Raw genomic sequence first — 56154 nt, 5'->3', positions numbered from 1 at the left:
ATCCGCCGGAGGTGGTACTCCGACGTCATCGCGATGCGTGCCAGACCTGCCACGTCGATCGGCTGGTCGAGGTGGGCCTCGATGTGCTCCATGGCCTGGTTCAGCCGGTCCAGCATCCCGGACTCCTTCCTTTCGGGTCTCACGTTAGGAACGGCCCACCCTGCCGGACCCGACATCCTGTGCCCGATCCGGTCGGGTGCGCCGCGCACCGTTCGGATGCATCGACTTCTCACCGGCGCGCTGTTTGACCAGGGGGTCCAGCTAGGGCCTGTCCGAGGAGTCGTGGCGGGGCGCACAGTCGCCGGTTCGGCTCGGTTGATCGTTGTAGCCGGAATCCAACTCACGACAGGTTCTGTTCGACCTGGGCTGAGGGCGTTCGGATGCGCCTTCCGTCCCTGATGGCGGTGGGTGCGCTGTGGTGACGGCTGCGGCTGCGCGACGTGGGAGGTAGGTGGGCTGACGGCGGGGCAGACGACGGGGTCGACTGTGCTCGTGCCCGATCTCGTTCGGCGGGGGTGGCAGTCCTCGGCAGTTTGTTCAGCTGCGCAGCCATAGCCTGATCGCGGCCACGGCGACCGTGCCGTGAAAGACGTACGCCCTCTGGTCGTAGCGCGTGGCCACCGCTCGAAAATATGGCGGGCGACATCGAGTGGCTGGCGTCTGTCGATTCTACGGTCGTCCGGGCCCACCAGGCATGCGGCGGGTGCCCGAAAAGGGGGCTCCGCGACCCGGCCCTCGGTCGGTCCCGAGGTGGTCTGACCAGCAAGATTCACCTGGCCTGTGACGGCCGGGGCCGGCCTCTTGCTTTCGTCATCACGGGCGGCAACACCAATGACTGCACCAGTGGCGCGGCATCGCAACCCGCTATGACAAGACCGCCCAGTCCTACGAAGCGGCCGTCACCCTGGCATCGCTCCTGATGTGGGCGTGAAGGCTGACGAACCAACTCAGTCCTCGTCCTCCTCCATACTCTCGTACCCGGAGCGGATCAACGCGGAGAAGCTGGGGTACTTCGTCGGGTTGCCGTACTTTGGTGCGAACTCGTAGGCGGCCCACTCGCCGTCCGGCCCGACGTCGGTCGGATCGAGCAACCAGAAGTCCTCTCCCCGGGCGACCTCGATGGACCGGCGAAACAACTGAACATCGTCCTCGTTGCCGGGTATCGAGTCGTAGGTATCAGTCACGCGTCTGCCGGCCTCGCTGTCCCGCATCCACAAGACGCAACCGCAGGAATGGACACCGTCCACCCAGGCATCCAGGCGCGTCCATCCGTCGCTCGCCAGGAAGAATCCCCGCAGACTCGGTGGGAACCGCACTCCGAGCCGCTCCTCGGATGCCACCAGAGCTTCCTCCCGAGCAGGGGGTTCACCCAACCACAGCTCAACCCGCCCCCCTCGATCCAGAACCTCCAACTGATCGTCATCCAGCAGATCGACCAACTCCTCACCTTCGGCACGGACCTTCACGTACAGCTCGCCGTATCGCTCCAGAAAGACACGCCACTCCTCCGGCGTGGTCAGAACACCGGCAACTTCATTCTCTTCAGGCTCAGTTGTCTCACTCATGCCGATCATGGTGCCAGGTGGCTATGACAATGCGGATGGCTGCCGAACGCACCGCGTGCGAGGGCAGCTCGTAGTTGCTGCCTCTGATGCGGACGTGGCATTTGACGACACTGCCTAGGAGCGGGCGTCGTCCTGCCGGGTGGCCCGCAGTGTGAGGACGTAGGCCGCGGTGAGCGCGACCGCCCGGTCCTCGTCGTGGGACAGGTCCGCGAGAGCCTGCGTCGCCGTGGGGCCCGGGATCTCCGCGAGTGCCTGCGTCAGCCGTCGGCGTACGGACGAGCCGGCCGCGCGGCGGGCGAGGCGGTCGACGAGCGCGGCGGCGATCCGGTCCGCGGGCGTGGTCCGGTCCGGCGACACGATCTGATCCTGCGACGTGGTCCGGTCCGGCGGTGCGGGGCGGTCAGCGGGCGCGCTCAGGTCCGGCGTCGCGGGACCGGTCGCGAGCGTGCGGAGCGCGTCGGCCGCGTCGACGTCGTTCGCCCCGTCGACGACCATGGCGACGAGCGTGGGGACCGCGTCGGCCATGCCCCGCGCCCCGAGTGCCAGGGCCGCGCACCTGCGGACCACGACGTCGGAGTCCGTGAGGGCGCCCCTCAGCAGTGCGGTCGCCTCGCCGCCCGGGAACTCGGCGACGGACCGGACGGCACGCCTGCGTACGGCCGCCACCGGTGTGCCGAGGCCCTCCGCCAGCAGCGGCAGCCCGCCGTCGCCCGACTGCGCCAGTGCCCACCGAAGGGCCCCGGCGACGTGCGGGTCCGTCTCGCTCAGCGCCGCCTCGACCAGGGCTTCCACCGGCACGGCAACATCCATGGCCGACGACCCCGAGGACGCCAAGGGCCCCGAGGCCAGGGCCGCGCGCTGGCGCTTCCCGGCGCTCTCCGACCCGAGGCCCTGGAGCAGGGCGACGACCTGGAGGACGTCCTCCCAGCCGGCGGGTTCGGCGGCGTCGATCCTGCTCAGCCGTGTGAGCAGCGCCGTCTCGGCCGCGATGCGTTCGCGCGTCCGCCCGATGAGGTCGTCGACGAGCTTCGAGGGGGCGAAGCCCGGATCGTCCAGAGCGCGCCCGACCTCCTGCAACGACAGTCCCAGGGACCGCAGGCTCTCGACGTGGAAGATCCGCCGGATGTCCTCGTCGGCGTACTCGCGATAGCCGCCGCCGGTGCGTCCCGTGGGCCGCACGAGGCCGAGCGAGTCGTAGTGCCTGAGCATGCGGGCGCTGACTCCGGACCGTCGTGCCACCTCACCGATCAACACTGCCCGTCACTCCTCCCGGCCGTCCGTTCCCAGGGCCACGATGCGCTTCGCCTCCTCGATCGCGCACTCGAATCCGGCATCTGGGTCGCGCAGCAGCTGTTCCGTGGCCTTCGCGTGCAGGCGTACGCGGGGGTCGGGGGCCGTCGCGGCAGTGTGCAGGGTCTCCATGATCACCTCACCGAGGGCGATCAGCGCCCGGCTGAGACTCAGCTGCGTCTCACGCCCGCCGCGCCCGAGCTGGGTCGCCAGCATCTGGGTCAGCCCGGGCTCCTCGCCTTCGGGCACGAGCACGACGGCTGCCCGCCAGGCGCTCCGGGCCACCTCGTCGTCGGTGTCGGTCAGATGCGCCCGGGTGATCGCGGGCCACGCCTGCCGGTCCCCGATCTTGGACAGCGTGTGCAGCGCCTGGCTGCGCGCCTGCGCACCCTCCGAGTCGAGCTCGGCGACGAGCGGCGGGACGGTCAGGGCCGACGGGTGCCGGGTGAGCGCCCAGGTCAGCAGCTCGCGCACCTGGAAGTCGGGCTCGACCGCGCACCGCTCGACGAGCGTGCCGACGAACCGGGGGTCCGGGGCCGTGCCGATCGCCATCGCCGCCCGCAGCCGTACGGACGCGTCGGCGTCCTCCAGCGCCGTCAGCGCCCGCGTGGCATCCGCATCCTGTTTCGTCATGGTCATCGGGACCACCTCCTCGGCCCCAGGGAAGACCTTGTCACCGTGTCAAGGTCAAGGAGCGTGTGCCGCGAGGCCGGTCGCCTTCCGCGCCCTGTGACCTGCGGCGTGCGGTGTTCGGTTCGGCTTCCGGCTGTGTTCACCGGCCATTACGGCGGCAACCGTCCAGCCCTCAGAAGATCCATGCATGACACACATGACACGTGTAAAGGCCTCCTCCTGCGCCCTGGCCGCCGCGCTCCTCGTGGGGATCACCGCACCCGCGGTCTCGGCCCACGGCGCCCCCGCCTCCGCCGACCGCGCGTCCCACGCGCGCATCCCGTTCACGCAGGCGAAGGTCACCGCGCTGGACGACGGCTCGTACACGGTGGAGTGGACGGCGCCCGGCATACGCCGCGTCGCCGTGAAGGCCGGCGGGCGCACGGTGGCGTCCGGCGGAGCGACCGGCAAGGTCACCGTGCGCGGGCTGGCCGCCGCCGACCGCCAGTGGTTCGACCTGGTGCCCGAGCGCGGCGGCTCCCTGCGCCTCGCCGACCGGCTCATCGCCCTCGAAGGGTCCGTCAACTTCCGTGACGCGGGCGGCTACCGCACCGCCGACGGCCACTGGGTGAAGATGGGCGAGATCTACCGCTCCGACGCCCTGGACAAGCTCACCGCCGCAGACCTGGCGAAGCTGAAGCGGCTGTCGATCCGCACGGTCTACGACCTGCGCATGGAGTCCGAGCGCTCGGCCGCGCCCGACCGCGTCCCGGCGGGCGCCACCCATGTCGTCGTCGACGTGCTGGCGGGGTCGCCCACCTTCACCGCCATGCCGACGACTCCCGAGGAGGGTGTCGCGATGATGGTGGAGGGTGAGAAGTTCATGGTCAGCGGCGGCACCGCCGAGACCGCGTACCGCACCGTCTTCGGCGGGATCACCGACGACTCCTCGCGCGCCGTCGTCTTCCACTGCACGGCGGGCAAGGACCGCACGGGCTGGGCGAACGCGGCCCTGCTGACGGCGCTCGGCGTCCCGCGCTCCACGGTCATGGCGGACTACCTGGCCTCCAACGACTACCGCGCCGAGGCCAACGCCGCCGCCCTCGCCTCGATGCCCCCGGCGCAGGCCGCCGTCTATAAGCCGCTGCTGGACGTACGCCCCGAGTACCTCAACTCCGGCTTCGAGGAGGTCGGGAAGACCTTCGGCTCGTTCGGCGCGTACGAGAAGAAGGCGCTCGGCCTGGACGCCAGGGACCTCCGCGACCTGAAGCGGGACCTGCTGGTGGGCTGACACCGCGCCTGACACCGTGCGGTACGCCTCGGGTCAGGGGGACTTGAGCAAGGTCCGCAGCCCGGCGGTGAACGTGCGTACGTCCTCCTCGCTGGGCCGACCCGCAGGCGCCTCGGGCGTCTCGCCCTGCGAGGGCACGCGGCACGGGCGGCAGAGGCCGTCGGGGAGGGCCTCCGGGCGGCCCGGGGTGCCGCACTTGGTGCACTCCAGCATCACGCGGTGGACGGGGGCGCCCGGTGCGGGCGGCGCCGGGGCGGTGAGGACGTGCGGCGGGATCTTGTCGGTGAGGCGGCGGCGTACGAGCCCTACGGGGGAGTCGACCGGGATGGGGAGCCCGGCGGTGAGGGCCTGCGTGAGGTAGCCCGCGTCCACGCCGCGCGCGAACCACGCGGCGGCGAGGGGCTCCAGGACCGCGCAGTCTGCCGCCGACAGGGCCAGGCGGGAGTCGACGCGGCCGAGGTGCGCGAGGGCGAGGTAGGCGGGGGAGTGCCCTGCCGGAGCCGGAGCCGGAGCCGGAGCCGGAGCCGGGGGACGCTGCTGAGGTACGGCAGGGGCGGGCACAGGGGAATCGGCGCGCGCGGGTACGGGTGCCGTCGTGGCCGGGTCCTCCGTGGGGACCCGCGCAGGTTCCGTGGGGACCCGCGCGGGTGAAGGCGCGGCAACGGGCTCCGGGGCCGGGGCGGCGGCCACCGACGGAGCGAGCACCGTCGTGGTGACCTCGGTGGCGGCCCACCACTCGTTGTCGCGGGCGGTGCGTGACCAGAACGTCCGCGAGACCCAGCGGACTTGGCCCAGTTCGCCGACAAGGCACCGTACGCGCCGCAGGTATCCGGCGGCCGCCAGGGCCTTCAGCGCCGAGCCGACGGCCTGCTGGCCGTACAGCGGCAGCTGCTTGGCGAGGCTCTTGACGTCCATCGAGGCGCCGTCGGGCAGGTGGTCGATGTACCCGGCGACGTACCGCTCACGGACGGGCAGCAGAGCGAAGTCATCTGCGCTGCGGGGGAGTTGGTCAGGCATGGAGCGCTTGCCGTAACCGGGCTTGGCCATCGGGTACGGGCGCGAGGATGCAGGGGCGCGCAGGGCGGGGCTAGGGTGCTGGATAGCCACGAGATCGGGGGTCCTTCGATCTTGAGGTGAGACCCCGGCCCGGTGTGCCAACACCGCGTCGGGGTCGCTTGGTTCTTGGTTCTCGCACCGTAGGCAGTCGCCACGCTCCGCCGCAAGTCGGTCACGATTAGTCATACTTGCTGGCCGTGGCGGGTCAGGGAGGGTGGGGAGGTTTCCCAAACCCCCTTCTTTCCCTACCGGTTAAAGGCATCGCTCGAATCCCGGCCCTCGGATCCCGACGCCCGGGTCCCGAAGCTCAAGCGTCGGTCGGAACCCCTGATTCCGGGCCCCGAAAGGGTGAACCACCGGGGTCGACGCTCGGACCCCGAGACTCGGGACCCGAGCGCCGGGGCGCCGAGCACCGACACACCCAGCGCCGACACACCGAGTACCGACATGCCGAGCACCGACACACGCAGGCCGTGATCCGCAAGGCCCGTGGAGAGCACGACGAGCCCGGTAAATCGGTGGAGACCCCGGCCGGGACGGCTTATGGTCGCCGGGTTCGCGATCCATGCGTAGAGGACGAGGTGCTTTTGATGACGGTCCGGGCCACGGCTGCCGACTCCGGTCGGCTGCTCTCCACAGACGCCATGACCTCATCGAACCGAAGGAACACCACCTGTGGATCTTCCACGCATCTTCACCATCCGTGAATCCAGCCACCGCATCCACAACCCGTTCACCCCGGGCAAGCTCGCCGTCCTGGGCCAGGCGCTCCACCTGACGCCCGGCACCCGTGTGCTCGACCTCGCCAGCGGATCGGGCGAGATGCTGTGCACCTGGGCCCGTGACCACGGTGTCACCGGGACCGGGGTGGACATCAGCACGGTGTTCACCGGGGAGGCCCGCGTCCGCGCCGCCGAGCTCGGTGTCGCCGACCAGGTCACCTTCGTCCACGACGACGCCTCCGGCCATGTCTCGGACGAGCCGGTCGATCTCGCCGCGTGCATCGGTGCCACCTGGATCGGGAACGGCATGGCGGGCACCGTCGAGCTGCTGGCCCGCAGTCTCCGCCCCGGCGGCCTGATGCTGATCGGTGAGCCGTACTGGCGCCGGGAAGTGCCGGACGAGGAAACCGCCGTGGCCTGCCACGCCCGCTCCAAGGAGGACTTCGTGGCCCTGCCGGAGCTGATCGGGCGGTTCGGCGACCTCGGGTACGACGTCGTGGAGATGGTGCTGGCCGATCAGGACAGCTGGGACCGCTACCAGGCGGCGCAGTGGCTCAACCTCCGCCGCTGGCTCGACGCCAACCCCGATGACGAGCTGGCCCCGCAGGTACGGGCCGAGCTCACCACCGGCCCCGCCGACTACGCGCGTCACCAGCGCGAATACCTCGGCTGGGGTGTCTTCGCGCTGATGGCCCGCTGACGGTCCGGTCGGCGTGGGTCCGGGCAGCGCCTGCCGCCCGGACCCACGCCGGCCACACCGGACCTCCTCCCGCCGGCGCGCCTCAGCGCAGCGACTCCGGCAAGTCCTCCCGGTGGACGATGCCCAGCCGCTGCGTCGCGCGCGTCAGCGCCACGTACAGGTCGCTGGTCCCGAACCGGCCGGGCTCCACGACCAGGACGTGGTCGAATTCGAGCCCCTTCGCCTCACGCGGGCCGAGCAGCACCACCGCACGGGTCAGGTCGGGTTCCTCGCCGGCCGTGACCCCGGCGAGCGGGGCCGCGATCTCCTCGTGCAGCTCGCGCGGTGCGATCACCGCGAGGCGCCCCTCCTCGGGTGTCAGCTCCTCGACGGCCCGCGCCACCGCGCCCGCCAGGTCCGCGCCCGCGTCCCGCGTCCACGGCGTCTCGCCCGTCGACCGCACCGAACCGGGCGGTTCGAAGGAGGGGTCCTCCGCCCTTATGACCTTGGACGCCAGCTCCATGATCTCGGCGGGCGTACGGTAGTTGACCCCCAGCCGCACATGCTCGAAGCGGTCACCGACGTACGGCTCCAGGATCCTCTCCCACGAGCCGACGCCCGCCTCCTCCGAGGTCTGCGCCGGGTCCCCGACCAGGGTCAGCGAGCGCGTCGGCGACCGGCGCATCAGCAGCCGCCACGCCATCGGCGAGAGCTCCTGCGCCTCGTCGACGATGATGTGCCCGAACGCCCAGGTCCGGTCGGCGGCGGCCCGCTCGGCCGCGCTGCGGTGATCGGCCTCCTCGTGCCGCTCGGCCATGCGCTCGGCGTCGATGATGTCGTGGGCGGCGAGGATCTCCGACTCCTCCTCGTCCTCGAACTCGTACGTCTCCGAGCCCCGCGACAGCTCCAGGACGCCCTGCGCGTAGGCCACCCGCTCCTGGCGCTCCGCCTCGGCGGCGGCCCGCTCGGCACTGTCGTCGGACCCGAGCAGCTCGGCCGCCTCGTCGAGGAGCGGCACGTCGGCCGGGGTCCAGCCGCCGTCGCCGGGGGCCCGCCGGATCGCCTCGGCGTCCTCGTCGGGGAGGTACACCGGCTCGGCCAGGTAGTCGGCGAGGAAGTCCTGCGCGGTGAGCAGCGGCCACAGCTCACCGATCGCGGCGTGCACCTCCTCGCTCGTGGCGACGCTCTTGCCGAGCTGGGCGACGTCGTCCACGCCCAGGAAGTTGGGACCGCCGTACGGGTCCGCGCCGAGGCGCTCGGTGAGCTGCGCGGTGAGGGCGTCGATGACGTGGAAGGTGAAGTACGGGCGCGCGAGGTTGTGCGGCAGCCGGGTCTCGCGGGCCGCCTGCCGGGCCTCGTAGGCGATCTCCCAGTCCAGCACGAGGTCACCGTCGTCGTGCGGGACGATCACCGGCGCACCCGGTTCCGGCAGCGCCTGCCGGTCGCGTACGGCGAGGGAGAGCGCCTCGGCCATGCCCGCCCCGCCCTTGACGGTCGCCGCGCGGGGCGAGTCGGTGCCACGGGCGTGGACCCCCGGGAACAGCTCGGCCTGCGTGGAGAGCATGACCCCGGTCTCGCCGAGGGCGGGCAGCACCTCGCCGATGTAGCGCAGGAAGGCCGGGTTGGGCCCCACGACGAGGACCGCGCGCTTGGCCAGGAGCTCGCGGTGCTCGTACAGGAGGAAGGCCGCACGGTGCAGCGCGACCGCCGTCTTGCCCGTGCCGGGGCCGCCCTCGACCACGAGGACCCCACGGTGCGGGGCACGGATGATCCGGTCCTGCTCCGCCTGGATCGTCCGCACGATGTCGCCCATGCGGCCCGTGCGGGCGGAGCTGAGCGCGGCGAGCAGCACGGCGTCACCGCTCGGGTCCTCGAAACCGCTGCGTTCGTCGTCGCCCAGGTCGAGGATCTCGTCGTGCAGCTCGGTCACCGTGCGGCCCTCGGTGGTGAGGTGTCTGCGCCGGCGCAGCCCCATGGGCGTATGCCCGGTGGCGAGATAGAAAGGCCGGGCGACGGGCGCCCGCCAGTCGATCAGAAGGGGCGTGTGTGCGGTGTCGTCCTCACGAATTCCGATACGGCCGATATGGTGCGCGGCGCCGTTCAGGAGATCGATACGGCCGAAGCACAGGGAGCCGTCCACCGCATTCAGGGCGGCCAGCAGGCCCGAGCGCTCGGAGACGAGGACATCGCGCTCCAGCCTGGCCTGCAGGCCGTTCCCCACCGGGGTCAACGCCTCCTCGACGCGCCGCGCGGTGGCTCCGCGCAGCTCGTCGACACGGTCGTAGAGCCGGTCGATGAATTCCTGCTCCTTCTGCAATTCGACGTTTTCGCGAGTTGACAAAATCGCTCCCTGCCGGATATGGTGTTTCTAGTGGCCCCCGGTGAGGGGCCTTTTCTGTGGGCGCACAGAACCACTCAATATACGTCAGGAAATCCCCGGTCCGCAATTGCGGTCGGGGATTTCCCGCGTCCGGGCCGGGGGAGCCTGCGGCGCCGCGCCGCAGGCGGCCGTTTCAGCTCCGGGCGGGGGCGAGCACCACGAACTCCGCTCCCCAGGGATCGAGGCACGAGGCCAGCCGCCCGACCCCTTCCGCGTCATCGGGCCCCATCTGCACGCTGCCCCCGTTGCCGGTGACCTCAGCGACCGCGGCATCACAGTCGGTGACGGCGAACACCGGGTGCCAGTAAGGCTTCCCGCCCGTCCGCGCGAGGTGCTGCTCGGAGAGCTCCATGAGGCCGCCGTGCATGCGGTCCTCGGGAAGCCCGGAGGGCGTGATGAGGGTGTACGTGCCACCCCCGCCCGGCATCTCCATCTCGCCGAACTGCCAGCCGAGGACCGTGCCGTAGAACTCCTTCGCCGCTGTGGCGTCGGTCGTGTACAGCTCCGTCCACGACAGCGTTCCCGGCGCGTCCACCAGGTCCACGCCCTTGGTGGTCCCGGGCTGCCACACGGCGAACTGGGCCCCCTGCGGGTCGGTGTACTGGGCCATCCGCCCCCACTCGTCGAGGTCCCTCGGCGCCAGCCGCACCGTGCCGTTCGCGGCTTCCACCGCCCGGGTGGTGCTGTCGGCGTCGGCGACGCTGTAGTAGATCATCCAGGCGGAACGGGCGCCCTCCTCGGTGAGTTTGCCGAGCCCGGCGACGATGCCGCCGTCCTTGCGGAACATGCCACCCTCCGGCTCCTCGGGCGCCCCCATCGCCTCGAAGCTCCAGCCGAGGACCGTGCCGTAGAACGCGGCGGCGGCCCGGACGTCGGGCGTTCCGAGGTCCAGCATGCAGGGCGAACCAGGGACAAAATCGGTGGTGATCACAGCGATTTCCTTCCGAAGATCCAGTGCTTCCAGCGTGGCACCGCCCGGCGGGCACCGCGCGTCGATCACACCGGGGCCCTTCGGGTCGGGCGCCTTGGCGGTCACGCCCCGCCGAGGGAGCTGCTCACGGCATCGACGACGGCGGCGACGTCCTCGCGGCTCATCGGGTCGGTGTCCATGGAGTTGTGGATGGTGAGCCCCTCCACCAGCGCGTCCAGGGCGCGGGCCGTCCTGGGGTCGAAGTGCGTGCTCAGTGAGGTGCGGCTGGCGCGCATCCAGGAGCGGGTGACCTCCAGCAGTGCAGGGTTGCGCGAGGCGAAGGCGTACAGCTCGTAGCAGAGGAGGAGCTCACGCGTGCTTCCCCGCTGCGGTCCGCAGATGATCTCCACCACCGCGGCGCGTGCCTCCCGGGGTGTCGCGGCGGCGTCCAGCTGCTCGCGATAGCGCGTGGACATCGACTCGGCGAGGCGCGTGAAGGCCTCGACGAGCAGCTCCTGCATGCCGTCGAAGTAGTAGGTCATCGATCCCAGCGGGACGCCGGCGGTCTCCGCGATGCGCCGGTGCGTGGCGCCCGTGACGCCACGCTCGGCGATCACCTCCAGTGCCGCGTCGATGATCCGGCCGCGGCGGCCCGGGTCGTTCGGGCCGCGAGAGCTCCCCGTCACAGTGATCCTCTTCCTCTGCTCGGCGCAGGAGTGTACGTTTGTACATACTCATCCGGGGGTGACGTCCGCCCGGCCCTGCACTCCGCCTCCGAAAGAGCACGTCACTGATGGACCTGGCCACGCGTCGCCGCCGAGCGGCATTGTTCCTCTTCTTCCTGATACCTGGCCTGTCGATCTCCTCCTGGGTGACGCGGACCCCTGACATCAGGGATCAACTGGGCGCGTCGACGGCGCAGATGGGGCTCGTCCTCTTCGGCCTGTCCGTCGGCTCGATGCTCGGCATCCTCACCTCCGGCGCGCTGGTGGCACGCTTCGGCACCAGGCCGGTCATGGGTGTGGGCACGGTGCTGATCATCGTCAGCATGGCCGTCATCGGCTGCGGTGCCCTGTTCTCGTCCGCGCCCACCGTCACGGCCGGGCTGTTCCTCTTCGGTGCCGGCATGGGTGGCGGGGAGGTCGCCGTCAACATCGACGGCGCCGAGGTCGAGCGGATCACCGGCCGGACCGTGCTGCCCACCCTGCACGGCTTCTTCAGCCTCGGCACCGTCGTGGGGGCCGCCCTCGGCATCCTGTGCACCGCCGTCGAGTTCCCCGTCCAGTGGCACCTGACCGCCATGGCCGTCGTCACCGCCGGCATGTTCGCGTACGCCTTCCGCGCCATCCCCGCGGGGGTCGGCAGGACCAAGGGCGGGCGGCAGGCCGACGGCGGCTCGGCGCCCGCGCGGTCGGAGGTCTGGAAGGACCGGCGGCTGCTGCTCATCGGCGGCGTCATCCTCGCCATGGCCCTGGCCGAGGGCGCGGCCAACGACTGGCTGCCCCTGCTCATGGTCGACGGCCACGGGGTGGACCCCGCGCTGGGATCGGCGGTCTACGCGGGATTCGCCGCCGCGATGACGGTCGGCCGCTTCTGCGGCGGCTTCTTCATCGACCGCTTCGGCCGCGCCCCCGTCGTCCGGGCCAGCGCGCTGTCGGCGGCCCTCGGGCTCGCGCTCGTCATCTTCGCTGACTCGCCCGTCCTCGCCGGGGCCGCGGTGCTCTTCTGGGGGCTGGGAGCCTCGCTCGGCTTCCCCGTCGCCCTCTCCGCCGCCGGCGACTCGGGCCCCGACCCGGCGGCCCGCGTCAGCCTGGTCGCGATGATCGGCTACATCGCGTTCCTCGTCGGCCCGCCCGGCCTCGGCTTCCTCGGCGACCACTACGGGCTGCGTTCCGCGATGATCCTCGTCCTCGGATTCGTCGCCGTGGCCGTCTTCCTCGCCCCGGCGATCGGCCCACGGCGTACGGCTGACGCCGGTCCGGTTCCTGGAGCCGGCCCGGTCCCTGACGCCGACCCGGTTTCGGGCTCCGCCCCTGCGACTGCTCCCGAGCTCGACGAACAGCCCCTCACCGACAGGTAGCCGGGGCGCTCTCACCCTCACCGGTCAGTTGCTGCCGGGGCGAACGGACCGTCCAGGGCCGCCCATTGCAGGAGCAGAATGGTCTTCCCATCGCTGATGCGTCCGTCGCGAGTCATGGCGAGGGCTTCCGTGAAGGGCAGTTCGAGGACCTCGATGTCCTCGCCGTCCTCCTCCAGCCCGCCACCGGCCCCGGTCCTGTCGGCCGGTGTGTAGGGGGCGGCGAAGAAGTGGAGGCGCTCGGTGACGGACCCGGGGCTCATGTAGGCGTCCAGTACGTGCGTGAGCGGGCCGAGATCGACCCCGAGTTCCTCCGCGCTCTCGCGCCGGACGGCGGTCACCGGGTCGTCCGCGTCGAGGAGCCCGGCCGCGGCCTCGACGAGCATGCCGTCGGGGTGGTCGTTGACGTAGGCCGGGTAGCGGAACTGGCGGGTGAGCAGGACGCGGCGGCGTCCGGTGTCGTACGGCAGGACGACGGCGCCGTTGCCGCGGTCGTAGGTCTCGCGCTGCTGGGTGACCCGGCGCCCGTCGCGACGGCGGTAGTCGAACGTCGTGCGCCGCAGTACGTGCCAGCCCTGCGAGGTGAGTTCGACGTCGCGGATGGCGACGTCGGGGTTGCGGTCCAGCCCGCGTCCGGCGCGGTCGAGGCCCGTACGCCCGCGGTGGTCGGGGGTGTCGATGCCGGGACGGGCGCTCACGCGGCCTCCTGCGGGGTGCGGGGCGGGATCTGCGCGACGTCGTCGTAGACGGGCAGGCCGAGACGGCGGGCGGTGGCGACGTCCTGGTCGGCCCCGGCGGATTCGCCGGGCAGGCGCAGCACGGCGTCGCAGTGGGTGAGCAGGCGCTGGGCGGTGGGGTAGAGCACCTGGTCGGCGAGCGGGTCGGTGGGTCCCGCGCCGGCCGAGTGCAGGACGGGCAGCGCGATCCACTCACCGATCACGGGGAGGTGGCCCGCGGCGAAGACCGGCCACGCGGCCGCTTCGAGGCGTGCGAGATTGTCGGCCATGGCCTGAGGATTGCCGTCGGTGCCGGATCGGTAGGGCCCGGCGATGAGGATGAGCATGGGCTTGTCGGTCATGACGCGCTACGATACATGCAGGAACGTGCAACAACGGGAGAGAGTGCGAAATGCTGGCTGCTGAACGGCGTGACCACCTGCTGGGTCTGCTCGCCCGCGAGGGCAAGATCGTGGCCAAGGACGTCGCCGCCGAACTGGGGATCTCCGAGGACAGCGTGCGGCGCGACCTCCGCGATCTCGCCGCCGAAGGGCTGTGCCAGAGGGTCTACGGCGGAGCCCTGCCCACGTCCCCGGCCGTGGTGAACTACCAGGCCCGGCGGACCGTGGCCCCCGACGGCAAGCGCAAGGTGGCCTCGACCGCCGCCGGGCTGGTGAGGCCGGGCGGCACGCTGATCCTCGACGGCGGCACCACCGCCCTCGCCGTCGTCCACGCTCTCCCACGGGAGCTGGACTGCACCGTGATCACCCACAGCCCGACGATCGCCGCCGCCCTGATCGACCACCCGCGCGCGGAGGTCTTCCTGCTCGGCGGCCGGATCTTCAAGCACTCGGCGGTCGCCTGTGGCGCGGCGGCGGTCGAAGCGGCGCAGAACGTCTCCGCCGACCTCTGCCTCCTCGGCGTCACCGGCGTACATCCCGAGGCGGGACTGACCACCGGTGACGCCGACGAGGCCGCGATGAAGCGCGCCCTGGCCGCGCGGGCGGCGGACACCTACGTCCTCGCGTCCTCCGAGAAGATCGGCACCGCGTCGCGGTTCCGTGTTTTGCCCTGGGAGGAGATCAGTGGACTGATCACCGACGCCGGCCCGCACGACCCGGTGATCGAGCAGCTCACGGAACGCGGCGTCGAGATCCTGGCGGCGGGCTGACGCGGCACTCGGGCGGAGTGGCGGGGCCGCCTCAGGCGTTCTGCCGGGGGAGGGGAACCACGTTGATGTTGAACGTGTGGGATCCCAGACCGTTCGCGATGCCCATGAAGAGCAGCGCGAAGTGCTCCTGGCCGCGTGCGGTGGTGATGCCGCCCATGTCCAGCTGGGAGGACGAGGGCCAGCCGAGGTCGGCGAGCAGCCGGCCGGTGGTTCGCTTGGCCTCCGGGTCGTCGCCGGAGAGGAAGACGGTGCTCGGACCGTCGAGACCGTCCGGGGCGGCCATCACGGTCGAGTCCATGGTGCAGAGGGTCTTGACGACGGGGGTCAGGGGGAAGGCCTCCTGGATCTGTTCCCCCAGGCTGCTGTTGGGGTGGGAGAGTTCGGTGAAGTCGTCGGAGAGGCCGACCCCGACATCGATCAGCAGGGTTCCGGCCAGCGCCGGTGCCCCGATGGAGCGCAGCAGCTCCACGGAGACGGCCCCCGGGGTGGCGTTGACCAGCACCTCCGCGTGGGCCGCCGTCGCACTCAGCCCCTCGACGGGGAAGCCGGTCTCCGTTCGTTCCTTCGGGAAGCGCGAGCCGAGGAGCACATCGTGTCCGGCGGCGCTCCAGCCCCGGGCCAGTGCTTGGGCGACGTTGCCTGTGCCGAGCAGTCCTATACGCATGCAGGGACGCTAACTCCGCCCAGGAGAAGGCGAATCGGGCTTCGGACCCAGGCGGGACCGGCACCTTGGGCGTAGTCCTGTGGTCCCCGAATCCGGTTGAGATACGCGGTGTTCGCAGGGCGGCTGAGTACGCGTACCCACTCCGCGCGGGGTAGTCGGGCCCATCCGCGTAACTCCTCACCGGCCTACCGTCCTCGTATGACCGAGGAAACCGCGACAACCACCCCTGCGCCGGCCGGGCCCCGGACCGGCTCCTTCGTCCGCTGGGCCCTCGGAGGCGTCGCGCTCGTCGTCGTGTGCGTTCTGGGCGTCCGGTTCGCGTGGGGGTCGACGGACTACCCGCGCGTCGCGCCCGAGGACATGGCGGACCGCGCCTTCCAGCGCTCTCAGGAGGCCTACGACGTCCTGGGGTTCACGCGCACGGTGCAACCAGGGGTCGAGGACATCGGCGTCAGCCCGGAGAACACGCTCGGCTCCGGCTTCTGCTACAGCGGCGGGCTGTTCAACCTCGATGAGACCGTCGACGGCGCCTACCGGATGAGCCACAGCTGGGCGCTCGACCGCGTACCCGCGAGCCAGGCGGTCCCCGGACTCCGCCGACTGCACCAGCAGCTCAAGGACGACGGCTGGAAGGTCTCGTCCTACCGCGACGGCGAGAAGGGGAACTGGGACCTGTTCGTCCAGCGGGACGACGGGGACGAGCGGATGTCCTTCACCTGGTTCCCGGACCGGGACTACTTCATGGGCGGCGCCTCCGGACCCTGCGCCTACGACCCCGAGTGGAAGGACGGCGACATCGGCCCCTCCGGGGACGACCTGCGGCCACCTGCCTTCGGGCCCGCAGGGTAGGGCTCGGGATCAGATCCGCCCCGGGGCACCGCGCACTCCGCCCAGACCGTCTTGCCCGGACCCGTGCGGTCGCGTACACCCCAGCTCGCGGCAAGGGCATCGACGAGGACCAGGCCACGGCCGCGCTCCTCGTCGTCCCCCGAACGGGCACAGGAGGGCCGGGCCGGGTGGGTGTCGGACACCTCGACCCGGATGACGTGCCGGCCGTCGTCGCAACGGAGGAGCAGGGCGAAGTCCCTGCCGGGTACGCGGCCGTGCAGTACGGCATTCGCGGCGAGCTCGGCGACGACGATGGTGACCGCGTCGTGGTGATCCGTCCCGCGCGGATACCCCCACTCGACGAGCTGGAGCGCAGCGAGCAGACGCGCGAGGCGCGCCCCGCGCCGGGTGGCGGAGAAGCGCTGCACGAACAGGCGCGTGGTGGCGGGGGAGTGAGCGTGAGGGGCTGGCATGGGCCCCAGCCTGGTGCGGAGGCGGGACCTCGCGGCAGGCACGGCACCGATACAGATCGACTTGTACTGGTGTACCCGCTGGACTGGGGGAGTCACGGTACGTAACCATGAATGCGGTCATGCGTGGCGCAGCGCGGACGTCGCACAGTACGGCACGGGTGGGCTCCGCGGGCGGGCCCGGCATGGGGAGATACGAGCGCGAATGGCTACGGACAACGGCGGTGGCACGGGCGGCGGCGTGGGCGGGGGCGAGCCCGAGCTGTCCGACAGCCTCAAGACGTTCGGGGCGGTACTCAAGGCACTGCGGGACGAAGCCGGCCTGACGCAGGAGCAGTTCGCACGTCAGGTGCAGTACTCGGTGGCGTACATCGCCAAGATCGAGCAGGGCAAGCGATTCCCTCCGAGGGAGTTGCTGGACCGCTCGGAGGAGGCCCTGGGGGCGACGGCGGCAAGGGTGTTGGTAGCGGCGGCGAAGAGCCTGACGCGGAAGGTGGGGCTGGCGTCGTGGTTCTTGCAGTGGGCGGCCATCGAGGAGGAGGCGATCACGCTCTACGCGTACGAGTGCCGGGTTGCGCCAGGCTTGTTGCAGCCGGAGCCGTATATCAGGGCGGTGTTCGGTAGTCGCTTGCCACCGTTGACCGATGACCAGCTCGAAACCCAGGTTGCCGCACGGCTGGAACGCCAGCGTCTGTTGACGGACAAGGGGAACACCGCCTTCGGCTTCATCGTGGAGCAGGCCTTGCTCCATCGGGAGACCGGCGGCCCCGATGTCACACGCTCCCTCATCGACTACATGCTGAGGATGGGGAGTCTGCGCAACGTAGAAATCCAGCTGATGCCGCTGCGGCAGACGGCACATGCGGGGCTGGATGGCTCGATGTACTTGGCGGAGACGCCCGGTCACCAGTGGGTCGGATACACCGAGGGGCATGACACGAGCGTGCTTGCCACGCACGGGAATCAGGTCAGTTCGATGCTCCAGCGCTATGGCAAGATGCGCTCGCAGGCCCTCAGTCCCGAGGCGTCCGTCAGCCTGCTTGAGCACTTGCGAGGAGCGCTATGACCACCTCTGAACCTGCCTGGTTCAAGAGCAGCTACAGCGGCACCGGCGGTGACAACTGTGTAGAGGTGGCTGTTCGTCCCGAGGCGGTACTTGTCCGGGACTCGAAGGACACGCAGAGGCGCGCGTTGAAAGTCTCATCCTCTGCGTGGTCTGCGTTTACGCAACTCGCTGTCGACTCGTGCCTCTGAGTGGTTCGTAGGGTGAGCGCTCGGCTTGCAGGCGTCAGATAGTCACCCCGCAGCGATCGCGGAGTAAGTCAGCACGTCGGCCGGGATCTGGTGGCGAAGCTTCCAGATGATGCCCATGGGCTTGCTGCCCTCATGCTCCACGTACTCGGCCGGACCAAGCAGCATCCATGGCTGAGGGCCGCCGATGTCCGTTTTCTTGTAGCGCCGGACGAACAGCAGGACATGCGTTCCGCGCTCTTTGTGGGTCCGGTAGCGGATGCCCGTAGGTGAGGCCTCCGAGGTCTGGTTCTGGGACTCCCAGTGGAACAAGGAGTCGTTGCGGGCGTAGTCCTTGTACCGAGTCTCTGGGGAGAAGTCCTTCTCGTCCTTCTCAAGCGTGATGAGGAGGGCATCTGTCTTGATGCCCTCACACCACCTCACTCCCTCGCGGAAGTGACCGGGCATGAAGCCGCCGACGGCCGACTGGCCCAGCGCAGGCAGGATCTCCTCGCGACTGTAAGAAGCATGGATCGCGAGCGGCAGGCCTGCGTGGGTGTCGAGGAGAGGGAGGGGGACGTGGTCCGCCTGCTCGAGTACGTGTGCGAGCACCTGGTGCAGTTCGTGACGGAAAGCCTTCTGGGGGACCAGGGTGGCGAAGCCCTCCTGATAGCTCGTGAAGCCTCCACCGAGTGGCCATAGCGAGAAGAAGAACATGCGAGCGTACGCCTGTTCCTGTTCCGTCAGCTGGTCGTACTCGGGGGCGTCGTCCGCTAGGAGCTTGCTGTACGCGCCAACCCGCAGCGGGTCGTCCACGTGGAGAAAAGCAGAGACTCGCTTCAAGAGTGCCGCTTCGCCATCGGGTCCCTCCCCGTCGAGCAGCTTCGCCCTGCGCAGCAAACCGGTCCAAGAGTTCCCGTTGCCCCGATAGAGCTCTTTGAGATTCCGGCCACTGTCCCTGAGGTAGTTGGCGAGGCGTGGCTCGGCGTAGGCAGCCACCTCTCGCGCCAGCTGGGTGACGTTGACACCGATCTGGTTGCGAATGTTGTCAATGATCAGGTCTTTGGCCTTTGCCTCCAGGACGATCTGGCAGCCGGATGGCAACTGCGGGAACCCTTGCTCAATATTCGCCAGCAGGCGGTTCCGCGTCAGATTGGTCAGCGCACGAAACTGCTCCTCGAAGCGGAACTCCTTGCGGTGCTGCCCGATGAAGTCCAGGACGGTGAGCACGGCCTTGTCCTCGGTACGGCGGAGCCCGCGTCCCAGTTGTTGGAGGAAGACAGTGGCACTGGAGGTGGGGCGCAGGAGGAGCAAGGTGTCGACATCCGGAATGTCGAGACCCTCGTTGAACAGGTCCACCGAGAAGATCACCTGGAGCGTGCCCGCCCGCAGGTCGTCTAGGGCTGCCTTCCTCTCGTTGCGGGGAGTCTCGCCGGAGAGGGCACGGGCATTGAGCCCAGCGCGCTGGAAGAAATGGGCCATGAAGTGGGCGTGTGCCACCGAAACGCAGAAGCCCAGGGCACGCATCCCTCCTGGGTCCATCACCTTGTCGGTCACTGCCTGTACGACGAGGCGAGCGCGCGCGTCGTTACCGGTGAACAGGCTGCTCAGAGCTGTTGAGTCGTACGCTCCGCGTTTCCATGCGACCGCACTCATGTCGGTGTTGTCAGTGATGCCGAAGTAGTGGAAAGGGCTGAGCAGCTCGTTCTCCAGCGCCTCCCAGAGCCGCATCTCCGCAGCGATCCGTCCATCGAAGTACTCGTCCTGGATGTTCAGGCCGTCCATGCGCTCCGGGGTTGCTGTGAGGCCGAGCAGTTCCTGCGGCGCGAAGTGGTCCAGGAGCTTGCGATAGGTGGGCGAGGTCCCGTGGTGGAACTCGTCGATCACGATGACGTCGAAGTGGTCGGAGGCGAAGCGGTCCAGCGCGCGGGCGTTCAGCGACTGGACGCTCGCGAAGACATGAGTCCAGTCCTCTGGAATCTCGCCGGCATAGAAGAGCTCGCCGAAGTTCGCGTCGATCAGCACGTTCTGGTAGACCCGCAGGGACTGCTCGAGAATCTCCTTGCGGTGGGCCACGAAGAGTAGGCGGGGATCCCGGCCAAGCGTCTGACGTAGACGCTTGAAGTCCAGAGCGGCCATCACGGTCTTGCCCGTGCCTGTCGCGGCCACCAGCAGATTGCGGTGACGGTCGTGCACGGCTCGCTCGACTTCAAGGCGTTCGAGCATGTCGCGCTGATGCGGGTAGGGGCGGACTTCGAGGCCGGAGAGGGTGATCCTGCTGCGGTCCTGTTGCTGAGAGCCGCCGGCGTGGGACAGGGCCTCGTCGAGTCGTTGGGCGTCAGTATCGGGGTTGTAGAGCTCGAACGCCTGCTCGCTCCAGTACGCGTCGAATGTGGCCTCGAACTTGCGGAGGACGGAAGGCGTGGCGACGGACGAGAGGCGCACGTTCCACTCGAGCCCATCAAGAAGAGCGGCCTTGGATAGATTCGAGCTTCCTACGTAAGCCGTGTCGAAGCCGCTCGCTCTCCGGAAAAGCCAGGCCTTGGCGTGCAGCCGGGTGGATCGAAGCTCGTAATTGACCCTGACCTCGGCTCCGAAATCTCGGACCAGACGGTCCAGAGCACGGCGTTCCGTGGCACCGATGTACGTGGTGGTCAGGACGCGGATTGGGACGTTACGGGCATGCGCGGAAGCGAGAGCCTCCTCGAGGACGCGCAGACCGTGCCACTTCACGAAGGCGCAGAGGAGATCAACGCGGTCGGCAGTGGCCAGCTCGGCGCGGAGCTCAAAGCCGAGGCTTGGATCATCGGGAGAGTTGGTGATGAGAGCCGTGTCAGACAGCGGAGTCGCCGGCCGGATGGCGTAGACGCCGGGGGCTTCTTGCTCGGCGACGGAGAGCAACTGGCGGGGGCCGTCTGTGACGAGATCAACCCACTGAGTCGCGCCCTCAATAGTGTTGAGGGACTCCAAGATGTGGTTTGCCGTCAGTACTTGCTCTGCGGGGGAGAGTCCTTGGAGAACCTGCCGCACCGTGTCGCCAATGTGGCGAGCAAGGACGTGGGGCGCAGACTCAGGCCCAACGAGTCCGTCGATGGACCGCCGGCCTGTTACGTCGAATTGCTTCATCCGCTCTTCGAGGCGGTGCGTAATGAGCGTTTCATAGAGCCCGACCACTGGGGCGGTATCTGAAAAGTCGCTGGGCATGGCCGAGTCCCCCTACATCTCGTCACGTTGCAGGTGTAGTTGTATCAAGTGGCACTGACACATGGCTGTGGATTGGTGGTCTCAGCACGCACCCTGCCGCCCCCCACCAGTGACCGCACCTGTCCAGAGTGCAGAGGCTGCCGGCCCCCTCACCGGCACAGCGCGTGGATGTCCTCCTCGAACGTGGGGAACTCCGCCCGCGCCTCCGTCACGATCTCCCGCGCCGTACGCCGCCGAGTCGTCGCGTGGCGTTCGGCGAGGTGGACCAAGGGGTCCTCGGGGTGGGAGGGGTGGTCCTCGGCCAGGGCCGCCTCCATCGGACCGTAGCCGTCGGCCAGGACCCACAGGAAGTCGGAGAGGTTGCCCGCCACCACGCCGCACTCGCCCTCCGAGCCCAGGAACACGACCGGCTGGTCGGCGAGCGGGCGGCCGGGGCGGGTGCGCCAGATCATGGCGCGGCCGCCCGTGCCGTCCTGGCCGAAGACGAGGTAGGCGCCGGCGTCGGCCTCCGGGTTGCCCGTCCAGCTCCGGAACATCCGTGTCGTCCACTCGGCCGACTCGAAGCGCGCCACCGGTTCGAAGTCGAAGCGGTACTCCTCGTCGCCGTCCTCGTCGACGGTGAGGAAGTGGTCGCCGTAGAAGTCGAACCTCGCCACCTCGGCGAGAGCGGCGGGGAAGCCGCGGTCGGTCTCTGTCGTCTGGTCCATGGGCGCAGGCTAGGTGCCCCCGCCGACACCGGGCCCCTCCGGTAGCGGGCGACCAGCCAGGGGCCGATGCTGGGGGAGTACGTGCCGTCGTGGGCGGAGGCCCGGTCGTGGGCCGTCGCGAGGGGGCGAAGGAGCTGGGCTCATGGCTGATGCGCCGCTGATGGTCGTTGACAGCGACGGGGTGGTCACCGGGTGGAGCCGGGACGCCGAGCAGCGCTACGGGCAGGCGACCGCGCAGGCGCTCGGCCTGCGCATGATGGATGTCCTCGCGGCCGACACCCGGCAGGCTCCCGAGAACGAGAACGGCGAGCCCCTGCCGGGGCTGCGCCTGGAGCCTCTGGCGGGGGCGGGCTGGGCCGTCTGGGCGGCCGGGGGGACCGGCTCCGGCAGCCACGCCGACGCCGACGCGGTCGGGTCGGCACTGCTGAACGTGATGTTCACGCAGGTACGCGTACGGGTCCATGTGCTCGACTCGGAGCTCCGTCTGGTGCGGATCAGCGACCCCGCGACGGCCTCCGAGACGGACGAGACGGAGCGGCTGCGTGGGCGCCCTTTCAGCGAGGTGTGCGGCTTCGAGGAGCCGGAGCAGGTGGAGGCCTACGTGGGTGAGGTCCTGCGCACCGGCGTACCCGGCTTCGAGCGGCCGTTCCTGGCCCGTCCCAGCCGCGCGCCCGGCGGACGGCGCACCCTCGCCCTGACCGCGTTCCGGCTCCAGGAGCAGCAGGAGGCGGAGCAGAGCCACCGGGGTGCCGTCCTGGGGGTCGCGGTCGCCGTGGCCGACGTCACCGAGCAGGTGCGGCGCCGGGCCCGGGACGCCGCGCTCGCCGCGGTGCGCGACGCCGTGGGCAGGACGCTGGACGTCGAGGCCACCTGCCGCGACCTGGCCGACGCGCTGGTCCCGCTCTACGCCGACGTCGGCGTCGTCGAGGTCGTCGACGCGGTCCTGCGCGGCGAGACCCCCGAGCCGGGGCCGCTCGGCCGGGACGTGCCGCTGCGCCGAGCCGCGTACAGCGGCACCGAGCCCGCCCACCCGGTCGGAGACGTACGGGCCGTGCCTCCCGGGACACCGTTCCAGCGGAGCCTGTCCGACCTGCGGCCCCGCATCGTGCCGCTGGAGAACGCGCCCTGGGCCGACGCCGACCCCGCGCGCGCCCACTCCATCCGGGAGCTCGGCGCCCACACGCTCCTGCTGGCGCCGCTGACGCTGCGCGGAGCGGTCCTCGGGCTGGTGAGCCTCTACCGCTGCGGTGACTCGGAACCCTTCACCGAGGAGGACGTCTCCGTGGCGGCGGCCGTGGCCTCGCGCGCCGCTCTCGGGATCGACAACGCCCGCCGCTACGTGCACGAGTTCACCATCGCCAGCGCCCTCCAGCGCCGGCTGCTGCCGCAGTGCCCCGTGCCCCAGCCCGCCGTCGAGACGGACCATCTGCTGCTGCCCGGCGGGGGCCCGGGCTGCTGGTTCGACACGATCGCGCTGTCCGGAGCCCGCACCGCCCTCGTCATCGGGGAGGTGGCCGAGCGGGGCATCCACGCGGCCACCACCATGGGGCAGTTGCGTACCGTCGTCCACGCCTTCGCCGCGCTCGACCTGGAACCCGACGAGCTGCTCGCGCGCCTGTACGACGCGGCGGCGCGGCTGGCCGAGGAGCGTGCGCAGCTGCCGGCGAGCGACCCACTGCACCGGGAGCCCCTGGCCGCGACCTGCGCGTACGCCGTGTACGACCCGTTCACCGAGACGTGCACCGTCGCCTCGGCCGGTCACAACGCCCCGCTCGTCATCGGCCCGGACGGCGTCGCCGCCACGGTCGCTGTGCCCCAGGGGCCGCCGCTCGGCTCCACGGAACGGGGACCCGTCGCCGCGGCATCCTTCCCCCTCCGGGAGGGCAGCCTGCTGGCGCTCCACAGCAGCGCGCTGGGGAGCCACTCCGACCCCTCGACGGGCGCCCTGCGCAAGGCACTCACCCCACCGGACCGGCCGCTGCGGGACCTGTGCGACGCGGTCGCCTACACCCTGCCCGACACCCCGGGCCTCCAGGGCGCCGCCCTGCTCCTGGCCCGGACCCACGCCATGCCCGCCGACCGGTACGCCGCCTGGGAGCTCCCCTACGACAAGACGGCCCCGGCGACCGCACGCCGTCTCACGGCCAAGACACTGTCCGGCTGGCACGTCGACGAGGACACCGGTGACGCGACCGAGCTGATCGTCAGCGAACTGGTGACCAACGCCGTGCGCTACGGCAGTCCGCCGGTGGAGCTACGCCTCATTCTCGACCGGGGGCTGACCTGCGAGATCCGGGACGCCAGCACCACCGCCCCGTACATGAAGTACGCCGGTGCGGTGGACGAGGGCGGGCGGGGGCTCTTCATCATCTCCCAGCTCGCCTCGCTGTGGGGCACCCGGTACGCCGCCGAGGGCAAGACCGTCTGGTCGGAGCAGACCATCCCCGGCGAGGACGTCCCCGACGGCACAGGCACCGACGGCACGGGCCCCGACAGCACGGGCACCACCGACAGCACGGGCCCCGGCGACGAGAGCTGAGTCCCGGCGGGGGCCGCCGGGATTCGGCGACCGCGCTACTCCCCCTCGGCGAGCGTGTGCGCGACCAGGGCGTTGGCGTGGCCGTGGCCCAGGCCGTGCTCGGTCTTCAGCCAGGCGACGAGCTCCATGTGCTTGGTCAGCGGCGAGGAGCGGATGAGGCCCTTCCACTCCTCGATCGGGCGGCCGTACTTCTTCTCGATCGAGGGGAAGTAGCTCGCGGGGCCCTTCACTGCTCCGGCCATGTCCTGTGTCCCATCCGTGAAGTCCGTCGTGGCGAGCATCGTGAGGTGCTCGTGGGTGCTCGTGCGTCTCTCGGTGTCTATGACCGTCGGCAAGAGGGAAAGTGATCGGTGGGCGGGGAGAATTCGGCTGACGAGCGGCTGACCGAGGGGGCGCGGATGCCCGCCGATCGAAGCGGAACAAAGGGGTGCCCCGTGTCAACGCCCGTGAAATACTTGCATGTTCAGTGATCAGTCCCGCCGAGGGGTGAGGGCTGCGGGTCGATGGGGGCAGGAATGACGGACGGGGCGGGCACGAGCGGGCCGGAGCCGGGGCAGGGGAGAGTCGCGTTACGGATCAGCCTCAGCGGGACGCACACCCGGCGCGACGACCTCGAAGCCCTGCACATCTGGCTGAAGAACGCCCCGGTCCTGGAGGACGCCCTGGAGGGCGATGAACTCGCCCTGGAACGCGCGGACTCGCTCACGCAGACCGAGGCGATGGGCGGGGAGCTGATCCAGGACATCATCCTGGTCGTCTCCGTCGAGCTGGCGCGCTCCGTGGCCGAGAACGCGTGGCGTTCCGTGGAGACCTGGCTGCGCAACCGGCGCCGTTTCGCCGATCCCGAGGAGACGCCCCGCGTCACGCTCGACGGGCCGCCCCAGGGGCCTGGCTCCGACCTGAGCCGGGACACCGGCCGTGACGGTGACCGCGGGACCACCCCTGCCGACGACGCCGGCACCAGCACCGGCCCCGACACCGGCACCGGGGGCGACGGGGGCCCGGACGCCGGGCCTGGATCCGGTGGGCGGAACCGAACGCGCGGCGGCGACGAGCCCGGAGAGGTCTAGCGGCCGTGCCGCCGTACAACGCGCGCGGCGAGGAGAACGGGGCCAAGCGGCACAGGGCCGTCCTCATCGGGGTGGAGCACTACAAGGGCGCCCGGAACGACCTTCCCGCCGTCGCGACGAACCTCCGGCTGATGCGCGAGGCCCTGACCGCCGAACACACCGGGATACTGCGCCCGGAGGACCTCGTCGTGGTCCCCGCCGACGGAGGTACGGCGGCCACCGTCGATCCGCTCCGGGTGCGCGAGGCGCTGGCCGACGCCCGCAAGGAGGTGACCGGGCTGCTGGTGGTCTACTTCGCCGGGCACGGCATCGTGCGCCCCGACGGCAGCGACCTCAACCTGATGTTCACCGACTCGCGGGTGACCAGGGACCGGCGTCACCCCTTCGTGGACACACTGTCCTGGCGTGACTACGTCATGCCCGAGCTGCGCTACGCCCGCGCCGACTGGGTCGTCGTCATCCTCGACTGCTGCTTCGCCGGCAACGCCCTCGGGGCGTTCAGCCCGGCCACCGGACAGAACTTCGCCCTGCTCACCGCGGCGGAGCCGGGCGTGGAGATCCCACCCGGCGACCCCGGCACCGGTACGGAGTTCACGGCCGCGCTGCACCGGTTGCTGACCACGGGCGTGGGGGAGCCGGTCACCTTCACCCGCATCGTGACGGGGATACGCCGGGCGATGACGCCGCTCAAGGCGGTCGACGGGCATCCGTGGGTCCCGGACGAGCGACGGCACGGCGACGACGTGGTGCTGGCACTCGCCGCGGACTCGGACGACGGGCAGCAGGACGACGAGAAGCCGGTGCCCGCGCGATGGTGGCCGCGGTTACGCGCCCTGGCGTCACACGGTGGTCTCCTGTCCGCGGCTGCCGACCGTGTGACGCGCACGACCGCCCTGGCGACGGCGGGCGTCGTCGCTCTCGTCGGGGTGGGAGCGTGGTACTTCCTCGGCGGGCCCGGCGTCGGCGCCTGCGCCTCGCCCCTGGAGCTCCGCGTGCTCGCCGACCCCGATCTGCTGCCCACCGTGCTGAAGGCAGCCGAGGCCTATCCCAAGCGGGACGGCGACGGCTGCCGGACCGTCGGCATCAACGTGTACGACGCCAAGGCGAGCGACGCCGTCGCGGCCTTCCGTTCCTCGTCCCTCTGGCAGGAACCGCCCGCCACCTGCCCGGCCTCCGGCGACTGCCCGCGGCCGCAGCGGGACATCGGCGCGCAGCCGGACATCTGGATCCCGGCCGCCGGCACCGCGTGGCAGAGGGCGACGGCCGAGGGGGCGAGCGGCGGTGACGCCTCCACCGCAGCCACGGCGAGCGAGGGGAGGAGCGTCGTGGACCTCGACCGGCTGGGCTCCGTCGCCTACACGCCGATGGTCCTCGGCGTGCCGGACACCCTCGCCCTGGCGCAGTCCCTGCAGACCGACGATCCGCTCGGCGCCATCATCACCGGGCTGGAGACCGCCCAGCCCGACACGGTGGAGATCCTGCGCCCCGACCCCGAGGGCACCGAGGGCGCCCTGCTGGCGACCCACGCGCTCTACGCCTCCTCCAGCGCCGGGCAGGCGTCCACGGTCGAGCAGGGCATGGCGCAGGCGCTGCCGGCCGTGCCCTCCACCGCGAGGGACCTGATGTGCGAGCTGGCCGACGGCACGCTCCACACGGTGGAGGACCGGGCGGCGGTCCTCGTGCCGGAGCAGACGCTCGCGCAGTTCAACCTGTCGGCCGGTGAGCCGGGGCGCCCCGACTGCGCGACGGAGGCGCTGGCGCACCGCGTCGCCCACTACCCGGCCGACGTGCCGATGCTGGACCTGCCCTTCGTCCGGGTCACCTGGGCGGGGGCCGACCGGGACGCCGACGCCCGGGCGGATGCCGTCGAGGACTTCTACGACTGGCTGGTCACCGACCCGGCCGCGCAGAAGCGCTTCACCGACGACGGGTTCCGGGGAGCAGCGAAGGACGGCCCCGCCCCGCCCGGCACGTCCTCGGTGCTGCGGTCCGAGGACAACGCCACGGCTGTGCACGAGGAGCTCCCGAAGACCGGCACGGGCAGGGATGTCTTCGCGTCGCTGAACGCCACCCTGAGCCGCTACCGGGACGCGCTCGGACCCGGCCGCGTGCTCTACCTGCTCGACAACTCGACCTCGATGGCCGACAAGCGGGTCTGGGACGGCACCGGCGGCGCCAAGGCGCTGGTGGCGCGCTCGATGAGTTCCCTGGGATCCCGGGACGAATACGGGGTGCGGACGGCGGCGGTCCGGGAAGGGGATCCGGCCGCGGATCTCCTGGAGTTCGGGAAGAACTCCCGGGCCGACGCACAGCGGGCCGTCGCGGGCGCGAAGGCGGTGGGTCTCGACGCCCGTTTCGCGGACGGTATGGAGGCCGCGCTCAGCACCCTGCGTACCGGTTCGGCCGAGACGGAGCAGCCGCGGCTGCTCGTCCTCGTCACCGACGGGGAGGACTTCGAGAGTGTCGCGGAGAAGGAGCAGAAGAGGCTGGCCGCTCTGGCCGCACGGACGCCGCTCGTCAGGATCGTGACGGTCTCGCTCCAGGACGGCGCGTGCACACCGGGCCGGTTCGGTGAGCGGCTGGCCGTGGCGAGCGGCGGACGCTGCCTGGACCCGGCCGACGACATCGCGGCCGAGCTGGCGGCAGAGGTCGCCAAGGCCGGTACGGGGGACGCGGAATGAGCCACGGCACTCGGCACGGCGGCCACCGGGCCAGGACGGGCGTCCTCCTCGGCTGCCTGCTCGCCCTCGTGTCCGCAGCCTGTACGGGAGGACCGGAGCGGACACAGGGGTCCGGCGCGGAGGGGCCGGCCGCCGAGGGCCCCCTCGTCGTCGCCAGCGGCCTCGACGTCACCGGATCCGGCAGCGTACGGCAGCAGCTCATCGAGGAATGGAACCGCAGGCACGCGGGGTCGAAGGACCGGCAGGCCAAGCTCGTCGAGCTGCCCGGGGGCGCCGACCAGCAGCGCAGCCAGCTCCTCGGCGCCCTCCAGTCCGGCAGCGCCCGCTACGACGTGGTGAACCTCGACATCACCTGGATCCCCGAATTCGCCGAGGCCGGACTCATCAGCCCGATGCCCGTCCCGGAATCGGGTGCCGCAGCCGACGACGCCCTCGACTTCATCCGGCGGGTGCACGCCACCACCGTCTGGAAGGGCCGCTCCTACGCCCGGCCGTTCAACACCGACGTGGGACTCCTCTACTACCGGACCGACCTGCTGACGCGGGCCATGGCGGCGGACAGGCTCCCCACCGCCACGTGGAAGTGGGACCAGCTCTACTCCTCGGTCAAGACCCTCGAACTGAACCCGGTCCGCCCCGACGAGCGGGCGGGATGGACCACCCAGCTGAAGCAGTACGAGGGGCTGACCGTCAACACCGTCGAGGCCTTCGCCGACGCGGGCGTCGAACTCACCGACAGCGAAGGGCGGTACACCTCGGACGCGGAAGAGCTGAGGAAGGGACTCGACACGCTCCTCGACCGCGTCGACCGGGGCCGCGTCCAGCCTGCCGCGCCCGCCTCCGACGAGACCGCGTCCCTCACCGACTTCGTCGAGGGCCGCGCCGTCTTCCTGCGCCACTGGCCCTACGCGTACGGGGCTCTGGGCGACCTCATGGATCCGGACGCCTACGACGTGAACCGGCTGCCGGGGAAGGCGGTGCTCGGCGGGCAGAACCTCGCCGTCACCGCCGACTCGCCCCGCGCCGACGACGCCCGCGCGCTCATCACCTTCCTGACCTCGCGGGAGAGCGAGCGCTGCCTCCTCGACGCGGGCTTCGCGGCGACCCGGGACTCGGCGTACCACCGCGAGAAGGAAGAGTGCTGGCCCCGAGTGGCCGCGGCGCTCCGCCCGGCCGGTGCCACGCCGAAAGCGGCGGCCACGGGGGAGGACATACGGGAGGAGCAGCCCCAGGCGGAGCGTGACGCGTACATCCAGACCCTCGGCGCGGCGCTGACCAAGGCCGTGCAGCGGCCCCGGACCCCGTACTACGGCGCGTTCACCCAGGTCCTGCAGACCCAGGTGCACGCGTTGCTGGCGGCCGAGAGGCCGGACGTCGACGAGGCCGCCTCGAAGCTGGACAGCGCGCTGCGGGACGTGTTCGCGGGCCGGTGAGAGCGGGCCCGGCCTCCCCCTCGGCAGGGGGAGGCCTCCCTCAGGCAGGGGGCCGGGCCCTTCTCAGGCAGGGGAGGGCCGGGCCCTACTCAGGCCGCTCCGTGGCACGCGCGGTACGGGTCTCCCGAGCCGCACCAGCACGCCGCGCTGCGCGCCGGGGGCCACGGGACCGCCCGGCCGCGGGCCGCCAGTGTCGTGGCGTACTGGGGGAGCAGGTCGGGGTCGGACGGGGACGCGGCCTCCGACGCGGCGAACGCCTCGTAGGAGGGGACCGTGCCCGTCACGATGCCGAGATTCGGCGTGCCGGCGGCGTGCAGGTCCCGCAACGCCGCCTCCAGGCGCGCCAGATGGTCCGCGTGCGAGACGTACTCCTGGGACAGCTCCGGATAGGCGGTGAGCAGCTCGCGCAGCTCGTCCTCGGGCCAGTGCAGCACGGCGACGGGGAACGGGCGGGACAACGCCGTGCGGTAGGTGCCCAGTTCGGCGCGGAGGCGGGTGATCTCCGCCTGCAGCTCGCCGGGGTCCGAGGAGCCGAGGGACCACAGGCGCTTCGGGTCGTGCAGCTCGTCCAGCGGGACGGCGGCCGTGTGCAGCGCGTCCGCGAGCTCGTCCCACGCGTCGTGGGTGACGCCCATCAGCCTGCGCACCCGGTGCCGCCCGATCAGCAGCGACTGGGTGGCGTAGGGGACTTCCTCGCCCGGGGCGAGGAGCAGCCTCAGCGCGGTCGAGAAGAAGTCGTGGGCCGCCTCCAGCTCGTCGTGCGCCTCGAGCGTCTCCGCGGCGATCTCCCACGGTGCCGCGTCGAGCGGGCCCGCGGCGCGGATGCCGTCGATGATCGCGCGGGCCTCCGCCTCGTGGCCGTACTCCCAGAGGTTGGCCGCTTTGAGTGCTTTGACCAGGTGCGGTCGGTCCACGGCGATCTCGGTGGAGCCGAGCAGCTCGTCGTAGAGGGCGCTCGCGCGGGTGCGTTCACCCGCGAGCTCCAGATGGGCGGCGGCCTGGAGGAACAGCGGCTCGTGGTCCTCGGGGTACTGCGCCGCGGTGCGCAGCAGGCGCTCGGCTTCGGTGATGTGGTCGGCAGGCGTGTCGGGGCGCATGGACCACACGGTACTGCGGGACGGGGAAGAGGCGAGAGGGTGCGTACCGGAGTGCGGGTGAAGGCCCGGCGGCGCCGGGGAGAACACTCAGCGCTCCCGCAGGAACAGGACGCCCGCCGTGCCCGCCAGCGCCACGGCGGCGGACAGCAGGATCGCCCGGTCGGCGCCCGCGGCGGTCGGCGCCACCGCGATCGTCAGGGCGACGCCCGCCGAGGAGCCGAGATAGCGGGCGGTGTTGTTGGCCCCGGACCCCATGGCCGCCCGCTCCGGCGGTACGGACTCCACCGCGAGGCGGGGCAGTGCCGCGTTGATCAGGCCGCTGCCGGCCCCGGCCACGACCAGGGCCGGGACGAGACGCAGCCACACCGAGGCCCCCGCGCCGCCCGGCGCCCCGGTCAGGGTCCCGAGCATCGGGAGCACCGCCACCGCGTGGAGCGCGAAGCCGGCGGCGAGCTGGTGGCGGGCCGGGACCCGGCCGGTCAGCCGCCGCGACTGCAGCGCCGCGACGAACGCCGCACCGGACCAGAGGAGGAACAGCCACGCCGAGTCGAGGGCCGAGAGGCCGAGGGAGTGCTGCAGGAGGGTCGGCAGATAGCTGAACAGGCCGATCACCGAGAGCCCCGTGACCAGCCCGCCCAGGGAGGCCGCCAGGAAGGTGCGGCTGCGCAGCAGCGACAGGACGATCAGCGGGGCGGCCGCCCGGCGCTCCACCGCCGCGAACACGGCGGTCAGGGCGAGGGCCGCGAGCAGCAGCAGCCCGACCGGTGTGCGCAGCCAGCCGTCGCGGCCGAGCGTCAGGGCCGTCAGCAGCGCGGTCATCGCCAGTCCGAGCACGGCGGCGCCCGCCAGGTCGGGGCGCCCGGGGCGGGGTGCGCGGGACTCGGTGAGTGCGGGGAAGGCGAAGGCCGCCGTGACGAGCGCGCCGACGCCCAGGGCGAGATAGGTCAGGCGCCAGTCGATCTGGCCGAGCGAGCTCGCGAGGAGCGGGCCGAGGGCGATCCCGGCGCTCACGAACGCTCCCCAGACGCCCATCGCCCTGATCCGCGCGTGGCCGGCCGGATACGCGCCGACCAGCAGCCCGAGGCTGGCGGCGAGGATCGCCGCGCTCGCGGCGCCCTGGCCCGCCCGGGCGAGGGTGAAGCCGAGGGTGTTCGAGGTGAGGGCCGCGAGGGCGGTGGTGAGGCCGAGGCCGAGGGTGCCTATGAGGAAGAGCCTGCGGCGGCCGAAGTCGTCGGCGAGGCTCCCCGCGACGAGCAGCAGGACCGCGAGGCCGAGCGGGGCTCCGTTGAGGAGCCAGGCCTGTGCGGCGGGCGGTGTGGCGAAGGCGGCCGAGAGGGCGGGGAGCGCCGCCATGGGCGCCGTGTAGTTCATCAGCGCGACGGCGGTGGCGGCGCTGGTCACGGCGAGGGTCGCGCCGGGACGGTGGGCCGCACGAGGGCCGGCGGGCGGCCGCACGGGGGCGGGTCCGGTCCGCACGGGTGCGGCTCCTGTCTGCACGGGCTGCTGGGTCATGACGTCCCTCCGGGGGTCGGCCCGCCTGGAATCCAGGTCCGAAGCCAAGGTTCGGTGAATGAACCTATTGGGCGGTCACGCTAGCACGGGTAGGTTCGTTCATCGAACCGAAGGAGTAAAGTCATTGCCATGGCTCTCGGCAAGGACTACGCGGCACAGCAGTGCTCCATCGCCCGCGCGCTCGAGGTGATCGGTGAGCGCTGGACCCTGCTCGTCGTGCGCGACGCCTTCTACGGGGTGCGCCGCTACAACGACTTCCTCGGCCACCTCGGCATCCCCCGCGCCGTCCTCGCCTCGCGCCTCCAGGCGCTCACCGAGGCCGGCGTCCTGGCCAGGCGGCGCTACCAGGAGTCGCCCCCGCGCGACGAGTACGTCCTCACCGACCGCGGGAAGGCCCTCTGGCCGACCGTGCGCTCCCTCGGGCTCTGGGGCCGCGAGCACGTCGAGGGCACCCTCCCCATGCGCTCCTTCGTCCACGCCGACTGCGGCACCGAGCTCGGGGCGTTCGGACAGTGCCCGGCCTGCGGAAACACCGGCGTACCCCTGGAGGACGTGGAGATGCGGCCGGGCGCCGGACTCGACCCCGACCCCGCCGATCCCGTCAGCCGAGCGCTGCTCGCCCCCCGCCGTCTCCTTCAGCCGCTGGACACCGATCGTGTATAACGGCTGAAGGACACAACCGGGCGAAACGCGAAGGGGGAGGACCGATGGACGACGCTGCGAACCGCGTACGCCGAGCGGTCGGCCGCCTGCTCCGCCCCGCCGCCTTCCTCGTCCTGTTCCTCACCGAGGTCCTGCTCGCCGAGGGCGGCAGCCTCTCCGCCGCCGTCGCGCTCGCCGCCACCGCGGCCGCCGGCTCGGCCCTCCTCGTCTGCTCCGTCATCAGCGCCCGCTGCGCCGCCCCCGTACCCCGTACGAGCGTGCGCACCGCCATGCGCGACCGGGAGAAGCGCACCGCCTTCCTCCCGCAACGTGACCCCGACGCCCGGGGCCGCACCAGGCCCCGAGCACCCGGGTCCGCCCTCCTGACGGCCGCGTAGAGGCACACCTTCCACGACCTCCTGCGCGGGTCGTCCTGCCGAGTCACTCACTCCCCGGCACGACGAGACCCCCGGAGGGCTCACCCATGTCCGCATTCATGTCCGCCTTCGCGAGCCTGGTCGGCGCATTCGCCGACCTGCTCCAGCCGCTGTTCCAGAACGCGTCCACCGCCGCCGCGATCGTCCTCTTCACCGCCCTCGTGCGGCTCGCCGTCCACCCCCTCTCGCGGGCGGCGGCACGCGGGCAGAAGGCCCGCACCAAGCTCCAGCCGCAGATCGCCGAACTGCGCAAGAAGCACGCCAAGAACCCGGACCGGATGCAGAAGGCGCTCATGGAGCTCCATGCGAAGGAGAAGGTCTCCCCCCTCTCCGGCTGCCTGCCGAGCCTGCTCCAGATGCCCGCCTTCTTCCTGCTCTACCACCTCTTCTCCAGCCAGAGGATCGGCGGCGACCCGAACTCGCTGCTCGGCCACGAGCTCTTCGGCGCACCGCTCGGCGAGCGCTGGCACGACGCGCTCGCCGAGGGCGGGGTCTTCGGCCAGCAGGGGCTGGTCTACGTCGGGCTCTTCGTGATCGTCGCCGCCGTCGCCACCTTCAACTACGGACGCACCAAGCGACAGATGGCCGCGAACCCGATGACGCCGGCCACCGGCCCGGACGGACAGCCCGTGCCGGGCATGGGCGCGATGACGAAGGTCATGCCGCTGATGTCCTTCCTGACCCTGGTCTCCGTCGCCTACGTACCGCTCGCGGCGGCCCTCTACATCGTCACCAGCACCACCTGGACGGCCATCGAGCGCGCCTACCTCTACCGGGAGTCCCCGGCGGCCGAGGCCGCGGTCGCGCCCGCCGTCTGAGGCCTCCGGGTCCAGTGTGTGAACAGGGTCTTGCGGAGTGATCCGATGTCTTGGAGGATCGGCCAAGCCTTTCGCTGGCCGCAACCCACCGACGGGCTCGATCTCGACCAAGGGGAGATGGACCGTTGAAGCTTCTTCGAGTGGGTACGGCGGGCTCGGAACGCCCCGCACTGCTGGACCGTAACGGGACCTTGCGTGACCTTTCGGGCCTCGTCACCGACATCGACGGCGAGCTCCTCGCCGACGCCTCGGCACTCGCACGCGTACGGGAGGCGGCCCAGACGCCCGACGTCCTCCCGCCGATCGAGGCGGACGGCCTGCGGGTCGGTCCTCCGCTCGGCCGGATCGGCAAGATCGTGTGCATCGGGCTGAACTACCACGACCACGCCGCCGAGACCGGTGCGGCGATCCCGGACGAGCCGATCCTGTTCTTCAAGGCGCCCGACACCGTCGTCGGCCCCGAGGACACCGTCCTCGTGCCGCGCCGCAGCCGGAAGACCGACTGGGAGGTCGAGCTCGCCGTCGTGATCGGCCGCACCGCCCGCTACCTGGACTCCGCAGAGGAGGCGCTCGGGCACGTCGCCGGCTACGCGACCTCGCACGACGTCTCCGAGCGGGAGTTCCAGATCGAGCGCGGCGGCACCTGGGACAAGGGCAAGAACTGCGAGACGTTCAACCCGCTCGGACCCTGGCTCGTCACCGCGGACGAGATCCCCGACCCGCAGGCGCTCCCGCTGAAGCTCTGGGTCAACGGGGAGCTCAAGCAGGACGGCACGACGGCCGAGCAGATCTTCCCGGTCGGCGAGGTCGTGCGCTACCTGAGCCACTTCATGACGCTCTACCCGGGCGACGTCATCAACACGGGCACCCCGGCGGGCGTGGCCATGGGCCGGCCCGAGCCGAAGCCCTACCTCCGCGCCGGTGACGTGGTGGAGCTCGAGGTCGAGGGGCTGGGACGCCAGCGCCAGGAGCTCAAGGACGCATAGGCGAACAGGACACGACGGAGCGGCCGCCGGGAGTGCACTCCCGGCGGCCGCTCCGTCGTCGTCGGCGGGCCGTCCTCAGCTCCGGGGGAGGGCCGTGAACTGCTCCAGGGCCTCCACCACCAGCGCGTGGTCCTCGGCCTGCGGCAGACCCGAGACCGTGACCGAACCGATCACTCCCGCGCCCTCGACGGCGACCGGGAACGAGCCGCCGTGCGCGGCATACGTGTCCGGGTCCAGGCGCGAGGACTCCTCGAACGTCGTCCCCTTCGCCCGGAACCGCGTCCCGACCAGGTAGGAGCTCTCCCCGTACCGCTCCACCACCCGCCGCTTGCGGTCGATCCACGCGTCGTTGTCCGCGCTCGAACCCGGCAGGGCGGCGTGGAACAGCTGCTGCCCTCCCCGCCGGATGTCGATGGCGACCGGGGCGTGCCGCTCACGGGCCAGCGCGACCAGCAGGCCGCCCAGCGCGTACGCGTCGTCGTAGCCGAAGCGGGGCAGCGTCAGGCGCCGCTCCTGCGCGATCAGCTCGGAGATGGTCGGAGCGCTGGGGCTCATGCGTGCTGCTCCTCTTCGTGGTGGGGAAGGAGGGTCACCGACACGCCCTCGCGGGCGGAGCGCCGGGCGGCCTCCAGGACATCCAGCGCGGCGGCGGCCTGCAGCGCCGTCACCGGGTTCTCGCCCGTGCCGCGGAGCGCCGAGGCGACGGCGGCGTAGTACGCGGGGTAGTCGCCCGGCAGTGTGCGGACCGGGTCGCCGCCACCGGTCAGCGCGGACTCGCCGGAACCGACCCGGCCCCACAGCGACTCCGGCTCCTCGCCCCACGGCTTCCCGGCCGCCGGGCGGGCGCCCTCGCGGAGGGCGGCCTCCTGCGGGTCCAGGCCGTACTTCACATAGCCCGCCTTCGAGCCGAGCACGCGGAAGCGCGGGCCCAGCTGCGCCGTGGTGGCGCTCACGTACAGGTGCGAGCGCACCCCGTCGGCGTGGGTGATCGCGATGAACGTGTCGTCGTCGGCCGCCGCACCCGGGCGGCGCACGTCGGACTCCGCGTACACCTGCACCGCGGGACCGAACAGCGTGAGGGCCTGGTCGACGACGTGGCTGCCCAGGTCGTACAGCAGCCCGCCGATCTCCTCCGGGTCGCCCGACTCGCGCCAGCCGCCCTTCAGCTGCGGACGCCACCGCTCGAAGCGGGACTCGAAGCGTTGCACCTCGCCGAGCTCGCCGTCCTCGATCAGGCCGGCCAGCGTGAGGAAGTCGTTGTCCCAGCGGCGGTTCTGGAAGACCGAGAGCAGCAGGCCCCGCTCGGCGGCCAGCGCCGCGAGCTCGCGGGCCTCGGCCGCCGTACCGGCGATCGGCTTGTCCACGACCACCGGGAGGCCCGCCTCCAGCGCCGCCCTCGCGATCGGGACGTGGGTCTTGTTCGGCGAGGCGATCACGATGAGGTCCAGCTCGTCCGCGCGCGGCCACAGCTCGTCGGGCGAGGCCGCGAACCGCACACCGGGGAACTCGGCGCGGGCCTGCGCCTGCCGCTCCTCGTTCGACGTGACGACCGTGTCGAGGACGAGGCCCTCGGTCGCGGATACCAGCGGGGCGTGGAAGACGGAACCCGCCAGGCCGTAGCCGACGAGCCCGACGCGGAGAGGAGCGTTGGCAGTCATGCGATCCACTTAAGCAACGCTGTTGCCAAAGTGCAAGCGATGAGGACAATGGAGCGGTGAACAGGAGCAACAGCAGGAGCGGCGGAGCGAATCTTCCGGCTCTGCGCCACCACAACGCCTCGCTCGTGCTCGACCTGCTGCGGATCGCCGGTGAGCAGGGCATCAGCCGTCTGGAGCTCGCCGAGCGCACCGGACTCACCCCGCAGGCCGTCAGCAAGATCACCGCCCGGCTCCGCGCGGAGGGCCTCGCCGCCGAAGCCGGCCGGCTCGCCTCCACCGGCGGCAAGCCCCGCACCGTGCTGCGCCTGGTCCCGGACGCCGGATACGCCGTCGGGCTCCACCTGGACCGCGACGAACTCACCGCCGTCCTCGCCGACCTCGCCGGCACCACGGTCGCGACCCGCACCTTCCCGCTCGACCTCGGAGCCCCGGCCGCCGAGGTCCTCGCCACGGCAGCGCACGCGGTGCAGACGGTACGGGCAGAGATCCCCGGGACCGAGGACCGCCAGGTCTTCGGCGTGGGCGCGGCACTGCCGGGCCCCCTCGACCACCGCGGCGGGGTGCTGCACCGGGTCACCGGCTTCCCCCAGTGGGACGGCTACCCGCTGCGCGACGCCCTCGCCGCGCACACCGGGCTCCCCGTCGTCCTCGACAAGGACACCAACGCCGCCGCCCTCGGCCTCGCGCTCCGCGAACGCGCCGACGCGGACTTCGCCTACCTCCACCTGGGCACCGGCCTCGGCGCCGGACTCGTCCTGGGCGGGGCCGTGCACCGGGGGGTCCGCACCGGCGCCGGGGAGTTCGGCCACCAGACCCTCCAGCTGGACGGGCCCCCGTGCGACTGCGGCGGTCGCGGCTGCATCGAGGCGCTCTGCCTGGCCGCCGCCGCCCGCGGGGACGTCGCGGAAGCGGCCAGGGTGCTCGGGGCGGGCGCCGCCAACCTCGTCGGGCTGCTCGACATCGACCGGGTCGTCCTCGGCGGCCGTACCGTCGCCGCCCACGAGGACGCCTACGTCGACGGGGTCCGCGCCGTCATCGAGGAGCGCGCCCGGCGGGAGGGCGTCACCGCCGCCGTGCCCGTCACCGTCGCGGGCGGCGGCGACCGGCCGGTCGCCGAGGGGGCGGCCCACCTGGTCCTCGCCCCGCTCTTCGGCCGGGCGGGCGAGGACGGCGGCGAAGGAGCCTGAGAGGCGAGGACGGCGGCGAAGGAGCCTGAGACGGGCGGCCGCTCCCTCGGCGACCGGCCTGAGCCGTTCGGGCGGATTCCGGCGCCCGAACGGGCGGAGTACGCCGTCCGCAGGTGGCGACGCCCCGCGCGCGCGTGACAGCGTCGCGGACTGAAACGTATTGCCATGGCCATACGTCCGGCCAGGTGTGGCAGGGCTGCCGCCGGCGCAGGCACCCACCGCCCGGCCGTTCGCGAGCAGCGAAGGGTGACCCCATGTCCAGCAGACCCCCCGCACGACTGCGCGACGGCCGTGCACTGACCCGCCTCGGACTGGCGGCCGGACTGGTCGTCCCGGCCGGCCTCCTCGGTGTCCCGGCGGCCATCGCCATCCCGGTCACCGCCCCCGCGGCCACCCCCGCCGTGGCGGGGACGGCATCCGGCACGGCCGACGCCGCTGCCGTCGCCGGCCCGGCGGGGCCCGCCTGCGGTGATCCGGACAGCGAGGACTTCCCCATCAGGACCCGGATCCACGGCGGCCCCGACACCTACGCCTCGGGCGGCGGCTACGGGACCTGGTACCTCGACCTCACCAACACCACGGCCGAGTCGTGCCACTCCATCCACCCCGTCCTGGTGCTCACCGACGAGGACCGGACGCTGACCGCCGAACAGATCCAGCTGGAGTTCACCGAGCGGGCCCACCCCGACGAGGAACACCGCGTGAGCTGGGAGTCCACCGACCGCGACGAACAGATCGGCGTCTTCGGAAGCGGCGAGCAGGACGACGACTTCCCCGGCTTCACCGTCCCCGCGAGGAAGACCGTCACGGTCGAGGTCCGGATGGCCTTCACCTCCGACACCAGGCCCGGCACGGTGACCGCCCGCGCGGCCATCGTCCAGCGGCACACCGCCCGGGACGAGGCCGAACAGGTTGGCAAGGCCGCCGACGGGGACTGGGTGGGGGAGTCGGCGGCGTACGAGTTCGTCATCGCCGAGAGCGGCATCGAGGCGCCCGAGGACACCGGGACCACGCGGGACGCGTCGGGCGACCCCGTGCCCGAGCTGGCCCGCACCGGCCAGGCCCGCGTGCGCTGGGCCGGCCTCGCCTCCGGTGCGCTCGTGCTCGCCGGAGCGGCCGCCATGATCCACGCCAGACGCCTGCGCGCGGGCCACCGCTGATCCACCGCGGACGGTTCACCGTGATCAACCGGTTCCGTCCGGCGGAAGGGGCAGCCTAAAATCGGGGCGTCGGCGCTGCACAACGCGGTGCCGCCGGCGTCCAGCACCCCGGTGCACAGCGCGTACGGCAGGAGCCCGTCCCATGGCAGAGCGCAAGCCGATCGAATCCTGGCTGACCGACATGGACGGAGTCCTCATCCACGAGGGCACGCCGATCCCCGGCGCCGACGCCTTCATCAAGCGGCTGCGGGACTCCGGACTGCCCTTCCTGGTCCTCACCAACAACTCCATCTACACCGCCCGTGACCTGCACGCGCGCCTCAAGCGCATGGGTCTGGACGTGCCCGTGGAGAACATCTGGACCTCCGCCCTGGCCACCGCCCAGTTCCTGGACGACCAGCGCCCGCGCGGCACCGCCTACGTCATCGGCGAGGCCGGTCTGACCACCGCGCTGCACGACATCGGCTACGTCCTCACCGACCACGAGCCGGACTACGTCGTCCTCGGGGAGACGCGGACGTACTCGTTCGAGGCGCTCACCAAGGCGATCCGCCTGATCAACGGCGGCTCCCGCTTCATCTGCACCAACCCGGACGAGACCGGCCCCTCCGCCGAGGGCCCGCTGCCCGCGACCGGTTCCGTGGCCGCGCTCATCACCAAGGCCACGGGCAAGGCCCCGTACTTCGCGGGCAAGCCCAACCCGCTCATGATGCGCACCGGGCTCAACGCCATCGGCGCCCACTCCGAGACCTCCGCCATGATCGGCGACCGGATGGACACCGACGTGCTGGCCGGCCTCGAAGCGGGCATGCAGACCTTCCTCGTCCTCACCGGCCTGACCACCGAGGCCGACATGGACCGCTACCCCTTCCGGCCCTCCACGGTCGTCGAGTCGATCGCGGACCTCGTCGACCTGGTCGACCTGCCCGTGCCGTAACCCGACCGGGCTACAGCGGATGCGGGATGCCGCCCGACGCGTGAACCTTCACTCAGGAGGTTTACGATGCGTTCACTGCCCCTCACGTTCTGTGCCGCACTGGTGGCCGGGACGATAGCCCTTCCCGCGTCCGCCGCACTGGCCGAGTCGAAAGCCGATGACCCCAGGGACGAGAAGCGTTCGGGAACCGTCTCGGTCAGCCCGTCCCGAGTGTCCCCCGGCGGGGAGGTGGAGCTCCGGGTCGACGTCTGCGGCAAGGGGAAGTCGGCCCGGGGCAACTCCGAGGCGTTCGCGTCCGAGGCGCGCTTCGAGCCGGCCGACGGCCGAGGTCTCGTCGCCGAGGCCCGGATCCGCTCCGACGCCGCACCCGACGACTACGAGGTCTGGGTGACCTGCAAGGACGGCCACGGCAAGGCCACCGGCACGGTCACCGTCGTCCATCACGGCCGCCCCTCGCCCGTCGCCCCCGTCCGGGCCGGCGGCGGAGGCACCGCGGTGCTCGCCGAGGGCGCCGCCGACGAGGGCCCGGGTACCCGGCACGCGGTGATCGGGCTCGGACTCGGTGCCGTCGCGGCGGTCGCCGTCGCCTTCCGCAGTACGCGCCGGCGCCGCTCGGCGCAGCACTGACATGACCGCCACGGACCGTCCCGCCGGAACGGGACGCCTGCTGACGGGAGTCGCGTGGGCCGTGCTCCTGCTGGGGCTGTGGCTCTGGGGCCGCGCCGCCACCGCGGGCAACTCCGCCCCGACGACCGGTGACGTCGCCGCGGTCGGCCGCCCCCTGGGCGTGCCGCTGCCCCCGGCCCACGACCCCCTCGACGGCGCCTCGCCGCAACGGGTCGAGATCCCCTCCATCGGGATCGACGCGACCGTCGTACGGCGCGGGCTGGACGGTGAAGGGGCCATCGAGCCCCCGCCCTTCGCGGCACCGGGCGCCGTCGGCTGGTACGCCGAGGGCACCGAGCCCGGCACGGAGGGGGCGGCGCTCTTCGTCGGCCATGTCGACACCGAGACGAAGCCCGCCGTGTTCTACGGACTCAGTGCCGCCAGGCCGGGCGAGAAGGTCCGGGTGAGCCGGTCCGACGGGAAGACCGCCGAATTCACCATCGACGACGTCCAGGTCTTCACCCGGGAACGCTTCGACGCGCAGAAGGCGTACGGGCCGCGCAAGGACGGGCGGGCCGAGCTCCGGCTGATCACCTGCGGCGGGACGTACGACCGCGAATCCCATGCGTACACGGCCAACGTCGTCGTCTCCGCCTATCTGACGGCGGAGAAGAGCACGGAGAAGAGCACCGGGAGGAGCACGGAGGCGAGCGGCGTGAAGAACCGCGTCTGACGTGCCCCGCGCAGGAAAACCTGGCCCGGTCGGCGCCCCGCTCCCCCTCGGAGCCGCCGGCCGGGCCGGTTCCTCGACCGCGGTGTCCGGTCCGCGGGAGTGGCCCGGACACGACGCGGGAGGTCGGGTCGTTCGTGCCGACACTCTAGGCCGTCGGGGCGTGACGCCCGGGGCGTTCTCGGCAAGATGTCCTGATCCGGGCGGGAGCGTCCCTGGGCCGGATCGCTGTGCCACGATGAGTTCGACCGGCAGTGCATCAGTACGAGGGGGAGCGGATGTACGGCAGTTACACCGGGCTGAGCGCGCGTGCCGCAGCCGGAATGGGCGCGGTCCTGCTGCTGGCCGGGTGCTCCACGGCCGACCCGTCCGACGACGGGGGCAACGGCGCGGGTGGGGGCAAGGACGCGGCGGCCGCCGTCGGCCAGCGGTCCGAGGGCGACGCCCCGTACTGGGTCAACCCCGACGGGAACGCCGCGCGGCAGGTCGCCACCTATGTGAAGGACGGCGACCAGGGGAAGGCCCGGCTGATCCGGAAGATCGCTGAGCAGCCCGTCGGGGAGTGGATCGGGCCGGACGACCCGCAGGGCACGGCGAAGGGCCTGACCGAGGCGGCCGAGCGGGCGGACCGTGAGGCGCTGCTCGTCCTGTACAACATCCCCCACCGCGACTGCGGTCAGTTCTCCAAGGGCGGGGCCGCGGACGGCGACGCGTACCGGACCTGGGTGGACGGTGTCGCCCAGGGCATCGGCGACCGCCGGGCCACGGTGGTCCTGGAGCCGGACGCCCTGCTGCACCTGGTGGACGGCTGCACACCGCAGGAGCTCCACGAGGAGCGCTACGACCTCCTCAAGGGTGCGGTCGAGCGTCTGAAGCAACAGCCCCGCACCGCGGTGTACATCGACGCGGGCAACGCCGGATGGCAGTCGCCCGACGCGCTGTTCGCCCCTCTGCGGCGGGCGGGGATCGCGACCGCGGACGGCTTCGCGGTGAACGTGTCCAACTACCGGACCACCGAGGACAGCAGGGACTTCGGCAGACGGCTGTCGGCGAAGGTCGGCGGCAAGCCCTTCGTGATCGACACCAGCCGCAACGGCAACGGCCCGTACGAAAGGGGCGACCCAGCGGAGAGCTGGTGCAACCCGCCGGGCCGTGCCCTCGGCGAGCCCCCGTCGACACGGACGGGCGACGAGCTGGTCGACGCCTACCTCTGGGTCAAGCGGCCGGGTGAGTCGGACGGCGCGTGCAAGGGCGGGCCGAAGGCCGGGGACTGGTGGCCGGAGTACGCGCTGGGGCTGGCCCGCGCCACGCAGTAGGCCGTCACCCCGGCCCTCCAGCTCCCCGCCGGGATCAGGTCGTCGTCGACTGCTTCCCAGCCGTCGGCCTTCCGGCTGCCGGCCTCTCGGTCGCCGGCTTCCCTGCCGTCGGCTTCTCTCGGAGGGTGTCGACGACCGCGCGCTCCATGACCGCCGAGGCGTTGATCAGGGTGCCCTTCTTGCCCATGGGGGTGTCCCTGGTGAGGTAGCTCCGCTCGCCCAGGTACCCCAGGGTCGCCGAGTCGAAGATCCAGGCGGTGCGCCAGCCGGCCCGGGTGTCGTCGCGGGCCACGCCGATCCCGCGCCGGCCGGCCGCGTCCACCGCGTCGGGGTCCACGGTCACGCCGGGGATCCTCGCCGCGGCCTTGTAGAGGGCGGCCGCGGTCCTCGGCGGCATCAGGGTCTCGCGCAGCAGCTCACCGATGGCGTCGAAGGTGTCCTGGGCCCGGTCCCGCTCCTCGGCCGGGGTGTCCCGCGCGTCCTGGTCCCGGGTGATCTCGGTGGCGAGCCGCCGGAGCAGGACGTCCGGATCGGTGGGCAGCGAGGCCAGCCACGCGTACGTCGGCCGGCCGAGGCCCGCCGGCTGGCCGACGGGGGTCTCGCCGTCCGGAACCCCGACCTCGATCGGGACGTACGCGCCGTCCTCGTGGATCAGGCCGACGTCGATGACCGGTCCCGCCTTCTGCGCCATCCAGACCTCACGCTCGCGGGGTTCCGTCAGCTTCACCGGGCCGTCGAAAACGCCCTCGTTCCGGGTCTGCAGGGTCCTGACGTAGACGAACTGGTCGCCCGTGACCGTCCGTTCGCCGCTCTCCTCGGCGACCGAGGCGATGCGGTCGAGCAGCACGGCCGCGCCACGCGGGGCCGTGGCGTGGGAGCCGGTGCCCGCGGCGGACGGTGCCGGGGCGCTGCCCTGGCCGGTCACGGCGAGCGTGGTCAGCAGGACGCCGCCCAGGGCGAGTCCGGCGGCGGGCAGCAGGACGGCGGGGCGCAGGAGGCGGGGGCGGGGGCGCGCGGTGGCGCGGGCGCGGTCCTGGTCGATCAGACGCATCAGACTGTCCTTGTGGTGGAGAAGACGGCCCGGGGGCAGGTCCCGTTCGGCCGGGGCCGGCAACAGCCGGGCCAGCTCCTCGCGTTCGGCCCGGTCGGGGCCGGAGGTGCGGTCGTTCATCGGGCTTCCTCCTGGATGGGCAGGGCCACGAACGCGGCCCTGCCCTCTACCTCTCCGCGGCGGGGACGGGGTTCCCTTCCGGACCTGACTGCTTCTCCGGGGCGTGATGCGCGCGCGGCGACCCCGTCCGATGTCCGGCGGAGCTGCTCGTCGGTGAGCCGGCGCAGCCGCGTACGGGCGCGGGACAGCCGCGACCGTACGGTGCCCACCGGGACGCCCAGGGCTTCGGCGGCCCCGGCGTAGTCCAGCTCGGACCAGACACAGAGGGCCAGCACCTCGCGCTCCTGGCGGCGGAGCCCGCCCAGCGCCTCCCGGATCGCCGCGAGCCGCCGTGTGTCGTCGACGCGTCCGGCCGTGGTGTCCGCGATGTCCGCCACCGGTTCCGGAGCGGGTTGGCGGGAGAGGAAGGCCAGGCGCCGCCCGATGCCGCGGTTCGCGTTGCGGGCCTTGTTCGTGGCGATCCCGAGCAGCCACGGCCGCAGCGAGTCGCCCTCCGGTTCGACGGAGTGACGGGTGCGCCAGGCGGCCAGGAAGGTCTCGGACAGCACCTCCTCGGCCGTCGACCAGTCGCCCGTCAGCCGGTAGGCGTGGTTGTAGACCGCCCGCGCGTACTCCTCGTGGAGCGCGGCGAACGCCTCGCGGTCGCCCGCCCTGATCCGTGCGCGCATGCGCTCCCGGTCTTCCTGTTCATCACATCTCACACCACCTAGCTCTCCGGCCGGGCCGGGGAGTTCCCGTGACCCGTGCCACACCGGGTGGCCGCCGGACGGGAGGGGTCAGGGGATCTCCACCCACATGCCCTCCGACGGTGTGCCGTCGGCGTCCGTGACGAACAGCATGTACCAGCCGGACGGGACCAGGGCGCGGTTCCTCGGGACGGTCACGGAGATGCTGTCGCCGGACTTCTCCAGGTCCAGGGCGACCGACCGCTGGTCGGTGTCCGTGACATGCGTGACCGCGCTCGGGCGCATCAGCTTCGCCGAGGTGATCGACGAGGCGTGCCGGGTCGTGAACAGCCCGGTGCCGCCTCGCGAGATGCGCTCGGGCCCGGCGGTCAGCTCCGGGCGCCCGCCGCGGTACAGGTAGGGCGGCGTGTAGATCTCGATGCGCTGCTCGAAGGTGCCGGGCCGCGTGTTCGCCCGGTCCGCGTAGAGGGGGTCGGATCCGAAGATCATGACCCGGCCGTCGGGGAGCAGCACGGACCCCGAGTGGTAGTTGCGGCCCACGGCGGGGTCCGCGACCCGACGGTAGGTGTCCGACGCCGCGTCGTACAGCCTGGCCTGCAGGAGGTCCGAACCGCCGCGCCCCCGGTAGTCGTGGGAGCCGCCGGTGACGAGCAGGGAGTCGTCCGGCAGGAGGGAGGCGCTCGGGTAGCGGGTGCCCTCGTCGAGGGAGGCGCCGTCCGTGAAGCGGGGTTCGTCCTCCGTCAGGTCGACGAGCCGTGACTTCGCGCTGGACCTGCCGGACTCACCGACCCCGCCCCCGCCGATCACCATGTACGTCTCGTCCTGGGCGGGGGCCAGCCGTACGGTCGCCGAGGTCTCCGTCCTGTCCGGGTCGCCGAGCCCGGGAATCTTCGTGAAGGTGTCGGACTCCAGGTCCCAGACGCCCGGGTCGCGGCCCACGTCGGCGGGGCCGTAGCCGGCGTTGGAGCCCGAGTAGAAGAGCTTCCCGTTGTTCATCAGGAAGACGGCGGGATAGGTGGGGAACCTCCGGACGACGCCGGTGTACTCCCACGTCTTCGTCTCCGGGTCGTAGATCTCGTCCTTGCCGGGCACGATCTGCCCGATCTCGTCGAGGCCGGACAGCGAGAGGACCCTGCCGTCCTCCAGGGTGGTGAGCGTCGGGTACCAGCGCGCCTCGTTCATCGGGTCGACACCGATGTACTTCTCGGCCACGGGATCGAATTCGTAGGCTTCCCGGATCCCCTGGAAGTCCTTCTTGTCCAGGGCCAGCTTCTGCGCGATCCCGTACACGTTGCGGGCGTCGGAGCCCGTGAGCCCCGATATCCGGTAGTTGTCCTCCGTGCCGGTCCCGTACCGCGCCCCGGACTTCTGCGCCTCGACGTAGATCCGACCGAGCCCCGGTTCGGTGCGGAGGAACGCGCCGGTCCGCTTGTCGAAGACCTTGGTGGCCTTCTCCACGAGCACCGGGTCCTCGGAGACGAAGGTCTTCCCGTTGTCCTTGCCGGTGAAGCGGGTGCCCGCGGGCACGGTGACCGGCGCGTCCGGGTCCTCGTTGTGGACGATCATCAGGCCGCCGGCCTTGGTGACATCGCCCTCGAGCTTCTCGTAGCGCTTCGTGCCGCCGGCGATGAGGAGCTTCCCGCCGGGGAGCTGGGTGTGCCCGGCGCAGAACATGTCCTTCGGCGTCGGGATGTTCTTGTACGTGTTCTCCTCGGGGTCCCACAGCACCGAGCGGAAGCTCTTCGCGTCGAAGTTCTCCTGGTCGTTGCCCGAGCCCGCGACGAGCAGGACCTTGCCGGTGTGCAGCAGTGCGGCGTGGATCGTGTTGATCCGGAACTCCGGAGGGACGTCCAGGAAGTCCCAGTGGCCGTTCTCCGCCTTGTAGTCCTGCTTGTCGATGGCGTAGGCGTGGTAGCGCTCGGTGCCGAAGCGGTACAGCCAGGGCCCGTTCGCCCCCGCGAGCGCCAGAACCACCGCCGTGCCGATCGCCAGGCGGCGGGTACGGCGGCTCGGACGGTACGTCATCTGTTATGTCCCCCAAGGGCGATCTGCAGGGTGTCCTCGTCTCCCGCCGGCGTGGACCCGGCCCGCGGTACGGGCCGTGGTGCCGGCGCGGGTGGTCCGCCGCGGCGCTTCCTCCGCTCGGCGCGGACCGTGTACCGCCAGCCGGCGATCGGCGCGGCGGTGATCAGCAGCGCCAGGCAGGCCCAGGTGAGCATCGCCGGGTGGCTGTGGCCGAGGACGAAGGAGGCGGCGATCGAACCGCCGAAGACGAGGAGGAAGAAGAGGTGGATGCGGAAGGTGCCGAAGAGGGTGTCCGGGCTGGACGAGTCGCCCTTCGGCGTCACCACGAAGGAGCTCGTGCGGCGCAGCACCGCGTCCATCAGGGAGCGGGCGTAGAGCGGCGCGGAGAGCGCGGACATCACCATGCCGGCCAGGCCGCCGGAGCCCTCGGGTTCGTGCGGTGAGACGTTGTGGCGGCGGTTCCAGACGTAGAGGCCGATCTGGAGCGCCGAGGCGTTGCCGTACAGCATCATCCAGATCACCGGGTCGATCTGGACGCCGGAGGCACCCATGCCGAGGAACAGGGCGCAGCTCAGGGCGGCGAGGATCCAGTTCAGGGCCGACATCGGGTAGAAGATGATCATCAACGTGTAGTTGAGGAGCTTGCCCGGCGGCAGCGAGAACCAGCCCTTCCAGTACTGCTTGAGGATCGTCTCGTACGTCCCCCGGGACCAGCGCAGCTGCTGGGTGAAGAAGTCGGTCCACGCGGTCGGCCCTTCGCCGACGGCCAGGACGTCCGGGGTGTAGACCGAGCGCCACTTCCCGCCGGTGAGCGGGTTGCGGTGGCGGTGGATCTCGAAGCCGGTGGCCATGTCCTCGGTGATCGAGTCGTAGAGGCCGCCGATCTGCTTGAGCGCCGATATGCGCACGGCGTTGCTCGTGCCGACGAACATCGGGGAGCCGTAGCGGTTGCCCGCGCGCTGGATCAGGGCGTGGAAGAGGAACTGCCCCCGCCCCGGGAGGAGGCCGCTCGTCGTCCTCCCGGCACCGGGGGATCCGTGGATTCCCCGGGCGGCGTCTGGTCAGGTTGTCCGATTACGCGACATGAACGCAAGGATGAGAATGGGTGGTTTGTCAGCCATACGTGCGATTTGGGGAACGCCGCGCAGGGGGCGTGCGGAGGTGACGAAAGGCGCCCTGGGGGCACGTCCGCGCGGGAGGCGGACATGAGCGAGGCCCCCTCACACTCGGTGAGGGGGCCTCGCTGTTGCGTGCGCCGTCAGGGACTCGAACCCCGGACCCGCTGATTAAGAGTCAGCTGCTCTAACCAACTGAGCTAACGGCGCCTGCTGACCTGGAGAACTTTACCCGATCTGCGGGAGTGCTCCTGACCAATTCCTCTCAGCCTCGGCCTGTCGGATGGTCGTTTTTTCCCTTTAGTCCGTCACCATGAGATATGCCCGGAAAGTGGAGACGCGGAAGATCTGGACGACTGCCGAGAGGAAGAGGAGGCGCATGACTGTGCCGGTCTTCGAGGAGTACGAACCCGACGCCGACTGCGGCTGTCCGGGCTGCGCCCGACGCCGCCGTACGGCCGCCGCGCTGCCCGTGCGCCATGGCGGCCACCCGGCCGCGCACGGTGCGCGAAGGGCCCTGGTGCTGGTCACCGCGGCGGGCGTCGTCCTGTCCTGCGGGGCGGCCCAGGCGGCCGCCACCGCCGCGGGCCGGGACACCCGGGCCGGCGCGGAGGCCGACCCCCAGCCGGTCACCCCGCAGGGCACGGTCGGGCCGCTGAACAGCGGCGGAGCGTCGGGGCCGCCCGCCGCACCGGGGACGGCTCAGCGCACGACCACCCGGACCGAGATCATCAACCGCGCCAAGAAGTGGGTGTCCGCCCAGGTCCCGTACGACATGGCGGCCTACTGGTCGGACGGCTACCGGCAGGACTGCTCCGGCTTCGTGTCGATGGCGTGGAACCTCGGCACCAACGAGTGGACCGGCAGCCTCGCCACCTTCGGCACGAAGATCGCCCGGGCGGACCTCCAGCCCGGCGACATCCTCCTCTTCCACAACCTGGCCGACCCCGCGGTGGGATCGCACGTCACGGTCTTCGGCGGCTGGACCGACCACACGCACAGCCACTACCTGGCGTACGAGCAGACCCGCCCCAACGCCCGCGCGGCGACGACGCCGATGGCGTACTGGAGCAACTCCTCCAAGTACGTGGCCTACCGCTACAAGGGCATCGTCAGCGGGACGAGCGGCAGCTCGGCGACGGCGTTCCCGGGGGCCGCCAAGTTCGGCGCGGGCGCGAACAACGCGCACGTGACCAGGCTCGGGACGATGCTCATCGCCCAGGGCGGCAAGCGCTTCTACACGCAGGGCGCGGGACCCCGCTGGGGCGACGCGGACAAGAGGGCGACCCAGGCGTTCCAGCTTGCGCAGGGGTGGAAGGGCGCGGAGGCCGACGGCGTCCCCGGCCCGCACACCTGGCGCCTGCTGGTCGCCGGCACCGGGCACAGGATCCCCGCCGCCACGACGGGCGGCAGCCCGAGCGGGACGGCGGCGTACCCGGGGCGGAGCTCCTTCGGACCGGGGCAGGCCGGCAGCCACATCCAGCGGCTCGGCGCCCAGCTGGTGAAGAAGGGGTACGGCGCGCACTACGCGACGGGCCCCGGCCCGCGCTGGACGGAGGCGGACCGCCGCAACGTCGAGGCGTTCCAGCGCGCCCAGGGCTGGTCCGGGGGCGCGGCGGACGGATACCCGGGGCCGGAGACATGGCGCCGGCTCTTCGCGTGACGGCTGAAGCAACGGAACGGACATGACGGAGGCGGGAATGCGGTCGACGGAGAACGTACGGGGCGAGTGGGACGAGCTCGGCGAGCGGGACACGCGGGCGATCGTGCCCGGGCCCGGGGCGGGGGACGAGCAGGGAGAGCGGCCGACGGAGGTGCTGCCGGTGACGGAGGCGACCTGTGCGACGGATGCGTACGGGAGCGGGGTGCCGGGGCCCGGCGGTGAGCCGGACCCGGCACCGGTGCAGTGGTGGTCCCCCCGGGCGGTGGTGGACGTGCCCGGGGTGGCGGATGCGCCTGCAGTGGCGGACGCGCCCGTGGTGACGGATGCGCCCGTGGTGACGGATGCCGCCCCTCTGACGGTGGCACGCGAGGTGACCGTTACGCCCGCCGAGGTGGAGGTGGCCGAGGTGACCCGTACCCCCGCCCAGGTGGAGGTGGCCGAGGTGACCGGTACGCCCGCCGAGGTGGAGGTGCCCGCGCTGGTCGTCGTACCCGTCGAGGTGGACGGCCCTTCCGCGGTGGTCCACGAGGAGATCCCGGCCGACCTGGGGCCCGCCCTGGACGCGGTGGCCGTCGTGGGCCGGGGCCCCGCCAGGGTCCCCGTGGATCTGGACCTGGAGCTGGAGCTGCAGCTGGACCCGGAGCCGCCGCAGGGGCCGGAGTTCGACCCGGAGCCGTCGGCCGACTGGGAGCTGCCGGCTCCGGAGCCGGTCTCGGGCCGGGCCTTCGGCCCGGACGCGGGGGAGGAGGGGGAGAAGGGCGAGGAGGACGTCCCGGCGGCCCCGCCGGCCGGGCCGCCGGATCTCCGGAAGCCGGTGACCGGCGGGGCCGGTGCGCCGGGCGAGGGCGAGCGCGCCCCGGTGACGCTGACCGTCGGCGCCGCCGACCCGGTCGCCTGGTGGGGGGCCGGACGCAGGCAGCCCGTCATCGCCACCGAGACCACCGCGCCCATCCCCGTACACCTGCTCTTCCGCGACGACGGCCACGACGCCGGGCAGGGCGGGACGGGCCGGACCGCTGCGGGGGCCGGTGCCGCACGGCGGTCCGGTGACCGGCGTCCGCCCCTCCAGCGGTCCGCCCAGGTGCGGGCGCCCGGCCGGGCCGCGCCGCCCGCCGACCCCCGGCTCACCGAGCGGCCGGGGCCCGCACTGCCCGGCTGGGCCGCGCTGCTCACCGCGGCCGCGGGGGTGGCCGCGGGGCTCGCCGTGCTCTGGTGGCGGGGCGCGGTGCCCGCCGCGCTGACCGGCCGGCTCGGGCTCGGGCACCGCCCGTACGACGGGCTCGGCAGCGGGGCCTGGGCACTGCTCTCACTGCTGGCGGCCGTGGCGCTCTTCGCGCTCTGCGGTCTCGGCCGGGGCCGGGCCGGACACGCCTCGGTGCTGACCCTCTTCGGTGACTACCGGGGCAGCGTCCGGCGCACCGGTCTCCTCTGGATCTCCCCGCTCCTGCTGCGCCGCCGGGTCGACGTACGCCTGCGGCACTGGCGCAGTGAGCCGCTGCCCGCCGTGGACGCCAGCGGGACCGCTCTGCGGGCGGTCGTCCTCGTCGTGTGGCGGGTGAGGGACACCGCCCGGGCCGTGTTCGGGGTCGCGGACCACGAGCACTACCTGAGCGACCAGGTGGAGGCGGCGCTGGCCCGGGTGCTCTCGCAGCTGCCGGCCGACGCCTTCCACGAAGACACCCGCACCCTGCGCGACGCGGAGGCGGTGGGCGACGCCCTGACCCGGATGCTGACGGCGGACTGCGCGCCCGTGGGCATCGAGGTGTACTCGGCGCAGCCGACCGCGATCGAGTACGCCCCCGAGGTCGCGGCCGCGATGCAGCGGTGCCGGGTGGCGGCCATCGACGCCAAGCACCGCGACGGGGTGCTGACGTCCGTGGTCGACGCGGTGGACGACACGGTCGGCCGGCTGACCGCGCGCGGCATCGTCGAGCTCGACGCCTACGAACACAAGGCCCTGGTCAGGGATCTGACGGTGGCTTTCTACACCGGTCGCGGCGGTGGAGAGGGAGCCTGACCGCCCGGGTCGGCGCCGGGGAGCGTACGGAAACCGGAATCACATTGGTCTGGACATGTTCATGCGGCGTCAATAATCTGGACTTGGTCTAGACCGCACCACCAATGCGCGCAGCAGTGCCCCGGAACATCCCCCACGTTCTTGAGGAGCGACACAGCATGCGGAAAAGGGCAAGCGCGGCCGTCATCGGCCTGGCGATAGCGGGCGTCTCCATGCTCGCGACCAGCGGTGCCAGCAGCCACGGCTACACGGACTCACCCATCAGCCGGCAGAAGCTCTGCGCCAACGGCACCGTCACCGGCTGCGGCAACATCCAGTGGGAGCCGCAGAGCGTCGAGGGCCCCAAGGGCTTCCCGGCGGCAGGACCCGCCGACGGCAAGATCTGCTCCGGCGGGAACAGCCAGTTCGCCCAGCTCGACGACCCGCGAGGTGGCGCCTGGCCCGCCACGAAGGTCACCGGCGGACAGGGCTACAGCTTCCGCTGGCAGTTCACGGCCCGCCACTCCACGAGTGACTTCCGGTACTACATCACCAAGAACGGCTGGGACTCCACGAAGCCGCTCACCAGGGCCGCCCTGGAGTCGCAGCCCTTCATGACCGTGCCGTACGGGAACCAGCAGCCCCCGGCGACGCTGACCCACCAGGGCACGATCCCCACCCAGAAGAGCGGCAAGCACATCATCCTGGCCGTCTGGAACGTCGCGGACACCACCAACGCGTTCTACGCGTGCTCCGACGTGCAGTTCTGACGCAGTACGAACGCGCAGTGGGCGGTCTCCTCGGAGGGAGACCGCCCACTGTCGTGTCGTGCGCCGTCAGGGACTCGAACCCCGGACCCGCTGATTAAGAGTCAGCTGCTCTAACCAACTGAGCTAACGGCGCCTGCTGACTCGAAAATAATACCTGGTCCTCAGGGGTGCTGGTGACATGTGTACGGCCACCCCCGCGTGGCCCTCCCCACACCCCGGTGCCGGGGTCGGGCCGGGTGTGGGGAGAGGCGACTTTCGGGGAAAGTCATTTTCTTTCGTAAGTGATCTTCATTTTTGCGTAGCCCTTTGTAGGGTGAGCTCCGTGACGAAACGACGACTCTCTCAGGTGGCCGAGTACGCGGGTGTCAGCGAGGCGACGGTCAGCCGCGTCCTCAACGGCAGCCCCGATGTGGCGAGCACGACCCGTGAAGCGGTGCTGAGCGCACTGGACGTGTGCGGGATCGAGCGGCCGGCCCGCTACCGGGCCGAGCGGGCCGCGCTCATCGGTCTGGTCGTGCCCGATCTGCAGAATCCGATCTTCTCCGCCTTCGCCGAGGCCCTGTGCGGACTGCTCAACAAGCGGGGGCTCATCCCCGTGCTCTGCACCAGGACGGCCGACGGCGTCTCCGAGGCGCACTACATCGAGATGCTGCTGCGGCAGAACATCGGCGGCATCGTCTTCATCGGCGCCAGCTACGCCGACGCCGGCCCCGAACACGGCCGTGCGCTGCGGGAACGCCGCATCCCGATGGTGCTGCTCAACGCGGCCGACGAGAACACGGGCGTCCCCCAGGTGAGGGTGGACGACGCGCTCGCCGCCGACCAGGCGCTCTCGCACCTGTCGGCGCTGGGGCACGAGCGGATCGGCGTGATCCTCGGGCCGGTGGGTCACGTGCCCTCGGCACGGAAGCTCGCCGGGTTCGCCGCCTTCTGCGCGCGCCGGGGCGTACCCGCGGACGACTGGCGGCGGCTGGTGGCGCACGCGCTGTTCACGATGGAGGGCGGCGCCACGGCGCTGCCCCGGCTGCTGGCGGAGGGGGTCACCGGAATCGTTTGCGCCAGTGACGCCCTGGCGCTCGGGGCCGTCCGGGGAGCCCGCCGCCAAGGCGTCTCCGTGCCGCGGGACCTCTCGGTGGTCGGGTTCGACGATTCGCCGTTCATGGTGGCCACCGACCCGCCGCTGACCACCGCGCGGCAGCCGATCCAGGCGATGGCCTCGGCGGTCGTGGCCTCCCTGGCGGCGCAGATCGACGGCCATGCGGGAGCAAACGAACTGATGATGTTCGACACCGAGCTGATCGTCCGGGGCTCCACCGCCGCCCGGCCCCGCTGAACAGCCCGGAGCCCTTCCAGGTTTCTTGCACAAGCCGCTGAGATTACTTTCTTGCGTAGATGCATTGACTTCTTGCGTAACCGGCTTCTACCTTCGGCGCAGCTCAGTGCTCGGGGTCCGACAACCCCGCAGCGGACCCCCAGGAAGGCACGATCCCCATGGTTGGCATGTCCGGCATCAGCAGACGTCAGCTTCTCGGCTCGGCGACGGCCGTCGCCCTCTCCCTCGCCCTCACGGCCTGCGGCGGCTCCGGAGACTCGCCGTCCGGCGTGGACAAGAACGGCGTGGTCACGATCAGCGTGAACGGCATGCCCGCCAAGACGCAGGCCGTCGACCGCAAGAACTTCATGGAGGACGTCGCGGCCTTCGAGAAGAGCCACCCGAAGATCAAGATCGACGCCCGCGAGGGCCAGATGGACCCGAAGACCTTCGCGGCCAAGCTCGCGGGCGGCCAGCTGGAGGACGTGTACTACGTCTACTTCACCGACCCCGCCGGACTGATCCAGCGCCGCCAGGCCGCCGACATCTCGAAGTACACCGGCGACGTGCCGTACTTCGAGGACATCGACCCGGCGCTGATGAAGGTCTTCAAGGACGCCGAGGGCAAGACGTACGGCCTGCCCACCGGCAACTACTCGATGGGCCTGCTCTACAACCGCGACCTGTTCGCCAAGGCCGGTCTCGACCCCGACAAGCCGCCGGCCACCTGGGAGGAGGTGCGCACCGCCGCGAAGAAGATCAGCGCGCTCGGTGACGGCACGGTCGGCTACGCCGACTACAGCAAGAACAACCAGGGCGGCTGGCACCTCACCTCGTGGATCTACTCCATGGGCGGGGAGGTGGCCACGAAGCAGGACGGCCGCTGGAAGGCCGCCTTCGACAGCGAGGCGGGCCGCAAGGCGCTCAACGCCCTGCACGACATGCGCTGGACGGACAAGAGCATGGGCACCCGCCAGCTCCTGGAGATAGCCGACGTCCAGAAGATGATGGGCGCCGGCAAGCTCGGGATGTACATGGCGGGCCCCGACAACATCCCCACCATCGTCAAGCAGTTCGAGCGTGAGTACGAGGAGTACGGCCTGGCCGCGCTGCCCGGGACCGCGACCCTCGGTGGCGGCGACGGCTTCATGTTCAACCCGAAGGCCTCGCCGGAGAAGATCAAGGCCGGGCTGCAGTGGGTCCAGTGGAAGTACCTGCGGAGCCCCGAGCGGGAGAACGTCGACAGCAAGAGGTCCCAGAAGACGGGTGTGCCGATCGGGCTGCCGCAGCCCCGGCTGTTCGCCGGCGAGGCCCAGGCGGAGATCGACCGGATCCACGAGCAGTACGCCAACACCCCGGTGAAGAACTACCAGCCCTTCATCGAGCGCAACGCGCAGGTGGAGACCAAGGTCGAGCCGCCCAACGCCCAGCAGCTCTACACCGTCCTCGACGGCGTCATGCAGGCCGTGCTCACCAAGGAGGACGCGGACATCGACGCGCTGCTGGCCGCGGCCGCCAAGAAGGCCGACACCATCCTCGCCTCGGTGAAGTGACGTGACGATGTCCCTCCAGCCGCTCTCCACCGCAGCGGAGAAGGCCACCGGCGAAGACGGCTCCCCGTCCGGGCCCGCGCCCCGGACGGGGAAGCCCGTGGGAAACGCCCGGCTGCGCCGGGCCGTGCGGGAGAACCTGGTCGCCTACCTCTTCCTCGCCGCGGGAGTGCTCTGCTTCGCGCTCTTCTCCTGGTACCCGATCGTGCGCGGGGTCCTGCTCGGCTTCCAGCAGGTCAACTTCTCCGAACCCGCCCGGTGGGTGGGCCTGGACAACTTCCGGCGGCTGGTGGACGACCCGCTGTTCCTGACCGCCTGGCAGAACACCGGCTACTTCACCCTGCTCGCCCTCGTGTTCGGCTTCGCCGCACCGTTCGCCACCGCCGTCATCCTGAACGAACTGCGGCACGGGCGCTCGTACCTGCGCATGACCGTCTACCTCCCGGTCATGCTGCCGCCGATCGTCACCATGCTGCTCTGGCGCCAGTTCTACGACCCGGGCCCCGGCCTGTTCAACAATGTGCTGGAGGTCTTCCAGCTGCCGGCCCAGCAGTGGCTGGAGTCGGAGAACCTCGCCATGGTGTCCCTGGTCCTCGTCTCCACCTGGGCCAACATGGGCACGACCACCCTGATCTACCTGGCGGCACTCGGCGGCATCCCCGGCGAGCTGTACGAGGCGGCGGAGCTCGACGGTGCGTCGATCCGGCAGCGGCTGTGGCACGTCACGATCCCGCAGATGCGCTTCATCCTGATGATCACGCTGCTGCTCCAGGTCATCGGCACGATGCAGGTCTTCGTCGAGCCCTTCGTCCTCACCGGCGGCGGACCCGACGACGCCACCGTCACCGTGCTCCTGCTCCTGTACCGCTACGCCTTCGTCTACAACGACTTCGGCCTGGCCAGCGCCATGAGCACCCTGCTCTTCGTGGTGCTCGGCCTCTTCTCCGTCGTCTATCTGCGCCTGACCCGCAGCAAGGGCTGAGAGGAACCGTCGCCATGGCAGCCGAAACCCCCGTACGCACCCTGATCGCGCCCGCCGAGATGACCCGGCGCACCGGCCGGTTCCTCTACCGCTTCGTGCTCGTCGCCACCCTGACCGGCTTCACGATCGCCTTCGTCTTCCCGCTCTACTGGATGACTACGGGCGCGGTGAAGTCGTCGTCCGAGCTCGCCGACCCGAACCCCAGCCTCTTCCCCGAGAGCTGGCACCCCGAGAGCTACACGGACGCCTGGACGAACGTCGGACTTGGCCACTTCTTCCTCAACACGCTGGTCCTGGCCCTCGGGGCCTGGCTGACCCAGCTGCTGGTCGACGTGTCCGCCGCCTACGCCCTGTCCAAGCTCAGGCCCCTGCTCGGCAACGTCGTCCTCGGCATGATGCTGGCGACCCTGATGCTGCCGGTCTCGGCGCTGCTCGTCCCGACGTATCTGACGGTGGTCGACGTGCCGCTCTTCCACGTCAACCTCATCAACACACCGTTCGCG

50 protein-coding genes, 2 tRNA genes and 2 pseudogenes (2 of these 54 only partly in view) are annotated in these 56154 nt (G+C 71.5%); 29 read left to right on the top strand and 25 right to left on the bottom strand.

The window, feature by feature from the left end:
* Positions 1 to 116, bottom strand: the start of a protein-coding gene (locus OG488_RS14185) for an AraC family transcriptional regulator (protein ID WP_329229291.1). Its footprint begins 751 nt before the window's first position; only the first 116 of its 867 coding nucleotides appear in the window; its start codon is at positions 114 to 116; its stop codon lies off the left edge, out of view.
* A 546-nt stretch (positions 117 to 662) separates the two neighbouring features.
* On the opposite strand from OG488_RS14185, the pseudogene OG488_RS14180 reads away from it, so the two are divergent.
* Positions 663 to 836 (top strand): annotated as a pseudogene (locus OG488_RS14180) (transposase); the annotation flags it as partial.
* 111 nt (positions 837 to 947) lie between these two features.
* On the opposite strand, the gene OG488_RS14175 reads toward OG488_RS14180, so the two are convergent.
* From OG488_RS14175 to OG488_RS14165, 3 genes are all read right to left on the bottom strand, one after another.
* A complete protein-coding gene (locus tag OG488_RS14175) occupies positions 948 to 1574 on the bottom strand; it encodes an SMI1/KNR4 family protein (protein ID WP_329229289.1) in 627 nt (208 codons plus the stop codon).
* Between the two features lie 105 nt (positions 1575 to 1679).
* Positions 1680 to 2819 carry a HEAT repeat domain-containing protein gene (locus OG488_RS14170; RefSeq protein ID WP_329229287.1) on the bottom strand — a complete coding sequence of 380 codons (1140 nt, stop codon included), beginning with the start codon at positions 2817 to 2819 and terminating at the stop codon, positions 1680 to 1682.
* Positions 2820 to 2825: 6 nt separating this feature from the next.
* Positions 2826 to 3494 (bottom strand): HEAT repeat domain-containing protein, encoded by a 669-nt coding sequence (locus tag OG488_RS14165; RefSeq protein WP_329229286.1) that lies wholly within the window; start codon positions 3492 to 3494, stop codon positions 2826 to 2828.
* 190 nt (positions 3495 to 3684) lie between these two features.
* On the opposite strand from OG488_RS14165, the gene OG488_RS14160 reads away from it, so the two are divergent.
* Entirely contained in the window at positions 3685 to 4758 is a 1074-nt protein-coding gene (locus OG488_RS14160; RefSeq protein ID WP_329229284.1) for a tyrosine-protein phosphatase, read from the top strand.
* Positions 4759 to 4791: 33 nt separating this feature from the next.
* Here the strand turns inward: OG488_RS14160 and OG488_RS14155 are convergent, their stop codons facing one another.
* The gene (locus OG488_RS14155; RefSeq protein WP_329229282.1) at positions 4792 to 5865 is read right to left on the bottom strand and encodes a MarR family transcriptional regulator; all 1074 of its coding nucleotides are present in this window, start codon (positions 5863 to 5865) and stop codon (positions 4792 to 4794) included.
* Positions 5866 to 6489: 624 nt separating this feature from the next.
* On the opposite strand from OG488_RS14155, the gene OG488_RS14150 reads away from it, so the two are divergent.
* Positions 6490 to 7236 carry an SAM-dependent methyltransferase gene (locus tag OG488_RS14150; protein ID WP_329229280.1) on the top strand — a complete coding sequence of 249 codons (747 nt, stop codon included), beginning with the start codon at positions 6490 to 6492 and terminating at the stop codon, positions 7234 to 7236.
* 82 nt (positions 7237 to 7318) lie between these two features.
* Here OG488_RS14150 and OG488_RS14145 read toward each other — a convergent pair whose 3' ends face one another.
* The 3 genes from OG488_RS14145 to OG488_RS14135 form a co-directional block, all read right to left on the bottom strand.
* Positions 7319 to 9532, bottom strand: a complete 2214-nt coding sequence (locus tag OG488_RS14145; protein ID WP_329238648.1) for a HelD family protein — start codon at positions 9530 to 9532, stop codon at positions 7319 to 7321.
* A 196-nt stretch (positions 9533 to 9728) separates the two neighbouring features.
* Entirely contained in the window at positions 9729 to 10526 is a 798-nt protein-coding gene (locus OG488_RS14140) for a VOC family protein (RefSeq protein WP_329229278.1), read from the bottom strand.
* Positions 10527 to 10627: 101 nt separating this feature from the next.
* A complete protein-coding gene (locus tag OG488_RS14135; RefSeq protein ID WP_329229277.1) occupies positions 10628 to 11191 on the bottom strand; it encodes a TetR/AcrR family transcriptional regulator in 564 nt (187 codons plus the stop codon).
* A 107-nt stretch (positions 11192 to 11298) separates the two neighbouring features.
* Between OG488_RS14135 and OG488_RS14130 the strand changes: the two genes are divergently transcribed.
* Positions 11299 to 12585 (top strand): MFS transporter, encoded by a 1287-nt coding sequence (locus OG488_RS14130; RefSeq protein WP_329229275.1) that lies wholly within the window; start codon positions 11299 to 11301, stop codon positions 12583 to 12585.
* A gap of 17 nt (positions 12586 to 12602) precedes the next feature.
* Here the strand turns inward: OG488_RS14130 and OG488_RS14125 are convergent, their stop codons facing one another.
* Positions 12603 to 13280, bottom strand: a complete 678-nt coding sequence (locus OG488_RS14125) for an NUDIX domain-containing protein (protein ID WP_329229273.1) — start codon at positions 13278 to 13280, stop codon at positions 12603 to 12605.
* Positions 13277 to 13660, bottom strand: coding sequence for a DUF4406 domain-containing protein (locus tag OG488_RS14120; RefSeq protein ID WP_329229271.1), 384 nt, complete (start codon positions 13658 to 13660; stop codon positions 13277 to 13279). The genes OG488_RS14125 and OG488_RS14120 overlap by 4 nt, the downstream gene beginning before the upstream one ends.
* A gap of 50 nt (positions 13661 to 13710) precedes the next feature.
* Here OG488_RS14120 and OG488_RS14115 point away from each other — a divergent pair, with 50 nt between their 5' ends.
* Positions 13711 to 14469 carry a DeoR/GlpR family DNA-binding transcription regulator gene (locus OG488_RS14115; RefSeq protein ID WP_329229269.1) on the top strand — a complete coding sequence of 253 codons (759 nt, stop codon included), beginning with the start codon at positions 13711 to 13713 and terminating at the stop codon, positions 14467 to 14469.
* Between the two features lie 31 nt (positions 14470 to 14500).
* Here the strand turns inward: OG488_RS14115 and OG488_RS14110 are convergent, their stop codons facing one another.
* Positions 14501 to 15133, bottom strand: coding sequence for an NADPH-dependent F420 reductase (locus OG488_RS14110; protein ID WP_329229267.1), 633 nt, complete (start codon positions 15131 to 15133; stop codon positions 14501 to 14503).
* Between the two features lie 198 nt (positions 15134 to 15331).
* Here OG488_RS14110 and OG488_RS14105 point away from each other — a divergent pair, with 198 nt between their 5' ends.
* Positions 15332 to 15982 carry a hypothetical protein gene (locus OG488_RS14105; RefSeq protein WP_329229265.1) on the top strand — a complete coding sequence of 217 codons (651 nt, stop codon included), beginning with the start codon at positions 15332 to 15334 and terminating at the stop codon, positions 15980 to 15982.
* On the opposite strand, the gene OG488_RS14100 is transcribed toward OG488_RS14105, so the two are convergent.
* On the bottom strand, positions 15901 to 16434 hold the full coding sequence (locus OG488_RS14100) for an ATP-binding protein (RefSeq protein ID WP_329229264.1): 534 nt from the start codon (positions 16432 to 16434) through the stop codon (positions 15901 to 15903). The genes OG488_RS14105 and OG488_RS14100 overlap by 82 nt on opposite strands.
* A gap of 202 nt (positions 16435 to 16636) precedes the next feature.
* Between OG488_RS14100 and OG488_RS14095 the strand changes: the two genes are divergently transcribed.
* Positions 16637 to 17497 (top strand): helix-turn-helix domain-containing protein, encoded by an 861-nt coding sequence (locus tag OG488_RS14095; RefSeq protein WP_329229262.1) that lies wholly within the window; start codon positions 16637 to 16639, stop codon positions 17495 to 17497.
* Positions 17494 to 17685, top strand: a complete 192-nt coding sequence (locus OG488_RS14090; RefSeq protein WP_329229261.1) for a DUF397 domain-containing protein — start codon at positions 17494 to 17496, stop codon at positions 17683 to 17685. The genes OG488_RS14095 and OG488_RS14090 overlap by 4 nt, the downstream gene beginning before the upstream one ends.
* A gap of 42 nt (positions 17686 to 17727) precedes the next feature.
* On the opposite strand, the gene OG488_RS14085 is transcribed toward OG488_RS14090, so the two are convergent.
* Positions 17728 to 20865, bottom strand: a complete 3138-nt coding sequence (locus OG488_RS14085) for a DUF3427 domain-containing protein (protein ID WP_329229259.1) — start codon at positions 20863 to 20865, stop codon at positions 17728 to 17730.
* A 149-nt stretch (positions 20866 to 21014) separates the two neighbouring features.
* The gene (locus OG488_RS14080) at positions 21015 to 21572 is read right to left on the bottom strand and encodes an SMI1/KNR4 family protein (protein ID WP_329229257.1); all 558 of its coding nucleotides are present in this window, start codon (positions 21570 to 21572) and stop codon (positions 21015 to 21017) included.
* 142 nt (positions 21573 to 21714) lie between these two features.
* Between OG488_RS14080 and OG488_RS14075 the strand changes: the two genes are divergently transcribed.
* On the top strand, positions 21715 to 24111 hold the full coding sequence (locus OG488_RS14075) for an ATP-binding SpoIIE family protein phosphatase (protein ID WP_329229255.1): 2397 nt from the start codon (positions 21715 to 21717) through the stop codon (positions 24109 to 24111).
* Between the two features lie 35 nt (positions 24112 to 24146).
* On the opposite strand, the gene OG488_RS14070 is transcribed toward OG488_RS14075, so the two are convergent.
* On the bottom strand, positions 24147 to 24353 hold the full coding sequence (locus tag OG488_RS14070) for a DUF4287 domain-containing protein (protein ID WP_329238645.1): 207 nt from the start codon (positions 24351 to 24353) through the stop codon (positions 24147 to 24149).
* A gap of 273 nt (positions 24354 to 24626) precedes the next feature.
* Between OG488_RS14070 and OG488_RS14065 the strand changes: the two genes are divergently transcribed.
* The 3 genes from OG488_RS14065 to OG488_RS14055 are packed head-to-tail and all read left to right on the top strand — an operon-like array spanning position 24627 to position 29295.
* Positions 24627 to 25181, top strand: coding sequence for a hypothetical protein (locus tag OG488_RS14065; protein WP_329229253.1), 555 nt, complete (start codon positions 24627 to 24629; stop codon positions 25179 to 25181).
* Positions 25182 to 25186: 5 nt separating this feature from the next.
* The gene (locus OG488_RS14060; RefSeq protein WP_329229252.1) at positions 25187 to 27862 is read left to right on the top strand and encodes a vWA domain-containing protein; all 2676 of its coding nucleotides are present in this window, start codon (positions 25187 to 25189) and stop codon (positions 27860 to 27862) included.
* On the top strand, positions 27859 to 29295 hold the full coding sequence (locus tag OG488_RS14055; RefSeq protein WP_329229250.1) for an extracellular solute-binding protein: 1437 nt from the start codon (positions 27859 to 27861) through the stop codon (positions 29293 to 29295). Before OG488_RS14060 ends, OG488_RS14055 begins: the two co-directional genes overlap by 4 nt.
* 89 nt (positions 29296 to 29384) lie before the next feature.
* Here OG488_RS14055 and OG488_RS14050 read toward each other — a convergent pair whose 3' ends face one another.
* Positions 29385 to 30392 carry an SEC-C domain-containing protein gene (locus OG488_RS14050; RefSeq protein ID WP_329229248.1) on the bottom strand — a complete coding sequence of 336 codons (1008 nt, stop codon included), beginning with the start codon at positions 30390 to 30392 and terminating at the stop codon, positions 29385 to 29387.
* An 87-nt stretch (positions 30393 to 30479) separates the two neighbouring features.
* On the bottom strand, positions 30480 to 31904 hold the full coding sequence (locus tag OG488_RS14045) for an MFS transporter (RefSeq protein WP_329229247.1): 1425 nt from the start codon (positions 31902 to 31904) through the stop codon (positions 30480 to 30482).
* A gap of 129 nt (positions 31905 to 32033) precedes the next feature.
* Between OG488_RS14045 and OG488_RS14040 the strand changes: the two genes are divergently transcribed.
* From OG488_RS14040 to OG488_RS14025, 4 genes are all read left to right on the top strand, one after another.
* Positions 32034 to 32567: a winged helix-turn-helix transcriptional regulator gene (locus tag OG488_RS14040; RefSeq protein ID WP_329229245.1), complete on the top strand. Its 534-nt coding sequence runs from the start codon at positions 32034 to 32036 to the stop codon at positions 32565 to 32567.
* Between the two features lie 44 nt (positions 32568 to 32611).
* Positions 32612 to 32944 (top strand): DUF6412 domain-containing protein, encoded by a 333-nt coding sequence (locus OG488_RS14035; RefSeq protein ID WP_329229244.1) that lies wholly within the window; start codon positions 32612 to 32614, stop codon positions 32942 to 32944.
* Between the two features lie 86 nt (positions 32945 to 33030).
* A complete protein-coding gene (locus OG488_RS14030) occupies positions 33031 to 33801 on the top strand; it encodes a YidC/Oxa1 family membrane protein insertase (RefSeq protein ID WP_329229242.1) in 771 nt (256 codons plus the stop codon).
* A 125-nt stretch (positions 33802 to 33926) separates the two neighbouring features.
* Positions 33927 to 34787, top strand: a complete 861-nt coding sequence (locus OG488_RS14025; RefSeq protein WP_329229240.1) for a fumarylacetoacetate hydrolase family protein — start codon at positions 33927 to 33929, stop codon at positions 34785 to 34787.
* A gap of 75 nt (positions 34788 to 34862) precedes the next feature.
* Here the strand turns inward: OG488_RS14025 and OG488_RS14020 are convergent, their stop codons facing one another.
* A complete protein-coding gene (locus OG488_RS14020) occupies positions 34863 to 35342 on the bottom strand; it encodes a heme-degrading domain-containing protein (protein WP_329229239.1) in 480 nt (159 codons plus the stop codon).
* The gene (locus OG488_RS14015) at positions 35339 to 36445 is read right to left on the bottom strand and encodes a Gfo/Idh/MocA family oxidoreductase (RefSeq protein WP_329229238.1); all 1107 of its coding nucleotides are present in this window, start codon (positions 36443 to 36445) and stop codon (positions 35339 to 35341) included. Before OG488_RS14015 ends, OG488_RS14020 begins: the two co-directional genes overlap by 4 nt.
* Before the next feature lie 56 nt (positions 36446 to 36501).
* Here OG488_RS14015 and OG488_RS14010 point away from each other — a divergent pair, with 56 nt between their 5' ends.
* The 6 genes from OG488_RS14010 to OG488_RS13985 all read left to right on the top strand — a co-directional run bounded on the left by OG488_RS14010 (position 36502) and on the right by OG488_RS13985 (position 42381).
* Positions 36502 to 37632, top strand: coding sequence for an ROK family transcriptional regulator (locus tag OG488_RS14010; protein WP_329229237.1), 1131 nt, complete (start codon positions 36502 to 36504; stop codon positions 37630 to 37632).
* Positions 37633 to 37886: 254 nt separating this feature from the next.
* The gene (locus OG488_RS14005) at positions 37887 to 38792 is read left to right on the top strand and encodes a hypothetical protein (protein ID WP_329229236.1); all 906 of its coding nucleotides are present in this window, start codon (positions 37887 to 37889) and stop codon (positions 38790 to 38792) included.
* A gap of 142 nt (positions 38793 to 38934) precedes the next feature.
* Positions 38935 to 39729, top strand: a complete 795-nt coding sequence (locus OG488_RS14000; RefSeq protein WP_329229234.1) for an HAD-IIA family hydrolase — start codon at positions 38935 to 38937, stop codon at positions 39727 to 39729.
* Positions 39730 to 39795: 66 nt separating this feature from the next.
* Complete coding sequence (locus OG488_RS13995; RefSeq protein WP_329229232.1) at positions 39796 to 40356, top strand: hypothetical protein; 561 nt, start codon at positions 39796 to 39798, stop codon at positions 40354 to 40356.
* A 1-nt stretch (position 40357) separates the two neighbouring features.
* On the top strand, positions 40358 to 41068 hold the full coding sequence (locus tag OG488_RS13990; protein ID WP_329229230.1) for a class F sortase: 711 nt from the start codon (positions 40358 to 40360) through the stop codon (positions 41066 to 41068).
* 275 nt (positions 41069 to 41343) lie between these two features.
* Positions 41344 to 42381 carry a glycoside hydrolase family 6 protein gene (locus OG488_RS13985; protein ID WP_329238643.1) on the top strand — a complete coding sequence of 346 codons (1038 nt, stop codon included), beginning with the start codon at positions 41344 to 41346 and terminating at the stop codon, positions 42379 to 42381.
* Between the two features lie 34 nt (positions 42382 to 42415).
* Here OG488_RS13985 and OG488_RS13980 read toward each other — a convergent pair whose 3' ends face one another.
* The 5 genes and pseudogenes from OG488_RS13980 to OG488_RS13960 form a co-directional block, all read right to left on the bottom strand.
* Positions 42416 to 43552 (bottom strand): CU044_5270 family protein, encoded by a 1137-nt coding sequence (locus OG488_RS13980; protein WP_329229228.1) that lies wholly within the window; start codon positions 43550 to 43552, stop codon positions 42416 to 42418.
* Positions 43549 to 44220, bottom strand: coding sequence for an RNA polymerase sigma factor (locus OG488_RS13975; RefSeq protein WP_329229227.1), 672 nt, complete (start codon positions 44218 to 44220; stop codon positions 43549 to 43551). The genes OG488_RS13980 and OG488_RS13975 overlap by 4 nt, the downstream gene beginning before the upstream one ends.
* A 108-nt stretch (positions 44221 to 44328) precedes the next feature.
* Positions 44329 to 46263, bottom strand: a complete 1935-nt coding sequence (locus OG488_RS13970; protein ID WP_329229225.1) for a kelch motif-containing protein — start codon at positions 46261 to 46263, stop codon at positions 44329 to 44331.
* Positions 46260 to 47249 (bottom strand): annotated as a pseudogene (locus tag OG488_RS13965) (glycosyltransferase family 2 protein); the annotation flags it as partial. The gene OG488_RS13970 and the pseudogene OG488_RS13965, both read right to left, overlap by 4 nt.
* 265 nt (positions 47250 to 47514) lie before the next feature.
* Positions 47515 to 47588: transfer RNA gene (locus OG488_RS13960), tRNA-Lys, on the bottom strand.
* A gap of 169 nt (positions 47589 to 47757) precedes the next feature.
* Here OG488_RS13960 and OG488_RS13955 point away from each other — a divergent pair.
* From OG488_RS13955 to OG488_RS13945, 3 genes are all read left to right on the top strand, one after another.
* Entirely contained in the window at positions 47758 to 49041 is a 1284-nt protein-coding gene (locus OG488_RS13955) for a peptidoglycan-binding protein (protein WP_329229223.1), read from the top strand.
* A gap of 22 nt (positions 49042 to 49063) precedes the next feature.
* Positions 49064 to 51058: an SPFH domain-containing protein gene (locus OG488_RS13950; protein ID WP_329229222.1), complete on the top strand. Its 1995-nt coding sequence runs from the start codon at positions 49064 to 49066 to the stop codon at positions 51056 to 51058.
* Positions 51059 to 51216: 158 nt separating this feature from the next.
* On the top strand, positions 51217 to 51807 hold the full coding sequence (locus OG488_RS13945; RefSeq protein WP_329229220.1) for a lytic polysaccharide monooxygenase auxiliary activity family 9 protein: 591 nt from the start codon (positions 51217 to 51219) through the stop codon (positions 51805 to 51807).
* A gap of 59 nt (positions 51808 to 51866) precedes the next feature.
* Here the strand turns inward: OG488_RS13945 and OG488_RS13940 are convergent.
* Positions 51867 to 51940 (bottom strand) — tRNA-Lys (locus OG488_RS13940).
* Positions 51941 to 52129: 189 nt separating this feature from the next.
* Between OG488_RS13940 and OG488_RS13935 the strand changes: the two genes are divergently transcribed.
* From OG488_RS13935 to OG488_RS13920, 4 genes are all read left to right on the top strand, one after another.
* The gene (locus tag OG488_RS13935; RefSeq protein WP_329229218.1) at positions 52130 to 53140 is read left to right on the top strand and encodes a LacI family DNA-binding transcriptional regulator; all 1011 of its coding nucleotides are present in this window, start codon (positions 52130 to 52132) and stop codon (positions 53138 to 53140) included.
* Between the two features lie 158 nt (positions 53141 to 53298).
* Positions 53299 to 54672, top strand: coding sequence for an ABC transporter substrate-binding protein (locus OG488_RS13930; RefSeq protein ID WP_406462590.1), 1374 nt, complete (start codon positions 53299 to 53301; stop codon positions 54670 to 54672).
* 7 nt (positions 54673 to 54679) lie between these two features.
* A complete protein-coding gene (locus tag OG488_RS13925) occupies positions 54680 to 55651 on the top strand; it encodes a carbohydrate ABC transporter permease (RefSeq protein WP_403699993.1) in 972 nt (323 codons plus the stop codon).
* 14 nt (positions 55652 to 55665) lie between these two features.
* On the top strand, positions 55666 to 56154 hold the 5' portion of the coding sequence (locus tag OG488_RS13920) for a carbohydrate ABC transporter permease (RefSeq protein ID WP_329229216.1). 399 nt of this gene lie beyond the right edge of the window; only the first 489 of its 888 coding nucleotides appear in the window; it begins with the start codon at positions 55666 to 55668; its stop codon lies off the right edge, out of view.

This window comes from Streptomyces sp. NBC_01460, assembly GCF_036227405.1.
Taxonomy (GTDB): Bacteria; Actinomycetota; Actinomycetes; order Streptomycetales; family Streptomycetaceae; genus Streptomyces.
The sequence above is the reverse complement of the archived record's forward strand: the minus strand, read 5'-3'. Positions and strand labels throughout refer to the sequence as shown.

What these genes read in the sequence shown, in the direction of transcription:
- OG488_RS14015 (WP_329229238.1), bottom strand. Translation starts at nt 36,445, where the DNA reads ATGACTGCCAACGCTCCTCTCCGCGTCGGGCTCGTCGGCTACGGCCTG.
- OG488_RS14165 (WP_329229286.1), bottom strand. Translation starts at nt 3,494, where the DNA reads ATGACCATGACGAAACAGGATGCGGATGCCACGCGGGCGCTGACGGCG.
- OG488_RS14115 (WP_329229269.1), top strand. Translation starts at nt 13,711, where the DNA reads ATGCTGGCTGCTGAACGGCGTGACCACCTGCTGGGTCTGCTCGCCCGC.
- OG488_RS13995 (WP_329229232.1), top strand. Translation starts at nt 39,796, where the DNA reads ATGCGTTCACTGCCCCTCACGTTCTGTGCCGCACTGGTGGCCGGGACG.
- OG488_RS13980 (WP_329229228.1), bottom strand. Translation starts at nt 43,552, where the DNA reads ATGAACGACCGCACCTCCGGCCCCGACCGGGCCGAACGCGAGGAGCTG.
- OG488_RS13985 (WP_329238643.1), top strand. Translation starts at nt 41,344, where the DNA reads ATGTACGGCAGTTACACCGGGCTGAGCGCGCGTGCCGCAGCCGGAATG.
- OG488_RS14160 (WP_329229284.1), top strand. Translation starts at nt 3,685, where the DNA reads ATGACACGTGTAAAGGCCTCCTCCTGCGCCCTGGCCGCCGCGCTCCTC.
- OG488_RS14050 (WP_329229248.1), bottom strand. Translation starts at nt 30,392, where the DNA reads ATGCGCCCCGACACGCCTGCCGACCACATCACCGAAGCCGAGCGCCTG.
- OG488_RS14100 (WP_329229264.1), bottom strand. Translation starts at nt 16,434, where the DNA reads ATGCCAGCCCCTCACGCTCACTCCCCCGCCACCACGCGCCTGTTCGTG.
- OG488_RS13955 (WP_329229223.1), top strand. Translation starts at nt 47,758, where the DNA reads ATGACTGTGCCGGTCTTCGAGGAGTACGAACCCGACGCCGACTGCGGC.
- OG488_RS14090 (WP_329229261.1), top strand. Translation starts at nt 17,494, where the DNA reads ATGACCACCTCTGAACCTGCCTGGTTCAAGAGCAGCTACAGCGGCACC.
- OG488_RS14070 (WP_329238645.1), bottom strand. Translation starts at nt 24,353, where the DNA reads ATGGCCGGAGCAGTGAAGGGCCCCGCGAGCTACTTCCCCTCGATCGAG.
- OG488_RS13925 (WP_403699993.1), top strand. Translation starts at nt 54,680, where the DNA reads ATGTCCCTCCAGCCGCTCTCCACCGCAGCGGAGAAGGCCACCGGCGAA.
- OG488_RS14035 (WP_329229244.1), top strand. Translation starts at nt 32,612, where the DNA reads ATGGACGACGCTGCGAACCGCGTACGCCGAGCGGTCGGCCGCCTGCTC.
- OG488_RS14175 (WP_329229289.1), bottom strand. Translation starts at nt 1,574, where the DNA reads ATGATCGGCATGAGTGAGACAACTGAGCCTGAAGAGAATGAAGTTGCC.
- OG488_RS13970 (WP_329229225.1), bottom strand. Translation starts at nt 46,263, where the DNA reads ATGACGTACCGTCCGAGCCGCCGTACCCGCCGCCTGGCGATCGGCACG.
- OG488_RS14075 (WP_329229255.1), top strand. Translation starts at nt 21,715, where the DNA reads ATGGCTGATGCGCCGCTGATGGTCGTTGACAGCGACGGGGTGGTCACC.
- OG488_RS13930 (WP_406462590.1), top strand. Translation starts at nt 53,299, where the DNA reads ATGGTTGGCATGTCCGGCATCAGCAGACGTCAGCTTCTCGGCTCGGCG.
- OG488_RS14080 (WP_329229257.1), bottom strand. Translation starts at nt 21,572, where the DNA reads ATGGACCAGACGACAGAGACCGACCGCGGCTTCCCCGCCGCTCTCGCC.
- OG488_RS14020 (WP_329229239.1), bottom strand. Translation starts at nt 35,342, where the DNA reads ATGAGCCCCAGCGCTCCGACCATCTCCGAGCTGATCGCGCAGGAGCGG.
- OG488_RS14095 (WP_329229262.1), top strand. Translation starts at nt 16,637, where the DNA reads ATGGCTACGGACAACGGCGGTGGCACGGGCGGCGGCGTGGGCGGGGGC.
- OG488_RS13950 (WP_329229222.1), top strand. Translation starts at nt 49,064, where the DNA reads ATGACGGAGGCGGGAATGCGGTCGACGGAGAACGTACGGGGCGAGTGG.
- OG488_RS14005 (WP_329229236.1), top strand. Translation starts at nt 37,887, where the DNA reads ATGTCCAGCAGACCCCCCGCACGACTGCGCGACGGCCGTGCACTGACC.
- OG488_RS14055 (WP_329229250.1), top strand. Translation starts at nt 27,859, where the DNA reads ATGAGCCACGGCACTCGGCACGGCGGCCACCGGGCCAGGACGGGCGTC.
- OG488_RS14110 (WP_329229267.1), bottom strand. Translation starts at nt 15,133, where the DNA reads ATGCGTATAGGACTGCTCGGCACAGGCAACGTCGCCCAAGCACTGGCC.
- OG488_RS14105 (WP_329229265.1), top strand. Translation starts at nt 15,332, where the DNA reads ATGACCGAGGAAACCGCGACAACCACCCCTGCGCCGGCCGGGCCCCGG.
- OG488_RS14030 (WP_329229242.1), top strand. Translation starts at nt 33,031, where the DNA reads ATGTCCGCATTCATGTCCGCCTTCGCGAGCCTGGTCGGCGCATTCGCC.
- OG488_RS14040 (WP_329229245.1), top strand. Translation starts at nt 32,034, where the DNA reads ATGGCTCTCGGCAAGGACTACGCGGCACAGCAGTGCTCCATCGCCCGC.
- OG488_RS14045 (WP_329229247.1), bottom strand. Translation starts at nt 31,904, where the DNA reads ATGACCCAGCAGCCCGTGCAGACAGGAGCCGCACCCGTGCGGACCGGA.
- OG488_RS14065 (WP_329229253.1), top strand. Translation starts at nt 24,627, where the DNA reads ATGACGGACGGGGCGGGCACGAGCGGGCCGGAGCCGGGGCAGGGGAGA.
- OG488_RS13945 (WP_329229220.1), top strand. Translation starts at nt 51,217, where the DNA reads ATGCGGAAAAGGGCAAGCGCGGCCGTCATCGGCCTGGCGATAGCGGGC.
- OG488_RS14085 (WP_329229259.1), bottom strand. Translation starts at nt 20,865, where the DNA reads ATGCCCAGCGACTTTTCAGATACCGCCCCAGTGGTCGGGCTCTATGAA.
- OG488_RS13975 (WP_329229227.1), bottom strand. Translation starts at nt 44,220, where the DNA reads ATGCGCGCACGGATCAGGGCGGGCGACCGCGAGGCGTTCGCCGCGCTC.
- OG488_RS14120 (WP_329229271.1), bottom strand. Translation starts at nt 13,660, where the DNA reads ATGACCGACAAGCCCATGCTCATCCTCATCGCCGGGCCCTACCGATCC.
- OG488_RS13990 (WP_329229230.1), top strand. Translation starts at nt 40,358, where the DNA reads ATGACCGCCACGGACCGTCCCGCCGGAACGGGACGCCTGCTGACGGGA.
- OG488_RS14000 (WP_329229234.1), top strand. Translation starts at nt 38,935, where the DNA reads ATGGCAGAGCGCAAGCCGATCGAATCCTGGCTGACCGACATGGACGGA.
- OG488_RS14130 (WP_329229275.1), top strand. Translation starts at nt 11,299, where the DNA reads ATGGACCTGGCCACGCGTCGCCGCCGAGCGGCATTGTTCCTCTTCTTC.